The sequence below is a fragment of the Streptomyces sp. SA15 genome (genome assembly GCF_002291145.1).
Taxonomy (GTDB): Bacteria; Actinomycetota; Actinomycetes; order Streptomycetales; family Streptomycetaceae; genus Streptomyces.
The window spans coordinates 153067-205918 of sequence record NZ_NTGE01000073.1; the positions used below are offsets into that span (position 1 = coordinate 153067).

The 52852-nt window shown below is 69.1% G+C and carries 78 protein-coding genes and 2 pseudogenes (2 of these 80 running past the window's edge); 60 read left to right on the forward strand and 20 right to left on the reverse strand.

The window, feature by feature from the left end:
- The 4 genes from CLM62_RS12670 to CLM62_RS12685 all read right to left on the reverse strand — a co-directional run.
- Positions 1–7: the 5' end (the start) of a hypothetical protein gene (locus CLM62_RS12670; RefSeq protein ID WP_095749927.1), read on the reverse strand. 290 nt of this gene lie to the left of the window's left edge; the window shows 7 of its 297 coding nt (coding positions 1–7); the start codon lies at positions 5–7; the stop codon falls past the left edge of the window.
- Positions 8–101: 94 nt separating this feature from the next.
- Positions 102–599 carry a GntR family transcriptional regulator gene (locus CLM62_RS12675; RefSeq protein ID WP_095749928.1) on the reverse strand — a complete coding sequence of 166 codons (498 nt, stop codon included), beginning with the start codon at positions 597–599 and terminating at the stop codon, positions 102–104.
- A 143-nt stretch (positions 600–742) separates the two neighbouring features.
- Positions 743–1504 carry a GntR family transcriptional regulator gene (locus CLM62_RS12680; protein ID WP_095749929.1) on the reverse strand — a complete coding sequence of 254 codons (762 nt, stop codon included), beginning with the start codon at positions 1502–1504 and terminating at the stop codon, positions 743–745.
- A 1-nt stretch (position 1505) separates the two neighbouring features.
- A complete protein-coding gene (locus tag CLM62_RS12685; protein WP_306457905.1) occupies positions 1506–2108 on the reverse strand; it encodes a UTRA domain-containing protein in 603 nt (200 codons plus the stop codon).
- 116 nt (positions 2109–2224) lie between these two features.
- Between CLM62_RS12685 and CLM62_RS12690 the strand changes: the two genes are divergently transcribed.
- The 17 genes from CLM62_RS12690 (at position 2225) to CLM62_RS12760 (ending at position 10837) form a co-directional block, all read left to right on the forward strand.
- Complete coding sequence (locus tag CLM62_RS12690; RefSeq protein WP_095749931.1) at positions 2225–2455, forward strand: helix-turn-helix domain-containing protein; 231 nt, start codon at positions 2225–2227, stop codon at positions 2453–2455.
- Positions 2452–2649: a hypothetical protein gene (locus tag CLM62_RS12695; RefSeq protein ID WP_095749932.1), complete on the forward strand. Its 198-nt coding sequence runs from the start codon at positions 2452–2454 to the stop codon at positions 2647–2649. Before CLM62_RS12690 ends, CLM62_RS12695 begins: the two co-directional genes overlap by 4 nt.
- Positions 2646–3122: a hypothetical protein gene (locus tag CLM62_RS12700; RefSeq protein ID WP_143659040.1), complete on the forward strand. Its 477-nt coding sequence runs from the start codon at positions 2646–2648 to the stop codon at positions 3120–3122. Before CLM62_RS12695 ends, CLM62_RS12700 begins: the two co-directional genes overlap by 4 nt.
- Entirely contained in the window at positions 3122–3406 is a 285-nt protein-coding gene (locus CLM62_RS12705) for a hypothetical protein (protein WP_095749934.1), read from the forward strand. Before CLM62_RS12700 ends, CLM62_RS12705 begins: the two co-directional genes overlap by 1 nt.
- Positions 3397–3567, forward strand: a complete 171-nt coding sequence (locus tag CLM62_RS50000) for a hypothetical protein (RefSeq protein WP_179382055.1) — start codon at positions 3397–3399, stop codon at positions 3565–3567. Before CLM62_RS12705 ends, CLM62_RS50000 begins: the two co-directional genes overlap by 10 nt.
- Positions 3564–3905, forward strand: coding sequence for a hypothetical protein (locus tag CLM62_RS12710; protein ID WP_095749935.1), 342 nt, complete (start codon positions 3564–3566; stop codon positions 3903–3905). The genes CLM62_RS50000 and CLM62_RS12710 overlap by 4 nt, the downstream gene beginning before the upstream one ends.
- Before the next feature lie 181 nt (positions 3906–4086).
- Positions 4087–4317 carry a hypothetical protein gene (locus CLM62_RS12715; RefSeq protein ID WP_095749936.1) on the forward strand — a complete coding sequence of 77 codons (231 nt, stop codon included), beginning with the start codon at positions 4087–4089 and terminating at the stop codon, positions 4315–4317.
- A gap of 85 nt (positions 4318–4402) precedes the next feature.
- Complete coding sequence (locus CLM62_RS12720; RefSeq protein ID WP_095749937.1) at positions 4403–4606, forward strand: hypothetical protein; 204 nt, start codon at positions 4403–4405, stop codon at positions 4604–4606.
- 48 nt (positions 4607–4654) lie between these two features.
- On the forward strand, positions 4655–5752 hold the full coding sequence (locus CLM62_RS12725) for a hypothetical protein (RefSeq protein ID WP_095749938.1): 1098 nt from the start codon (positions 4655–4657) through the stop codon (positions 5750–5752).
- A 193-nt stretch (positions 5753–5945) separates the two neighbouring features.
- A complete protein-coding gene (locus tag CLM62_RS12730; protein WP_095749939.1) occupies positions 5946–6179 on the forward strand; it encodes a hypothetical protein in 234 nt (77 codons plus the stop codon).
- Positions 6180–6308: 129 nt separating this feature from the next.
- On the forward strand, positions 6309–6776 hold the full coding sequence (locus CLM62_RS12735; RefSeq protein WP_095749940.1) for a hypothetical protein: 468 nt from the start codon (positions 6309–6311) through the stop codon (positions 6774–6776).
- A gap of 1 nt (position 6777) precedes the next feature.
- A complete protein-coding gene (locus tag CLM62_RS12740) occupies positions 6778–7599 on the forward strand; it encodes a hypothetical protein (RefSeq protein WP_095749941.1) in 822 nt (273 codons plus the stop codon).
- 117 nt (positions 7600–7716) lie between these two features.
- A complete protein-coding gene (locus CLM62_RS12745) occupies positions 7717–9744 on the forward strand; it encodes a hypothetical protein (RefSeq protein WP_095749942.1) in 2028 nt (675 codons plus the stop codon).
- Positions 9745–9764: 20 nt separating this feature from the next.
- On the forward strand, positions 9765–10232 hold the full coding sequence (locus CLM62_RS12750) for a hypothetical protein (RefSeq protein ID WP_095749943.1): 468 nt from the start codon (positions 9765–9767) through the stop codon (positions 10230–10232).
- A gap of 9 nt (positions 10233–10241) precedes the next feature.
- Positions 10242–10430, forward strand: coding sequence for a hypothetical protein (locus CLM62_RS12755; protein ID WP_095749944.1), 189 nt, complete (start codon positions 10242–10244; stop codon positions 10428–10430).
- An 11-nt stretch (positions 10431–10441) separates the two neighbouring features.
- Complete coding sequence (locus tag CLM62_RS50005) at positions 10442–10612, forward strand: hypothetical protein (RefSeq protein ID WP_179382072.1); 171 nt, start codon at positions 10442–10444, stop codon at positions 10610–10612.
- 12 nt (positions 10613–10624) lie between these two features.
- Complete coding sequence (locus CLM62_RS12760) at positions 10625–10837, forward strand: hypothetical protein (protein ID WP_095749945.1); 213 nt, start codon at positions 10625–10627, stop codon at positions 10835–10837.
- Here the strand turns inward: CLM62_RS12760 and CLM62_RS12765 are convergent, their stop codons facing one another.
- The gene (locus CLM62_RS12765; RefSeq protein ID WP_143659042.1) at positions 10838–11029 is read right to left on the reverse strand and encodes a hypothetical protein; all 192 of its coding nucleotides are present in this window, start codon (positions 11027–11029) and stop codon (positions 10838–10840) included.
- A gap of 94 nt (positions 11030–11123) precedes the next feature.
- On the opposite strand from CLM62_RS12765, the gene CLM62_RS12770 reads away from it, so the two are divergent.
- The 33 genes from CLM62_RS12770 to CLM62_RS12930 all read left to right on the forward strand — a co-directional run bounded on the left by CLM62_RS12770 (position 11124) and on the right by CLM62_RS12930 (position 35541).
- Complete coding sequence (locus CLM62_RS12770) at positions 11124–11768, forward strand: hypothetical protein (protein ID WP_095749947.1); 645 nt, start codon at positions 11124–11126, stop codon at positions 11766–11768.
- A gap of 127 nt (positions 11769–11895) precedes the next feature.
- The gene (locus tag CLM62_RS12775) at positions 11896–12108 is read left to right on the forward strand and encodes a DNA-binding protein (RefSeq protein ID WP_095749948.1); all 213 of its coding nucleotides are present in this window, start codon (positions 11896–11898) and stop codon (positions 12106–12108) included.
- Between the two features lie 112 nt (positions 12109–12220).
- Positions 12221–12697, forward strand: a complete 477-nt coding sequence (locus CLM62_RS12780; protein WP_095749949.1) for a hypothetical protein — start codon at positions 12221–12223, stop codon at positions 12695–12697.
- A 23-nt stretch (positions 12698–12720) separates the two neighbouring features.
- The gene (locus tag CLM62_RS12785) at positions 12721–13011 is read left to right on the forward strand and encodes an HNH endonuclease (protein ID WP_095749950.1); all 291 of its coding nucleotides are present in this window, start codon (positions 12721–12723) and stop codon (positions 13009–13011) included.
- 2 nt (positions 13012–13013) lie between these two features.
- A complete protein-coding gene (locus CLM62_RS12790) occupies positions 13014–13229 on the forward strand; it encodes a hypothetical protein (protein ID WP_095749951.1) in 216 nt (71 codons plus the stop codon).
- 197 nt (positions 13230–13426) lie between these two features.
- The gene (locus CLM62_RS12800; RefSeq protein WP_095749953.1) at positions 13427–13870 is read left to right on the forward strand and encodes a hypothetical protein; all 444 of its coding nucleotides are present in this window, start codon (positions 13427–13429) and stop codon (positions 13868–13870) included.
- 321 nt (positions 13871–14191) lie between these two features.
- Entirely contained in the window at positions 14192–14467 is a 276-nt protein-coding gene (locus CLM62_RS12805; protein WP_257003819.1) for a hypothetical protein, read from the forward strand.
- Entirely contained in the window at positions 14460–15941 is a 1482-nt protein-coding gene (locus tag CLM62_RS12810; protein WP_095749955.1) for a terminase, read from the forward strand. Before CLM62_RS12805 ends, CLM62_RS12810 begins: the two co-directional genes overlap by 8 nt.
- Positions 15942–15952: 11 nt before the next feature.
- Complete coding sequence (locus CLM62_RS12815) at positions 15953–16186, forward strand: hypothetical protein (protein ID WP_095749956.1); 234 nt, start codon at positions 15953–15955, stop codon at positions 16184–16186.
- On the forward strand, positions 16183–16440 hold the full coding sequence (locus CLM62_RS12820) for a hypothetical protein (RefSeq protein ID WP_095749957.1): 258 nt from the start codon (positions 16183–16185) through the stop codon (positions 16438–16440). Before CLM62_RS12815 ends, CLM62_RS12820 begins: the two co-directional genes overlap by 4 nt.
- A gap of 9 nt (positions 16441–16449) precedes the next feature.
- Complete coding sequence (locus tag CLM62_RS12825; protein WP_095749958.1) at positions 16450–17877, forward strand: phage portal protein; 1428 nt, start codon at positions 16450–16452, stop codon at positions 17875–17877.
- On the forward strand, positions 17877–19082 hold the full coding sequence (locus CLM62_RS12830; protein ID WP_095749959.1) for an HK97 family phage prohead protease: 1206 nt from the start codon (positions 17877–17879) through the stop codon (positions 19080–19082). The genes CLM62_RS12825 and CLM62_RS12830 overlap by 1 nt, the downstream gene beginning before the upstream one ends.
- On the forward strand, positions 19079–20353 hold the full coding sequence (locus CLM62_RS12835) for a phage major capsid protein (RefSeq protein WP_095749960.1): 1275 nt from the start codon (positions 19079–19081) through the stop codon (positions 20351–20353). Before CLM62_RS12830 ends, CLM62_RS12835 begins: the two co-directional genes overlap by 4 nt.
- A 54-nt stretch (positions 20354–20407) precedes the next feature.
- Complete coding sequence (locus tag CLM62_RS12840; protein ID WP_095749961.1) at positions 20408–20821, forward strand: hypothetical protein; 414 nt, start codon at positions 20408–20410, stop codon at positions 20819–20821.
- A 10-nt stretch (positions 20822–20831) separates the two neighbouring features.
- A complete protein-coding gene (locus tag CLM62_RS12845) occupies positions 20832–21101 on the forward strand; it encodes a hypothetical protein (protein WP_095749962.1) in 270 nt (89 codons plus the stop codon).
- A complete protein-coding gene (locus CLM62_RS49310; protein ID WP_143659044.1) occupies positions 21101–21412 on the forward strand; it encodes a hypothetical protein in 312 nt (103 codons plus the stop codon). The genes CLM62_RS12845 and CLM62_RS49310 overlap by 1 nt, the downstream gene beginning before the upstream one ends.
- A complete protein-coding gene (locus CLM62_RS12855) occupies positions 21413–22075 on the forward strand; it encodes a hypothetical protein (RefSeq protein ID WP_143659045.1) in 663 nt (220 codons plus the stop codon). It begins immediately after the preceding gene.
- Position 22076: 1 nt separating this feature from the next.
- Positions 22077–22919, forward strand: coding sequence for a hypothetical protein (locus tag CLM62_RS12860; protein ID WP_095749965.1), 843 nt, complete (start codon positions 22077–22079; stop codon positions 22917–22919).
- The gene (locus CLM62_RS12865) at positions 22920–23384 is read left to right on the forward strand and encodes a hypothetical protein (protein ID WP_095749966.1); all 465 of its coding nucleotides are present in this window, start codon (positions 22920–22922) and stop codon (positions 23382–23384) included. It begins immediately after the preceding gene.
- 25 nt (positions 23385–23409) lie between these two features.
- Complete coding sequence (locus CLM62_RS12870) at positions 23410–23637, forward strand: hypothetical protein (RefSeq protein WP_095749967.1); 228 nt, start codon at positions 23410–23412, stop codon at positions 23635–23637.
- Positions 23638–23640: 3 nt separating this feature from the next.
- Positions 23641–24627 carry a phage tail tube protein gene (locus CLM62_RS12875; protein WP_095749968.1) on the forward strand — a complete coding sequence of 329 codons (987 nt, stop codon included), beginning with the start codon at positions 23641–23643 and terminating at the stop codon, positions 24625–24627.
- Between the two features lie 7 nt (positions 24628–24634).
- Complete coding sequence (locus CLM62_RS12880) at positions 24635–25144, forward strand: hypothetical protein (protein WP_095749969.1); 510 nt, start codon at positions 24635–24637, stop codon at positions 25142–25144.
- Between the two features lie 8 nt (positions 25145–25152).
- Entirely contained in the window at positions 25153–25602 is a 450-nt protein-coding gene (locus CLM62_RS12885; RefSeq protein WP_095749970.1) for a hypothetical protein, read from the forward strand.
- 14 nt (positions 25603–25616) lie between these two features.
- Positions 25617–25748, forward strand: coding sequence for a hypothetical protein (locus CLM62_RS51440; RefSeq protein ID WP_257003820.1), 132 nt, complete (start codon positions 25617–25619; stop codon positions 25746–25748).
- Positions 25748–29206, forward strand: a complete 3459-nt coding sequence (locus CLM62_RS12890; protein ID WP_095749971.1) for a cell envelope integrity protein TolA — start codon at positions 25748–25750, stop codon at positions 29204–29206. Before CLM62_RS51440 ends, CLM62_RS12890 begins: the two co-directional genes overlap by 1 nt.
- Before the next feature lie 17 nt (positions 29207–29223).
- Positions 29224–31656 (forward strand): hypothetical protein, encoded by a 2433-nt coding sequence (locus CLM62_RS12895; protein WP_095749972.1) that lies wholly within the window; start codon positions 29224–29226, stop codon positions 31654–31656.
- 9 nt (positions 31657–31665) lie between these two features.
- The gene (locus CLM62_RS12900; RefSeq protein WP_095749973.1) at positions 31666–32100 is read left to right on the forward strand and encodes a hypothetical protein; all 435 of its coding nucleotides are present in this window, start codon (positions 31666–31668) and stop codon (positions 32098–32100) included.
- Positions 32097–32594, forward strand: coding sequence for a hypothetical protein (locus CLM62_RS12905; RefSeq protein ID WP_095749974.1), 498 nt, complete (start codon positions 32097–32099; stop codon positions 32592–32594). Before CLM62_RS12900 ends, CLM62_RS12905 begins: the two co-directional genes overlap by 4 nt.
- 60 nt (positions 32595–32654) lie before the next feature.
- Complete coding sequence (locus CLM62_RS12910; protein ID WP_095749975.1) at positions 32655–33590, forward strand: N-acetylmuramoyl-L-alanine amidase; 936 nt, start codon at positions 32655–32657, stop codon at positions 33588–33590.
- The gene (locus CLM62_RS12915) at positions 33587–34138 is read left to right on the forward strand and encodes a 3'-5' exoribonuclease domain-containing protein (RefSeq protein ID WP_095749976.1); all 552 of its coding nucleotides are present in this window, start codon (positions 33587–33589) and stop codon (positions 34136–34138) included. The genes CLM62_RS12910 and CLM62_RS12915 overlap by 4 nt, the downstream gene beginning before the upstream one ends.
- 17 nt (positions 34139–34155) lie before the next feature.
- A complete protein-coding gene (locus tag CLM62_RS12920; RefSeq protein ID WP_095749977.1) occupies positions 34156–34518 on the forward strand; it encodes a hypothetical protein in 363 nt (120 codons plus the stop codon).
- Between the two features lie 34 nt (positions 34519–34552).
- Positions 34553–34819, forward strand: a complete 267-nt coding sequence (locus CLM62_RS12925) for a hypothetical protein (protein WP_095749978.1) — start codon at positions 34553–34555, stop codon at positions 34817–34819.
- Positions 34816–35541: a hypothetical protein gene (locus CLM62_RS12930; RefSeq protein ID WP_095749979.1), complete on the forward strand. Its 726-nt coding sequence runs from the start codon at positions 34816–34818 to the stop codon at positions 35539–35541. The genes CLM62_RS12925 and CLM62_RS12930 overlap by 4 nt, the downstream gene beginning before the upstream one ends.
- Positions 35542–35695: 154 nt before the next feature.
- On the opposite strand, the gene CLM62_RS12935 is transcribed toward CLM62_RS12930, so the two are convergent.
- Complete coding sequence (locus CLM62_RS12935) at positions 35696–35983, reverse strand: hypothetical protein (protein WP_095749980.1); 288 nt, start codon at positions 35981–35983, stop codon at positions 35696–35698.
- Positions 35984–36135: 152 nt separating this feature from the next.
- Between CLM62_RS12935 and CLM62_RS12940 the strand changes: the two genes are divergently transcribed.
- Positions 36136–36966, forward strand: a complete 831-nt coding sequence (locus CLM62_RS12940) for a recombinase family protein (protein ID WP_095750065.1) — start codon at positions 36136–36138, stop codon at positions 36964–36966.
- A gap of 64 nt (positions 36967–37030) precedes the next feature.
- On the opposite strand, the gene CLM62_RS50010 is transcribed toward CLM62_RS12940, so the two are convergent.
- Both CLM62_RS50010 and CLM62_RS12945 read right to left on the reverse strand, forming a co-directional pair.
- Positions 37031–37198, reverse strand: coding sequence for a hypothetical protein (locus tag CLM62_RS50010; protein WP_179382073.1), 168 nt, complete (start codon positions 37196–37198; stop codon positions 37031–37033).
- A gap of 137 nt (positions 37199–37335) precedes the next feature.
- Positions 37336–37632 carry a hypothetical protein gene (locus tag CLM62_RS12945; RefSeq protein ID WP_095749981.1) on the reverse strand — a complete coding sequence of 99 codons (297 nt, stop codon included), beginning with the start codon at positions 37630–37632 and terminating at the stop codon, positions 37336–37338.
- Positions 37633–37774: 142 nt separating this feature from the next.
- On the opposite strand from CLM62_RS12945, the gene CLM62_RS12950 reads away from it, so the two are divergent.
- Positions 37775–38647: a Ku protein gene (locus CLM62_RS12950; RefSeq protein WP_095749982.1), complete on the forward strand. Its 873-nt coding sequence runs from the start codon at positions 37775–37777 to the stop codon at positions 38645–38647.
- On the opposite strand, the gene CLM62_RS12955 is transcribed toward CLM62_RS12950, so the two are convergent.
- Positions 38644–38967 (reverse strand): DUF6233 domain-containing protein, encoded by a 324-nt coding sequence (locus tag CLM62_RS12955; protein ID WP_095749983.1) that lies wholly within the window; start codon positions 38965–38967, stop codon positions 38644–38646. The genes CLM62_RS12950 and CLM62_RS12955 overlap by 4 nt on opposite strands.
- A 45-nt stretch (positions 38968–39012) precedes the next feature.
- On the opposite strand from CLM62_RS12955, the gene CLM62_RS12960 reads away from it, so the two are divergent.
- Together CLM62_RS12960 and CLM62_RS50015 are read left to right on the forward strand one after the other, a co-directional pair.
- Positions 39013–39210, forward strand: a complete 198-nt coding sequence (locus CLM62_RS12960; RefSeq protein WP_095749984.1) for a hypothetical protein — start codon at positions 39013–39015, stop codon at positions 39208–39210.
- 20 nt (positions 39211–39230) lie between these two features.
- Entirely contained in the window at positions 39231–39404 is a 174-nt protein-coding gene (locus CLM62_RS50015) for a hypothetical protein (RefSeq protein WP_179382074.1), read from the forward strand.
- Positions 39405–39604: 200 nt separating this feature from the next.
- On the opposite strand, the gene CLM62_RS12970 is transcribed toward CLM62_RS50015, so the two are convergent.
- Together CLM62_RS12970 and CLM62_RS12975 are read right to left on the reverse strand one after the other, a co-directional pair.
- Positions 39605–39829: a hypothetical protein gene (locus CLM62_RS12970; RefSeq protein WP_095749986.1), complete on the reverse strand. Its 225-nt coding sequence runs from the start codon at positions 39827–39829 to the stop codon at positions 39605–39607.
- A 388-nt stretch (positions 39830–40217) separates the two neighbouring features.
- Positions 40218–40463: a winged helix-turn-helix domain-containing protein gene (locus tag CLM62_RS12975; protein ID WP_095749987.1), complete on the reverse strand. Its 246-nt coding sequence runs from the start codon at positions 40461–40463 to the stop codon at positions 40218–40220.
- Positions 40464–40621: 158 nt separating this feature from the next.
- Between CLM62_RS12975 and CLM62_RS12980 the strand changes: the two genes are divergently transcribed.
- On the forward strand, positions 40622–40807 hold the full coding sequence (locus tag CLM62_RS12980; RefSeq protein WP_143659047.1) for a hypothetical protein: 186 nt from the start codon (positions 40622–40624) through the stop codon (positions 40805–40807).
- Complete coding sequence (locus CLM62_RS12985) at positions 40804–40983, forward strand: hypothetical protein (protein WP_095749989.1); 180 nt, start codon at positions 40804–40806, stop codon at positions 40981–40983. Before CLM62_RS12980 ends, CLM62_RS12985 begins: the two co-directional genes overlap by 4 nt.
- A 150-nt stretch (positions 40984–41133) precedes the next feature.
- Here CLM62_RS12985 and CLM62_RS12990 read toward each other — a convergent pair whose 3' ends face one another.
- From CLM62_RS12990 to CLM62_RS13010, 5 genes and pseudogenes are all read right to left on the reverse strand, one after another.
- Positions 41134–41373: a helix-turn-helix transcriptional regulator gene (locus CLM62_RS12990; RefSeq protein ID WP_095749990.1), complete on the reverse strand. Its 240-nt coding sequence runs from the start codon at positions 41371–41373 to the stop codon at positions 41134–41136.
- Between the two features lie 631 nt (positions 41374–42004).
- Positions 42005–42697: an HAD family hydrolase gene (locus tag CLM62_RS12995; RefSeq protein ID WP_095749991.1), complete on the reverse strand. Its 693-nt coding sequence runs from the start codon at positions 42695–42697 to the stop codon at positions 42005–42007.
- A gap of 284 nt (positions 42698–42981) precedes the next feature.
- Positions 42982–43653, reverse strand: a complete 672-nt coding sequence (locus tag CLM62_RS13000; RefSeq protein WP_095749992.1) for a phosphatase PAP2 family protein — start codon at positions 43651–43653, stop codon at positions 42982–42984.
- A gap of 91 nt (positions 43654–43744) precedes the next feature.
- Positions 43745–44109: pseudogene (locus CLM62_RS13005) on the reverse strand (M56 family peptidase); the annotation flags it as partial.
- A gap of 75 nt (positions 44110–44184) precedes the next feature.
- Positions 44185–44724 (reverse strand): DUF5134 domain-containing protein, encoded by a 540-nt coding sequence (locus tag CLM62_RS13010; RefSeq protein WP_095749993.1) that lies wholly within the window; start codon positions 44722–44724, stop codon positions 44185–44187.
- Between the two features lie 260 nt (positions 44725–44984).
- On the opposite strand from CLM62_RS13010, the gene CLM62_RS13015 reads away from it, so the two are divergent.
- Positions 44985–47579: a cellulosome protein gene (locus CLM62_RS13015; protein ID WP_095749994.1), complete on the forward strand. Its 2595-nt coding sequence runs from the start codon at positions 44985–44987 to the stop codon at positions 47577–47579.
- On the opposite strand, the gene CLM62_RS13020 is transcribed toward CLM62_RS13015, so the two are convergent.
- The gene (locus tag CLM62_RS13020) at positions 47536–48330 is read right to left on the reverse strand and encodes a hypothetical protein (RefSeq protein ID WP_095749995.1); all 795 of its coding nucleotides are present in this window, start codon (positions 48328–48330) and stop codon (positions 47536–47538) included. The genes CLM62_RS13015 and CLM62_RS13020 overlap by 44 nt on opposite strands.
- A 163-nt stretch (positions 48331–48493) precedes the next feature.
- The gene (locus CLM62_RS13025) at positions 48494–49258 is read right to left on the reverse strand and encodes a VOC family protein (RefSeq protein WP_095749996.1); all 765 of its coding nucleotides are present in this window, start codon (positions 49256–49258) and stop codon (positions 48494–48496) included.
- A gap of 178 nt (positions 49259–49436) precedes the next feature.
- Here CLM62_RS13025 and CLM62_RS13030 point away from each other — a divergent pair.
- Positions 49437–50094: pseudogene (locus CLM62_RS13030) on the forward strand (N-acetyltransferase).
- Here CLM62_RS13030 and CLM62_RS13035 read toward each other — a convergent pair.
- Entirely contained in the window at positions 50076–50468 is a 393-nt protein-coding gene (locus tag CLM62_RS13035) for a VOC family protein (protein WP_095749997.1), read from the reverse strand. The pseudogene CLM62_RS13030 and the gene CLM62_RS13035 sit on opposite strands and share 19 nt — an antisense overlap.
- Positions 50469–50540: 72 nt before the next feature.
- Between CLM62_RS13035 and CLM62_RS13040 the strand changes: the two genes are divergently transcribed.
- Positions 50541–51080 carry a GNAT family N-acetyltransferase gene (locus CLM62_RS13040; protein WP_095749998.1) on the forward strand — a complete coding sequence of 180 codons (540 nt, stop codon included), beginning with the start codon at positions 50541–50543 and terminating at the stop codon, positions 51078–51080.
- Positions 51081–51103: 23 nt separating this feature from the next.
- Here the strand turns inward: CLM62_RS13040 and CLM62_RS13045 are convergent, their stop codons facing one another.
- On the reverse strand, positions 51104–51787 hold the full coding sequence (locus CLM62_RS13045; protein WP_095749999.1) for a glycerophosphodiester phosphodiesterase family protein: 684 nt from the start codon (positions 51785–51787) through the stop codon (positions 51104–51106).
- 284 nt (positions 51788–52071) lie between these two features.
- Here CLM62_RS13045 and CLM62_RS13050 point away from each other — a divergent pair, with 284 nt between their 5' ends.
- On the forward strand, positions 52072–52852 hold the 5' portion of the coding sequence (locus CLM62_RS13050) for a DUF6421 family protein (protein ID WP_095750000.1). The gene runs 617 nt beyond the window's last position; only the first 781 of its 1398 coding nucleotides appear in the window; the start codon lies at positions 52072–52074; its stop codon lies off the right edge, out of view.

Below are 52852 nucleotides of genomic sequence, written 5' to 3' on the forward strand. Positions count from 1 at the left end.
GCTGCATGAGCAGTCCTTTCGTGATGGTTGGGATTCGCTGATCAGCGGCTGGCACCGCTGGTGATGAACAGGCCCGGTGTTAGCGCACCGGGCCGTTCGCGTTACTGGGCTAGGGACGGGCTCTTCGGTGCGGCGATGTATCGGTAGTTCCCCCGCTTGCAGACCGTTCCCGGCGGGAGGGCGTCCAGCGCCATCGCCACGCTCATCGCAGAAACGCCGTATCGGCGGCCAAGGTGGGTGATGCGGATCATTTCGCCCGGCTGCAAGGTTCCGTTGTCGAGATCGCGGCGCAGCTCCTCGGCAGCATGGCCCCTTTCCGTCGTGTCGTCGTACTTGCCCTGCGTGTAGCTCCCGTCGGGATGCCATACGCCGTTGTACAGAGGCGACTCGTTCTCCATGGCGGCTAGCTCGGCGGCGCGCGCTTCCGGCCGGGATGGAAACCACTCGACGCGGTTACCTGAGACAAGGTGCCACCAGGTTTTTTCCCACTCGTGCATCCGCCAGCGCTTGTGTACATCCTTGGCTATCCCGACGTAAAGCAGCACCCCGTCGGCGTCGAAGAGGCGGTAAAACGCGGTGCGCTCGGGTGATTCGGGCATGCCGCTCCTAACTGAGCGTGTGGCGTGAGCCACTCTCGGAAGCGACTGTAAGAGGTTTATTGAGAGGTTCGCAACCCTCTCGTTCGCCAGCAGACGCAACAAAGCCCCGACGTCCGTCGCGTCGGGGCTAGCGGGCCCGCTGGTCAGAACTCGTATTCGAGCTCGTAGAGATGGCCCGCCTTGGCCATGATCTCCGCCTGGATCGGCCTATCGTCCACGCTGTACGTCACGCGGAACTGGCGGAGGACCGGCAGCTTCGTCGGCATCCTCAACGCCTTCGCCTGCTCCGGCGTCGGCCACCGCGCTGCCACCTTGTCAACGCAACGCAACGGCGGCAGGCCGGCCTCCAACAGGACTCGACCCACGCCACCCCGGATCTTCCGATTCTCGGCGATAGGCGTCCCTCGGGCCAGGTCGAGCGGAATGTACACCTCGACCAACTCGCAAGGCTGATCGTCCAGGTAGAGCACCTGGCGGCGCATCTGCGCCTTCTCGTCCTCGGCGAGGCCGAAGGCGTCCCGGATAGCGGCGGGCGGCACGACCTCTTCGACCGCGAGTAGATCGCTCTTGCCTGCCAGCCCCTTCTGCTCGGCGGCAGCGATCCACTGGTACTTCCCGCCGTCGCCAGGAGGGTTCTTGTAGCTCGCCGGCTCCATCGTGCGCTGCCGATGCTGCCGGGCGTACACGCCAGCACCCCGCCTTGTGTAGGCGAGTCCCTCCTTCTCGAGCATGGTGACCGCGTTGCGGATCGTCTGTGCGGCGGCACCGAAAAGATCGGTCAGCTGACGGCTGGACGGAAGTTTCTCGCCAGGAGGGAAGTCGCCGTTGAGGATGCCGTCTCTGAGGTATGCGGCGATCTGGTCCTGAACGGGCCAGACGCTCTCTTCCTCGAACTCTTCTGTCACGTCAGTGGGCCTTCATTGAGTAGTGGAGCCGTCCAATGCGGCCGGGGCTGACCATGACGGACACCTCGTATGGGTGGCCGCCGCTGGAGATGACGCGAGTGAGGCAGAGGATCCACTCGTGGTTGTCGGCGAGTTGCAGAGCCTCGGCTTCCTCTCGCGTCGGCGGCCTCGTCGTGACGTACTCCTGGACCGACTCGGGCTTGTAGCCCAGCGAGGCGAGCAGGGATACGGCGCCGCCGCGTATCCGCCCCTTCTGTGCCAGTGCTGTCTGCGCGGCGAAGCTGGCTGGCCAGTAGGAGTTGGCCAACTCGATGGGGCGGCTGTCCAGCGAGATTAGGCGCTGCCTCAGGATGACGGGTGTGCCGGGAGTCAGGCCGAGGTGGGCCGCCACTTCCTGCGGGGCGCTGGCTTGCTCTGCTCGCAGGATCCGCTGGGTGCCAGTGCGCCCCTGAGCTGCTGCCTCTTTACCCCACACGTCACCCTGGCCGCTTTCTAGGTAGGGCGCTGACGACCCAGTCCAGTGCGTTTCTGTCACTCGCGACTCCTCCAGTTCACAAGGTCTCTTGAGCCATCCATCAGTTTCTCCACCATAAGGCCAGTTCACGAGGGGCGGCGGAGCATACGAGAGCGGTTCGGGCGGGCGAGACGATTGCAGCTTCTCAAGAATGCACCTACAGTTGAGAAGTCAGCTCAACCCCAACTCCTGGATTGGAGAGCCCGATGCTGCCTGCGGATCAGGAGCTGCTCACCGTGCGAGAGGCCGCAGTGCTGCTGCGGATCTCCAAGCCGACGGTCTACCGCTGGATCGACAACGGCGACCTGCCGGCCATCCGCTACGGACAGCCGCGAGCCGAAGGCGACCCGAGGCGCGGGGGAGCGATCCGAATCCCGAGGGACGTCGTCATGGCGCTCCGCGAGACCACAAACCCGTCCACCGAGGAGGCGGCATGACCACCGCGACCCCTACCTACCCCGTCCTCACCTTCGCCGACGCTGTGGCCGACTGCCCCGAGCACCGCGCGCAGCACGAGGAGGCCGAGGCGCGCTACGCCAAGGACCTCGCCGAGTACGGTGCCTCCATTCAGATCCGCGACCGCCGCCAGCTCGGACTGCACATCGCGCCCGTCAAGGCGGTGACGGCATGACCACCGCAACCCCTCCCCCCACCCCCACTGCCCCGCTTCCGCCGGCTGCTGTGTCGGTGCTGCACCGTCTGGAGCGCGCGTTCCTGCCGCTGGACCTGGTCCGTGCAGTGACCCGCTACGAGGTGGCGACGGCTCGTAAGGCGGAGCTGGAGGCGAAGCCGACGCGTGAGTGGTCGGGTACCGACTTCGACTCTTGGGTCGACTGTGAGCGCACGATCCTCGATTCGGTGATGGTGCTCGTCGCGGCTGGGCGTATGGACCTGCTTGAGACCCCTGTCGACCCGGTGATTCGTGCGGCAGCGGACTTCCGTAAGGCCGCTCTTCGTGCGGCGGCCCTTTCGAACGAGGCGCTGAGCCCCAACATGGCGGACCTGGACGCGGACTCCCTGGCTGCCGCCGAGGATCTGATGGCCGGCGCCCGCGCGACGCTCGCTGCTGCCGGAATGCTGCACCTGATCGGCGGTGGCGTCTGATGGCCCGCCGGTTCAAGGACATGCAGACGGAGGAGCAGCGGTACGCGGCTCGTCAGGCGCCGGCGCTTCGGCATATGGCCTACCAGGCCGAGCAGGAATCCGAGCGGCAGCAGATGACCGCTGACGTGTACGGCCGTCAGGGCCGGGACTACTCGGATCCGGCGAAGGCGTCCCGTGCACAGCGTGAGGCGGACCGGCTGCGCGACCGAGGCAAGGGCCTGCGGGAGACCGCGAACCGCGCCGAGGCCGAGGCGACGCCGAAGAAGAAGCGGCGGTGGTTCTGATGGCCCGCGAGGTGTACGACAGCTTCCCGGCCGGCGCCCCGCGTGGTTCGTGGCCGGCGGAGGAGAAGGCGCAGCAGCTCCGCGAGTCCGGAACCCCCGCCACGGTCGTGATGGACCTGGACGGCGACCGGTTCCTCGTCGTCGAGGAGGTGGCCCGGTGAGCACCTCTGAGATCTACAAGCTGCGTTGGCAGCGTGACGCGCATCGTGCGCTCGGCGAGTTCCTTCAGGTCAACGGGATGCCCGTGATCTCGTGGACGATCGCTATCTCGGGCGCGCTGGTCGGGGATGTCGATTCGCTGACGTCGACGCCGGGCGAGATGCGGGCCGCGTTCGAGGCGTGGGTCCGGCAGCTCAACGCGGCTGTGTGGCCGGAGCGGATCGACTCGGACGGCACGGTCCATCTGCACGCCAAGTTCGCGTGGGTGCAGAACCCGGATGTTCGCGGTGCGATCCGCGCCACGATCGCCCCGCCGACGTGCGAGGACGGCGCGTCGTGACCGACTCCGAGCGTGCCGAGCTGTCCCGGAAGGTCGCCGAGGCCAACCGGCGGTCCGAGTCCCGGCCGAAGCCCTAACCCCCTAGACCGCCGCGGGCGGGTCGACCCCCTGTCCCCGCCCGCGGTGCCCGCCCCGTACCACCCCACTGTTCCTGTGACCTTGAAAGGGTCTGTGATCCCCCATGTCTCCGTACCTGTTCTCCGCCGACTTCGGCGTCACCGTGTTCGGCCGGAAGGCCCGCGCCGCTACGACGGTGGCCGAGGCGACCGTGCTGTCCATCAGCGACCTGTTCGGCGAGTACGCCAAGGCCCGCGCTGCCGGCGACCTGGCCCGGATGCGGCAGATCCGTGAGATCGCCGACGCGGAGCTGCTGGCCGAGCTCGACGGTTTCGACTACCCGGCCGCCGCCTGACCGGCTGCCCGATCCGCCCGTCTCGCACGGGCGGTGAGGGGAACCGCTCAGCGTTCCACCACCCAACCCCGAGAGGAGCCCGACCGTGGGCCTGTTCAAGAAGACCGCCGAGGAGAAGGCCGCCGTCGCCGAGATGAAGGCGGCCGACCGTCGGCTGAACGACAACAGCGACCGTGAGTTCAAGGCCGGGATCCGTCACGAGACGCCCAAGTATCAGGAGCTCAACGCCAAGGCCAACGAGGCCGCCGCGAAGGTGTCGTTCTGGCACGGCGGCACCAAGCGCCGCTGACCGGCTGCCCGATCCGCTGGCTCCACGCCGGCAACGAGAGGAGGAATCATGAAGCGCATCAGTAAGGTCCAGGCGGCGGCCCGCCGGCTGGACGTGTTCGCTGTCGTTGAGAAGCTGCTCACTCTTGCCGCCCTGGTCCTGGTCGCCGTGACCGTTGGCGGGCAGCTGGGGCAGATCCTCGGCCTGCACGGCACGCTCGGCATGCTCGTCGGCTGGTCGATCGCGATCGTGTATGACGCGCTGTGGATCGGTGCTCTGCGCATGTCGGAGGTGGCGATCCGGCAGCGGTCCGCGGTCGGCATCGCTGTGATGATCGGTCTGTCGGTTGTGGCGGTTGGTACGTCGACGGCGACGCTGCTGGTCCTCGGGCACGCCCAGGTGTTCGCGTTTGTCCCGGTGGCCGCAGCTTTGTTCATGGGTCTGCGGCTGTTCGCGGGGAACGTCCTCGCGGACGCGGAGACTGCAGCGGTCATCGCCGAGCAGTCGGCGGCCGACCGCAACGCCCGCGCCCTGGCTGCAGCCGACGCCCGGCATCTGCGGTCCGAGGCCACCACGGACGTCCTCACCGAAACCGCCGGCCACCTGGCGGAGATGGAACGGCAGATCGCCCGCGCCGATGTGCTGACCCGGGCGCAGGCTCAGATCAACGAGGCCCGCGCGAAGGCGGAGGGCCGCCTGGCGAAGTCCGAGAAGGAGCACGGTGTCGCCGCCCTGGCGTACACAGAGCGCGACTTGAGTCTGGCCGTCTCCCGGCCGGCGGTCACGGCTGGCGGAGACACCCGGGCCGAGCTGGATGGTCACACGGTGGTCACACAGGCCACCCCGGAAATCGAGCCCGTGACCATTCCGCCCGTGACTGCGGACGAAACGGACATGGTCGAGGGGTGCGACCAGACCCCCATAGAGGACGGCATGGACCTTGCCGAACTCGCGGCGGTCGCCGGTGTCGAGCTGCCCCAGCCGGGCGCCCGACTGTCCGACGAGCAGCTCGCCGTCGTCCTTCGCTGGCTCCGCTACGGCATGGAGCCGCCCCGCTCCTACCGGCAGGCGCAGAAGGATTTCCGCGCCGCCGGTTTCACCGCCCGCGAAGAGCGCGTCCGCCGCGTCTGGGGTGAGATCGAACGCCGCGAAACACAGGTCAGCTGACGCACGCCGGCACCGCCAGTGAGGCCCAGCACCCCCCGCGGTTCTGGTCCTTGCTGAGACTGCCGGAAGCAGTCGAACAGGCAAAACCCCAGTTCAAGTCCGGTGAGTGACCCGGTGAGCGGAACGATCGCAGACCCGGCGAGCAGACCCGGACCACCGCACAAGCAGATCCCCGACCAGACAGGAGGACGAGATGGCCACCCGCACCCGGCGCCCCAGGCAGGCCGATAGACAGGCCCGCTCAGCCCAGCACTTGGGCGACCGGCGCCGGGCCGCGGAAGCCCAAGGACCCCTCACCGTCCTCCCGGTCGCCGTGGACCAGCTGCGTGCGGCGATCACCCGGCTCCCCGAATCACGGCGAGCCGAAGCTGCCGCCAAGGCGACGCAGCTGCTCGACCAGCTCCGCCAGTCCATCGCCGAAAGCTAACCGAACGTAATGGCTCAACGGATGGCTCAAGCCGTCCCAGGCCGAGCCCAAGGATCCCGACGCGCCTGCGCGCGCCCGCGCGCGCGAGGAAACCACTAACTCACCGTAACCTCAAGGGGGTACCCCGAAATGCCCGTCATCGACGCAGGGATCTCCGCCGCAACCGGCGGAACCTGCCTGGGAGCGGCCGGCGTGCTGTACGTCGCCGACCGGCTCCCCTGGATCAACCGGCTCGCCGCGAAGATCAAGAGCCCGCAGATTCAGGTGCTGCTCGTCCTCACCGCATCCATCGGCCTCGTCTCCACCCCGGTCGGCCAGCTCATCAACCGGGCAACCACCGCTGTCGACGGCTTCGTCGACGGCCTGGCGGGGGAGTGGACCGGCTTCGGAATCATGTTCGCTCTTGCGCTGGCCGCCCTGCTGTGGCTGATCAGCGACTTCATGAGCGGTGTGCAGACTCGCACGCTCCTGCTGGCCGCCTTCGTTCCGCCGCTGACCGTGATGATCCCTGGATCGCTGGGCGACGGCGCAGCCTCCGCGCTCGGCTTCATCGCCACCCAGGTCGGATCCCTCGTCATGTGGCTGATGGGGGGCTGACATGCTCGGCCTCATCCTGCTGCTGGCGATCGCCTACTGCTGCGCCCGCGGCCTGGAAAACGCCATCGGCGACGTGTCCGCCAAGCACAAGAAGCGGATCAAAAAGGCTTCGGCGAAGAAGGGCCGCCGCACCGGCGCCAAGCTCGCCGCCTGGGCCGCCACCGCCGTGACCGCCGCCGGACCGTTCTGTAAGGGCTTCGTCCGCGCATGGAAGCGCGAGTGGCCCAAGGCGAAAGAGCGGGCCGCCGAGAAGCTGCGCCGCCGCAACCCCGACCCCGTCGAATCCGCCGAGCCGACCCGGCAGCGCGCCGACGACGGCGCCCGCGAGCACACCGAGCCCGCCACCACGGCCCCGGCGGGGACCGACAGCCGCAAGCTCGTCCTGATCAAGAACGACGACACCCACACCACGGAAGGAAAGCCCATGGCACTCGCCACCATCCCCGAGATCACCGGCGTCAACACCCTCAAGCAGGCCGTCGCCCGATTCGCCTCCGAGGCCGGCGTCACGGCCGAAGAGGCCGGCGCCATCGCCCAGCGTGCCGCCGACCAGCTCGCCGCGATCGAGGCCGCCATCGAGCAGGCCTCCGCGCTGGAGTTCGGCGACGACGGCGGCACTCTCGAGGAGCTCTCCGCCCTGCGCGACCAGTACGCCGCGGCGCTTGCCTCCGCCCAGGCCCTGCAGAAGGCCGCCGTCGACAACGCGGCGATCGCCGCCCAGTCCTCGCAGAACATCCACTCCCGGCACGGCGGCATTCAGGAAGCCGTCGCCGCGACCGGCGGGCGCATGGCCTCCAAGCAGGCCTACACCGCCGACGCCTGACCCACCGTGCGGCCCCGGCACGGTGGCCGGGGCCGCACGGTGGCCGGGGCCCCGGCCACCGTGCCGGGGCCGCCCAATCCCCGCAGACTTCACGAACCCGCAGGAGTAGCAGCCGCCATGCCGAAGACCATCACCGTCGAAAAGACGACCGCCGACGAGCAGACCCTCCCGGCGCCGGGCAAGCGCGGCTCCTCCCGTAAGACCAGCAGTAAGGCCGCCCGGCGTGCGATGCGTGTCGCCTACCGCACCCGCCGAGGCATGGCCCCCGTCTACGCCACCGCCGCCCAGGCCATAGCAGGCAGCGTCCTCGCCGTGCCCGACGACGGATGGAAGACCGCGCTCGCCGCCACCGCGGCTGGAGCTGCCGCCACCGTCGCCTGGGGTCGCTGGGATGCCCGCCTCGGCAAGAAGCGCCTGCGTAAGCGGCTCCCCGTCCGTGCCGACTTCATCGCCGCCGCGTCCGCCGTGACCACCGGTGGCAGCCTCGTCACCGCCATGGCCGCAACCGGCGGCCTCCAGCTCGGCGACAGCCCCTACCCGGCCCTCGTCGGCGCATGGGGCATCGGGCACGGCATCTACTGGTGGCGGCGCGGAAAGCGGACAGCGGCGCCCGCGCCCGCCCTCAGCAAGCAGTTGCAGCTTTGGCAGGACAATGTGTCCTGCTCCGACGGCCCCCTGCCCGGATCCGGCCTCGCCGATGTCGTCACCACCGACTACGGCTGGACTGCCGTCATCGTCCTAGACAAGGGCACCTGGCGGAGGGCCGTCACAGCGGCGGGAGACATCGCGGGCGCCCTCGACCTGCCCGAAGAGATGATCCAGATCGAGAAGGCTATCGGGCAGTCCGCCCGCCGGGCGATCATCGCCGTCTTCGACCGCAACCCTCTCCAGGACGGCACCACCTACCCCGGCCCGCACATCCTCGACAAGACGACCGGGCAGGCCGAGGTCGGCATCTTCTACGACGGTAAGGGTGCCCGCTACGCCTTCTGGAAGCCGTCCGGTCCCGTTCACAGCGTCATCTACGGCGCCACCGACGGCGGCAAGTCCCGCTTCCTGGACATGCTGCTGTCCACCGAGCGCCACAACGGGATCGTGTCCTGGGTGTGCGACCCGCAGGGCGGCCAGTCCCTGCCCCGCTGGCGTGAGGCCGTCGACTGGTACGAAGACACCGCCCAGGGCGGCCTCGCCATGCTGTACGCCCTGCGCAACGTCATGTACGAGCGCTCCGCCCGCTACTCCCTCATGGAATGGACCGACCCCAAGGGCCGTGTCCTGCGGGGCCGGGACCACTTCGTCGTCAACGACCCCGACCCGCTGATCGTCATGACGATCGACGAAGCGCATCGGGTCCTCGCCCTCCCGGGTGCCGTCGCCCTCGTGCTGGAAATCGTCCTGATGGCCCGCAAGTGCGGCATCAAGCTCCGCCTCGTCTTCCAGGGCCCCAAGGCCAACATGTTCGGCGCCGGCCCCGAGTCCACCGACATCCGCGAGCAGCTTCAGTCCGGCAACACCGTCATGTTCCGCACCGCGTCCGCGCTCACCGACTCCATCGGCCTGCCCGGCTGGGAGGTCAACCCCAGCCAGCTGCCCATGTACTGGCCTGACGGCACCTCCACCGCTGGCCTCGGTTTCATCAAGGGCCCCGACAACCGGCAGGCCCAGTTCCGAGCCCACTTCGACCGTGACCCCGCCCACTGGGCCACCACCGGCACCACGCCCACTGTTGAGCCCTCGGCGGCGGCCGTGACTGGCAAGGCCTACGCCGAGCGCCTTGACCGCCTTGCTGCCCGCTTGCGCGGTGAGACGCCCGTGCTTCCTGACGACGCCTTCCAGGATGGGCCCACCGATCCCGCGAGGCTCACGCCGTCCAACGACCCCATCGCCCAAGCCTCGGCCGCAATCGCAGCCGAAGCCCCGGCCGGCACCGACGAGAAGGTCGCAGCGTTCCTCGCCGAGCGTGGCCGACCCGTCGGCCGTAACACCATCGCCCAAGAAACCAAGCTCACGATCAGCGCCGTCAAGAACGCCCTCACCCGCCTCAAGAGTAAGGGGCTCGCGGTCGCCGTCGACCGCGGCATCTGGGCCCACCCCGACCACGCCAAAACCCCAGCAGACGCCACCGAATACGCCGACGCCGCCTAGGCCCGGAAGGAGACCAGATCATGCCCACACAGCCTGAGCCCACCGACCGGGCAGAAGTCACCAAGCTCGCCATCGCCGTCGAGGAGGCACTGGCCGAGGCCATGCCGACTCGCTACCGCGATGAGAGCCCGCTTCCCGCCTACGGCAGCGCCCCTCCCGCCGCGCAAGACGGCATCCCCCCGATGTCCGCGCGTACCACCGAGGTCACTCGGGCGGTCATGTACTGCAGCCTCGCCACCGTGCCGCCCGGGCTCGTCGCCACCGCGATCCTCGTCGCCTCTGAGCACGCCAACCCGACCGTCATCGGCATGATCTGCGCCGCTCCCGCGGCGATCGCCGTGCCGATCCTCGCCATCGCCCGGCTCATCCGGCGTGCCGGGGAGGCCGCACCCGCCGAGATCCACCAGCACTACAGCGGGCCTGTCTACCAGCGCCACACCCACAGCAGCACCCGCGGCGTGTGGGCCAAAACCACCAACCAGCAGTAGGAGAACCCGATGGAGCGCTACCACTCCCTGTACTGGATGTACACGATCCTCGCGCCGCTCATCCTGGGCCTGATCGCCCTCGTTCTGATCGCCCTGCCCGGAGATCCCAGCACCGGCCGCATGCTCATCGGGCTGGGGGTCTACCTCGTGATCGCCATCGTCGGCGGCGCTGTCGTGACCCGGCATCTCGACCGCTGATGGGAGAACCCGTGAACGAGTGCATCCTGTGCGGTGCCCCGGGCGGCTACCCGTACTGCAACGCCGCCTGCCGCGAAGCCGACAACCCCGAAGGCGAAACACCCTCCATCAGCGCCGCCGACTTCGGACCCCTCACCGACATCACCGACCCGTGGGCGACCGACGCCCGCAACTACCTGTAGGAGAACCCCGCCATGTGCCGTACCGAACCGACGATCTACGGCATGACGCCGCGCATCGCCGATGAGATCGGCCGCGACGACGCACCCACCTGCTGTAGCGACGAAATGGGGAGGAAGGACACCAGCCGCGACCACATCGAGTACACGTGCGGCTGCTGTGGCACCGTCCTCGAAGTCGACGACCTCGGCCTCGTCTGGGACATCCGCGAGAAGGCTGCCGCCTGATCAGCCGGACACGCCAGGGCCCCGACCGTCACCGTCCTCGGTCCGGGCCTTCGTCGCGGGTACGGCCCGTGCCATCCATCGGTTGTCGGACAGCAGCCTCGGCAGCATGGCGGGTTGCAGTCCGAGCTGTTCGAGGAGCCGGAGTCCGGCCGCGCATTCCTGCTCGGTGTCCGCCTGGACTGCGACATGCATGCGCGGCGCCAGTGCCATCGGCCCGGCGTTGTCAACCCTCTGGTGCACAATTAACCCAGCGTCACCAGCAGCCCCGCCGCACCGAGGAGCCGCCGTGCACGACCAGCCCCCGCTCGCCGACTACCAGTGGCCCACCTGCGGCTGCGGCCGGCAACTCCGGCAGGACGAACTCGGGCGCGTCGCCTGCCGCCCCTGCCAGGAGCGAGCCGACCAGGCCCTCCGGCAACTCCTCGGACTCGACGGCCTGTACGCCCGCCTCGCCACCGTCCTCACGCCCGGCCGGGGCGGCGACGGGACGATCGTGTCGACCTCCCGCACCGCACCCCTCCCGCTCCGCCTCGAACCGTTGTCGCTGATGTCCCGCGGTGGCGTCGTCACCGTGCTGCAGACGTGGCTCGTCGACTGGCACGAGTTGCTGGGCTGGCGGTATCCGCGCTGGAACGGCGGTCTGCAGCAGCAGTTGGACGACGCGGTGCGGGCGCTGCGGATGAACCTTGAATGGGCGGCCAGCAACCACCCGGCGTTCTGGGAGTTCTCCGTCGAAGTCGTCGCCCTGGTCCGGCAGTGCGAGCGGCAGGTCACCGGGGAACGCAAGGAGCGGCCTATCGCCGTCGCCTGCCCCTGCGGAGCGACACTCCGCGTCACCGTCTCCACCCCCGGCGCCCGCTGCTACGGCTGCGACACCCAGTACGCGCGAACCCAGATCCTCGACCTGCCCCTCGCATCCAGGGCTGCCTGAGCCCAAAACCCTTAACCACAACTTGACAGTTCACCTGCACCGAAGTCATGATCTGCTCAACTAGCCTTCGTGCGCCTTGAGGCCCACCCCAACCGGTGGGCCTCAGTCATACCCCAGGGGGTGAACGATGCCCCTCGCCCTCATCTCAGCCCAAGACGCCGCCTGGTACACCGGCCGCCGCGTCGGAACCATCTGGCGCTGGGCATCCGAAGGACGCATCACCAGCCACAACGGCCGCTACGACGTGCGCGAACTGCCGGGCAAGACAGTTGACGAGTTCGGCGAAGTCCATCTCGGCGACCCGCCACCACTGCCGCAACGCGCACCCAAGGCCGCCTGAACGCCCTGCCGCCCGACCGGCTCCGGACGTCACAACACGGCCACACAGCCCCCATGCGGCCTCCACGCAGCGCATGATGCCCCCTCAGCTCCACCGCGTCCTTGGGGGGACCATGCGCACCCGTACAGCCCTGCCCGCCGTCCTGCTTGCCCTCGCCGCCTTCACGGCCGGCTGTTCCGGCGGCGACGACGGCGCCTTCGCCGACGAACCAGCCTGCAAGAAGGCCCTCGCCACGCAGCTCGAAGACGCCATCGCTAAGGGCGACGACGCACCCGAAGGCAAGCAGCCCATCACTTGCGTCGGGATCAGCACCAAGAAACTGGAGCAGATCACCGGCGAGCTCATGACCGAGCAGCTCGGCAAGAGCATCGAGAGCGCCCTACCCAGCCCCACCGAGGCCACCGAGCCCGCCGGGCTCACAGACGAATGCCGGGCCTGGATCGAGAGCGAACTCCTCGACGCCTCCGAAAGCATCGACGCCACCCCCGGCTACAACGCCTGCGGCCACATGTCCGACGCCGAACTCGACGCCGCCATCGACACCGTCACCGACGAGCTGATCGACCAGGGCGCTACCCCCGCATCCTGACCGCAGTACAGGAGGTGGCGCCCGTGGTCGGCAACCCGCGCAACGGGCGCCCCTACCGCCGCCTCTGCGAGCAGCAGCGCGCCCTTGGCCTCCCCTGCTGGTGGTGCGGCGAACCCATCCGCTACGACATCACCGGCCCCCTCGCAGGCCGTCACCGCGACGCCTTCACCCTCGACCACGCCGTCCCCCTCTCACGCGGCGGCAACCTCCTCAACCCGGCCAACGCCCGCAGCGCGCACCGCCGCTGCAACAGCGCCCGCGGCAACCGCACCGACGCCAAGCGCCAGCCAGTCCGCGCCTCACGGAAGTGGTGACCATGGCCGTGCCCGCCCGCGCCGTTCCGTTCATCCTGCGCCTGGCCGACGGCCGCACATGGGGAGGCGCTGAGTTCCCCGGCGGCTTCCTCTGCCTGCACCACCCTGATGAACTGAACGTGTGCACGATCGCCGTGTCGCTCGGCGCCCTGCTTGTCGATCAGCAGCCCGGTGACCCGCTGCACGGCGCCGAGGTGATCGAACGAGAGTGGTGGTGACCATGGCATCAGGCGACACCACGGGAACGGCTCAGTGCCCCGAGTGCCACGAGTCCGTGGAGTTCCCTGTGCGTGCCCGACACCGCAGCAGGACCGAGGTTGAGGTCTCCGTGGATCTCGACCCCGTGCGCGAGCACGTTGCCAGCCACGCGGCGCGCTACGTGACGGAGCTGCCCCCGACGGCGAGGTGACGCACCGTGCTGTACGTCGTCACCGGCCCGCCGGCCGCAGGCAAGTCCAGCTGGATCGATGCGCGCGCCCGGCCCTCGGACATCGTCATCGACCTGGACCGCATCACCCAGGCCCTGATGGGCCCCGGCGCCCCCGCCTGGTCCCAGCACCCCATCGCCATGAAGGTCGCTCACCGCGCCCGGTACGCCGCCATCGACGAGGCCGTGAAGCACCTCGACGAGGTCGACGTGTACCTGATCCACACCATGCCCAGCGCCAAGTGGCTGGCCCGCTACCGGAGTCACGGTGCCGAGGTGGTGGCGGTGGACCCGGGCAAGGACATCGTGATGCAGCGGGTCAGGGACATGCGCGCGCCAGGACTACAGGCTGTGGCGACGCGCTGGTACGCACGGCAGGCCAAGCAGCGCAGCGAACACCGAGTCACACGGCAGGCGTCGCGAAGCTGGTGACCGACTCGCCCAGGGCGACGCCGGCCATGTGCCCTTGCGACGCCGCCGCACCGTCTCCCCCGGCAGAGCAGCCAGAGGGAGTGCATACGGTGACTGGCCAGGGCTCGGCCGGGGGACGGGCCCGGTCGGCGGGCGATCGGACCGCGTGGGAGGGGGGCCCGAGTCCATCGTGAAATTCGGAGGACCGGGCGACCCAAACGCCCTTCTCGCCCGATTTTTTGCGCGGCGATTTTGAAAGATCAATTCGCGTGAACCCGGTTCTACTGTTTTAGCGGCCGTCACTCAGCGTGATGTGACGTTCCGTCACCGTCGGGGGTGATCATGGACGTCGCTGACAAGATCGCCGCCGAACTTGAAGATCTCCACGCCGATGAGACATCGCCCGGCATGGCGGCCGTCGCCCGCGATCTCGCTCAGGCGATCGACGACTCTGACGCCCCCACCGCCAAGGCCGTCGTCGCCGACAAGCTCCGCTCGATCATGGCCGACCTGCGCAAGCTGGCGCCCGTTGAGGTGAAGGGGGATGCCGTCGATGACGTTGGTCGCAAGCGAGCAGAGCGTCGAGCCGCCCTCCAGCAGCAGACAGCCGGTGAGTGACGGCACCGTCTACGGCAATCAGCGGCCCCGCATCTTCACGGTGCCCGGCCTCGCCCTGTCGAGCGCGGGCGAGGAGGCCGTCGAGTTGGCGGCCCGCGCGGGGCTGAGGCTGGATCCGTGGCAGCAGTTCGTTCTCGACCAGGGGATGGGGGAGCGAGCCGACGGCAACTGGGCGGCCCCCGAGGTGGCGGTGAACGTCCCACGCCAGAACGGCAAGGGCGGCATCATCGAGGCCCGCGAGTTGTGGGGCCTGTTCGTCGGCGGCGAGCAGCTGATCCTGCACTCGGCGCACGAGTTCAAGACGGCGAAGAACGCGTTCAAGCGCATCGAACGCCTCATCCGGTCCTGCCCTGATCTGCATAAACGGGTCAAGCGGTATTGGCAGACTGTCGGCGAGGAAGGCATCGAGCTGCACAACGGGCAGCTACTCCGTTTCATCGCCAGGAGCGGTGGCTCGGGCCGCGGCTTCACGGCGGACTGCATCATCCTCGACGAGGACATGATCCTCGGCGATGACGCGATGGGGGCGCTGGCGCCGACGCTGGCCGCAGTGGCCAACCCGCAAACCTGGTACCTGGGCAGCGCAGGGATCGGCCACCAGTCCGTGCAGCTTGGCCGGCTGCGGCGGCGCACGCTTGAGGCACTGGAGGCGGGCATACCGGATCCGACGCTCGCCTACTTTGAGTGGTCGATCAACGAGCATCGTGACGAGTGCCCGCGTGACTGCACGGAGCACGACGATGTGGCCGCGGCGGAGTCGGTATTGAAATCGAACCCTGCGGTCGGGTACCGGCTGACGTTGGAGAAGTGCAAGAACGAGCGCCTGACCCTAGGGGATGCGCTGTTCGCTCGTGAGCGGCTGGGTGCGGGCACGTATCCGTCGGATGGTTCGGACACGTGGCAGGTGATCGGTGAGGACGCCTGGCGGGCCCTGGCTGACGGCGACAGCCAGCCGGCCGATCCGGTGTGCTTCGCGATCGATGTGACGCCGGACCGGTCGCATGCCTCGATTTGCGTGGCCGCCGCGAACGGATCGGCCGTGCACGTTGAGGTCGTCGACAACCGGCCTGGGACGGGCTGGGTGGTGGAGCGGGCGAAGGATCTGCACGAGCGCTGGTCTCCCCGCTGCTGGGTGGTGGATGCGGGCAGCCCGGCAGGGTCGCTCATCGACAATCTGGAGGCCGCGCTCGGGGTTGAGGTGGTGAAGCCGAAGGTTCGCGAGATCGCGCAGGCTACGGGCCAGTTCTACGACGCGGTAGCGGCTGGCGAGATCGTTCACCTGGACCAGGCACCGCTTGCGACGGCGCTGGCGGGCGCGCGGAAGCGAGATCTGGGTGAGGCGTGGGCGTGGGCCCGCCGCGGTGAGGGCGTGGATATCAGCCCGCTGGTGGCGGTGACGCTGGCCCGCTGGGGTCTGTCGGTCGAGTTGCAGGAGTCGGAGAGTCCGGCGGCGCCACTTGTGGCCTGGGGCTAGGGAGGGTTGCGGTGGCTGTTCTTGAGCGGGTGCCGGTGGCGCGGATTTCGGCGGATGCGCGGGAGATCCGGTTCGGTCCGGTGGTGTTGACGCTGCTGGCCGGGGCGCTGTTCGGGCTGGGCTGGGTGGCGGCGAAGGTGTGCACGGTGGCGTGGGCGGTGCTGACGTGGACGTTCGCTGCGGTGCGAATCGGCTGGCAAGAGGGCATGGCCCGGCGTCCAGCGGGTGAGGAGCCGGTGCGGTGAGCGAATTCCTGGACGCCGAAGACTTCGACCGGCTCGGCGCGGTGAAGCGCGTAGGGGCCTTCGTGCCCATCACGGCGCAGCAGCTGCTTGACGCTGGGCTGCCGTTGCCCGAGGGCATGGAGCCGCCCCCGACCCCTCCGCGACCTTCGCTGTACCGGCGTTGGCGCTGGGGCTTCCTGGACGCTGTCCGCCGTATGCGTGAGCGCGTCGGTTTCTGGATCGCCGGTTACGAGCCCGACGACGGCGATTGGTAGGCGAACGCGATGGCGAAGCTGCTGGAGAAGATCGCCGCCGCTCGGGCTCCGGCGCGTGGCCAGAAGGCGTTCTCGCAGCCGTTGGTCTGGTCGTTGGACAATCTGCGTTCGGCTCTGCTGCCGTCGGTGCTGCCGGACCGTGAGCGGATTGAGAACGAATTCGAGGGCTACGTCGAGGGAGCCTACAAGCGCAACGGCCCGGTGTTCGCGTGCATGCTGGCCCGCCAGATGGTGTTCTCCGAAGCCCGGCTGACGTGGAGGCAGGTCAGGAACGGCCGCCCGGGGGACCTGTTCGGGACGCAGGATCTTGCGCTGCTGGAGCAGCCGTGGCCGGGCGGCACGACGGGAGAACTCCTCGTCCGCATGGTGCAGGACGCGGATCTGGCGGGGAACTTCTACGCTACGACCGCCGACGATGAGGGCCGGTTCGGGAAGCAGGCGACGGGTCCTGGGCGGCGTGTGGTGCGTATGCGCCCGGATTGGGTGACACTCGTCCTGGCCTCGCATTCAGGCGATCCTTACGCGCTGGATACGAAGGTTGTCGGCTACCTCTACGAGCCGAGGCCGCTGTCGATGGCTGGCGCCGGCCCGCCGACGGGGGCCAGTAGTGCGGTGCTGCTGCTGCCGGATGAGGTGGCGCACTTCTCGCCGATCCCTGACCCGGCTGCCCGATTCCGTGGGATGTCGTGGTTGACGCCGGTCCTGCGGGAGATCCAGTCGGACAACTCGGCGACGTCGCACAAGGATGCGGTGTTCCGGAATGCGGCGACGCCGTCGATGGTGGTGAAGTTCGCGCGGGAGACGACACCGGAGCTGTTCGACCAGTTCGTCACCCGGTTCAAGGCCTCCCATCAGGGCGTGGACAACGCTTTCAAGACCTTGTTCTTGGGGGGCGGGGCGGACGTCACACCGCTGACGTTCGACTTCCGGCAGTTGGAGTTTTCGCAGACGCAGGGCAAGGGCGAGTCCCGGATTGCCTCGGCAGCCGGTGTGCCGCCGTCGTGGGTGGGCTTCTCTGAGGGCTTGCAGGGCAGCGCGCTGAACGCGGGCAACTTCGGTGCGGCCAGGCGCCGTTTCGCGGACGGCACGATCCGCCCATTGTGGAGGCAGGCCTCTGCGGCGCTGCAGGTGCTCGTGCCGGCGCCGACGGGGGCGCAGCTCTGGTACGACGGCCGCGACATCGCGTTCCTGCGTGAGGACCGCAAGGACGCGGCGGAGATCCAGCGGGAGCAGGCCTCTACGATCCGGCAGCTCACCGATGCGGGCTACACCCCGGCGAGCGTTGTCGCCGCTGTGCAGGCGGAGGACTGGAGCCTCCTTGCTCATACCGGTCTTTACAGCGTGCAGCTCCAGCGGCCCGGCGTTGACCAGTTCGGAAGACCTACCGCTTCAGGCGGTTCACCAGATGACTCGGATGACGCCGAGGAGGGGCAGTGATGGACACCAAGACCCTGCGCGGGGTCGAGATCAAGGACGAATCGAAGGGGGAGGTTACCGCAGTGTTCGCGACGCTCGGCGTCCGCGACCACGACGGGGACTTCACCCGCGATGGTGCCTTCACTGACGGGGCCCCTGTGCGGATCAGCGCCTACGGTCACAAGTCGTGGGACGGCCTGCTTCCGGTTGGCAAGGGAGTCATCCGGATCAAGGGCAAGAAGGCCATCCTTGAGGGCCAGTTCTTCATGAACACCACCCATGGTCGTGACACGTTCGAGACCGTCAGGGAGCTGTCGGAGGCCGGGCTCCAGGAGTGGTCATACGGCTTCGACATCAACGAGTTCAGCTTCGGCGAGGAGAAGGGGCAGCAGGTCCGCTACCTGGACCGTGTCACGGTGCACGAAGTCTCGCCGGTGCTGCTCGGTGCCGGGATCGGTACGCGCACGCTGTCGGCGAAGGGCCGCGACCTGGCGGATGCCGGATACACGCCTGAGTCGGTCAAGGCTGCCGTGCAGGCCCAGGACTGGAACCTTCTGGAGTCGGCGACGCCCGGAACGGCGCCAGCGCCCGCGGTGAAGCGGGGCATTCCGCGCCATGAGGCCGAGGTGGTTTCCCGGGCGTGGGATGCGCCCGGCATGGTTGCCGCACTGCCCGAGGACGCCCGCCCGTCCCAACTGCGATCGGTGTTCGCATGGATCGACCCGGACGGCGATCCGGAAGTGAAGTCGTCCTACAAGTTTCCGCACCACCACGGCGTGGGTGGCCCGGCTAACGCTCGGGCATGCCTGGCCGGCATTGCGGCTCTGAACGGGGCGCGCGGTGGCGCGGACATTCCCGAGGCGGACCGTAAGGCCGTCTACAACCACCTGGCGGCGCACCTGCGTGACGCCGACCGGGAACCCCCGGCGCTGCGGGACCGCAGCGCCGGGCTTGCGAAAGGCCAGACCCTCAACGAGGAACTGGTCGAAGCCCTCACCTATGTGTCGGGGGCGATCGAAAGCGCGTCCAGGGTGGCCGCCCTGCGTGCAGAGAAGGGCAAGACGCTCTCCCGAGGCAACACCGAAGTCCTGGACTGGATCGGTGACGACCTCAAGCGCCTGAACGCCCTGCTTACCACCCCACCTGCGGGCACGGTCAGTGACGAGGAACTCGCTTCTGTCTTCCTGGCCGGACTCGCTCGTCTGCACGAAGGAGCAGAACGATGACGGCGACACTGGACGCCGAAAGGATCGTCGAGTTTCCCGCGCTGGTCGAGGCGAAGAAGGGCCTCGACGCGAAGCGGGACGAACTTGCGAAGATCTTCGACGAGGCCGGGCCCGACTACGACATGACCCGGGTGAAGTCCATCGCGGGCGACACCCACGCCAAGGTCGACCACATCCGCACCCTCAACGCGGAGATCGACCAGCGTAAGAGCAAAGTCGACGAACTTCTGGTCGTCGCCCGCGCCGCTGCGGTCGCCAAGCGCGGGGAGGGGGGTGAGCCGGGCTCGGAGCCGAACGACCGCAAGGGCACCGGGAAGTCCGCGGAGAAGAAGGCGGGCGGGGAGTCCTTCGGGCGCCTGTTCGTCGAGTCGCCTGCATTCAAGCAGTTTGCGCGCGGGGCGGGCGGCGGCCCGCAGGCGAGCATCGACATCGAGCTCAAGAGCCTGTTCTCCACCGGCTCATGGGATCCCGAGACGACCCGCACGGGCCGGATCGAGATGTTCCCGACCCGGCCGGCGCCGCGCGTCGCGGACCTGGTCCCGCAGACCACCACCATGCAGGCCGCGGTGGTCTACATGGAGGAGACGACGTTCACGAACACGGCGGCGGAGACCGCCGAGGGGGACCAGTTCCCTGAGGCGGCCCTCGGCCTGGAGGAGAAGTCCGTCCAGGTTCGGAAGATCCCGGTGTTTCTGCCGGTGACGGACGAGACGTTCGAGGATGAGCCGCGGGCGGAGTCCTACGTGCAGAACCGTCTGCCGTTCATGATCCGGCAGCGGCTCGATCTGCAGATCCTGCGCGGTTCCGGCACTGCGCCGAATCTACTCGGCACGGAGAACGTGTCGGGCATCCTGTCACAGGCGAAGGGTGCCGATCCGGTGCCGGATGCCCTGTACAAGGGCATGCGCCGCATCCGAGACACCGGCTTCGCGGAGCCGAGCGTCGTGTTCATCACCCCGGAGAAGTGGGAGCCGGTGCGGCTGCTGCGCACCGCCGACGGCATCTACATCTGGGGCCACCCCAGCACGCCGGGCCCGGCCACTATCTGGGGCGTGCCTGTCGTGGAGACCACCGCAGCGCCGTCGACGAAGGCGCTGCTGGGCGACTACACCAACTTCTCCGAGCTGGCTGTCCGGCGCGGCATCGACGTGCAGGTCAGCAACTCGCACGGCGACTTCTTCGTCCGCGGCAAGCTCGCCGTGCGCGCTGACATCCGTTGTGCCGTCATCCACTACCGCCCGTCCGCGTTCTGCGAGGTCACCGGTCTGTGACCGCCGTGAGGGGGGAGCGCCCAGCTCTCCCCTCCTGCATCCAAGGAGGAAGTAATGCCCTACACGGGTGGATACCCGCGCGCCACGGACCTGAAGGCGGTGCGCGGCCGGTACGACTTCGCGGTGGACGGTGGTGCGGCCGGTGACATCGACCTCACCAGCAGCGCCCAGCTCCCCAACAAGGCGGTCATCCTCGGCGGCTTCGTCGAGGTGGACACGGCCGTGACGTCGGGCGGCGCGGCAACGGTGGCGGTCAAGGTGGAGGGCGCTGGGGACATCGTCGCCGCCGCCGCAGTCTCCGGCGCACCATGGTCGACGACCGGTCGCAAGAGCGTGGTTCCCGTCTTCACCGGTGCGACCACGGTCAAGACGACGGCCGCACGGAAGATCCAAGCGACCGTAGCGACGGCGGCGCTGACGGCGGGCGCCTTCGACGTCGTCCTGTTCTACGTCGAGCTGCCCGACTAAGGAGGCCGGTATGGCGATCATTGAGGGAGCCATCCCGCGTGACGCGTTCACTCAGGCGGTCGTGGCTGGTGCTGCGGCCGGGAACGTTACGGTCACCGGCGTCAAGACGCGGGATCAGTTGGTGAGCGTGCTGCGCGCAGTCGGCGGTGGCGTGGATGTCACCGATGTCACCGACCTGACCGCTGAGTTCACGATCTCTGCGGCGAACACGGTCAACAACACGGGTGGTACGGCGACGACCGGCAGCAAGCTGATCGTCACGTACCTGTCGACGGGGTGATGGCGGTGGCAGACACTGGCGGCCCTGTGGTGGCCGACCGTCGGCTGTATCTCACCCGGGATGCGACGCGTGTGGTGCCGGAAGGGGATCCGGATGCTTGGCGGCTGTTCTGCACGCCAGGGATGAGGATTCCCCGTGACCAGGCGGCCCGTTATGGCCTGCTCGACGAGCCGAAGGTGGAGCCTGAGGCGGAGCAGGCCGAGGAAGCGGAGCTGGCCGAGAATGAGCCTGAGGCGGAGCCGAAGCAGCGGACGCCGCGTTCCAACAAGGCCCGACGGCCTGCCGCAGACAAGGGCGGCGCCAACTCCTGAGTGGAGGCGCTGATGCCCGCATTCGGGATGCTGACGGACGATTTCAACGACGGTGTGCTCGACCCCGTGAAGTGGTCGCAGTCCTACGGGGATCCGTCGGAGGCTGGCGGCCGGGCCAGGGTGCCGTGTACGACCGGGTATGCGGGATGCCGGTCGGCGAGCAGCTACTCCCTGGCCTGGTCGCAGATCGCCCTGAAAGTGTTCCCGCCTGCGGCGGGTGGGGGTGCGACGTCGGCGGCTATGTCGGTGCTGGTGCTGTCCGATGTGGGCGGCACCGACGCCGGCTTCATTGTCGATCCGGCACAGGCCGCCATTGGGTTGTATCTGCGGGTCGGGTACGCGGACGGGGCTGCCGTGTTTCTCACCTACAGCGCCATCGACCACGCCTGGCTGCGGTTGCGTGAGGACGCCGGGACGATGCGCTGGGAGACCAGCGTGGACGGTCTCACGTGGACGGTGCGCCGTACCGCGGCCTCGCCAGCGTGGGTGTCGCAGTCCAACCTGTCGTTCCTGGTGGAAGCGCACCGTGACGCGGGTCCCTCTGACTTCGCCGAGTTCGACCAGTTCAACATCGTGCGCCCGGCGCGGATCGGCGCCCCGTCGCGAACGGGTGCCGGCCTGTCGCCACTGGCCCGGACCACATCGACGCTGAGCGGAGGGTGACATGCCGTTCGATCTCGGGGCTGTCGTGCCGCTCGGCACTACGGTGAAGGACTCCACCGGTACGCTGGCGAACGCCGGATCGATGGCGGTGACCATCACCCTGCCGGACGCGACCACGGTCAGCGTCAGCCCAGTGACCCCGGCGTCGACCGGCACCTACACCTACGACTACACGACGGTGCAGGCTGGCCGGCACGTCGTGCGGTGGGTCGCGACCGGTGTCAACGCTGGCGCTTACACGGACAGTTTCGACGTCCGTGAGGCGGCACCACCGGGGATCATTTCGCTCGCCGACACCAAGGCCCATCTCAACATCCCCTCATCGACGACGACGCACGATGATGAGCTGCGGGGATGGATCGAGTCGGTGACGGCAGGCATTGAGCACCTCACCGGGGCATGCGTGCGCCGCACGGTCGTTGAGGTCCACGACTACCTGCCGGTGTCTGGGGCGCGTGTCATCGCCCTGCGGAAGACTCCAGTGATCTCACTGACATCAATGCTGGCTGTGCTGGACGGGGGCACCGGCTACACGGTCGCCGACCTTGACGTCGACGGAAGCACGGGCGTCGTGCGCCGCAAGGATGGCGGGCGCCTGTACGGGCCACTGCGGGCCACGTATGTGCCTGGCCGGATAGTGATCCCTGCGAACCTAACTCACGCCGGGAAGCTGATCCTTCAGCATTTGTGGCGTACCCAGTACGGGGCCAGTCGCGCTCTTCCGGGCATCGGTGGCGGCGAGGACTACGCGGTCACCGAGCCGGTCCCCGGCTTCGGGTACGCGATTCCGAACCGGGCGCTGCAGTTGCTGGAGCCGCACCGCCTGCCTCCGGGGGTGGCGTAGATGGCGACCTCTCGGGTGCCAGCTGCCGTCGATGCTCTGCTGTCGATCCTGCGGGCGGCTTCCGCCCTGTCCGCAGTAGACGTTGTGGATGGTCCGCCGACGACAGATCTGTCCAACCTGAAGCGGATCCATGTCGGCTGGCAGCCGGGCGCCGAGGCGGCGGTCGGCCTGCGGCAGGAGTTCGCCTATGCCGGGGCGCGGCGCCGTGACGAGGAGTTCGACATCGTCTGCTATGCGGAAGCCCGCTCGGGCGACACGGACATGGCCGCGCGCCGCACGGAGGTGTTCGCCCTGGTGGCCGCCGTCGAGGACGCGCTCAGGGCTACCGATGCCGCGCCGACCGCGCCGACGCTGAATGGCGCGGTGCTGTGGGCGGAGCTGACGACTGGCAGCCTGCAGCAGGTTCAGGCTGACGGCAGCCTTGCCGGGCTGGCGTTCACTGTGGCCTGCCGAGCTCGTATCTGACCAACCACATCACGAGGAGTTACCCATGGCGCGTGTGCGCTTTCTGGGCTCGGAACCGGTGACCGTGCCCGAGCTCGGCCCCGAGCGGGTCGTCGAGCCGGACGAGGTCGTCGAGGTGCCGGATGAGCGGTTCGACGGCTACGTCTGCCAGACCAGCAACTGGGAGCCGGTCGAAGAGCCGAAGGACGAGAAGGCGGCGTCGGCGCCGCTCAAGAAGACCGCGGCCAAGTCGGCGCAGAAGACGGAGGGCTGATCCATGGCGATCGGATCTGGCCTCGGCGCCCAGCTGGGCATCGCGGCCGAGTCGACTTACGGCACGTTCGTGGCGCCGAGCAAGTTCATGGAGTTCACCAAGGAGTCACTGCAGCTGAAGAAGACGACGGCACAGTCGGCAGGCATCGCGGCCGGGCGCCTGCTGGCGCTGTCGTCGCGGCGGGTGCTCACCCGTAAGGAAGTCCAGGGCTCCATCGACCTCGAGGTCACCAACAAGGGCATGGGTCTGCTGCTGCAGGCCCTCATGGGCACGTCGGTGACGCCGGTGCAGCAGGGCGCGACGACGGCCCACCTGCAGACGCACACGCTGGCCGACACGGCGGGCAAGTCGTTGACGATCCAGAAGGGCGTGCCGCTCACCACCGGGACGGTCACGGACAAGACGTTCGTCGGCTGCAAGATCACGTCGGGTGAGTTCTCGTGCGGCGTGGGCGAGATGCTCACCAGCACGATCGAGATCGACGGCAAGGACTGCGACGAGAGCCAGGCCCTGGCGGTCGCGTCGTACTCCAACATGAGCCCGTTCCACTTCGGGCAGATGGCGCTGAAGACCGGCACCTTCGGCGCGGAGGCTGCTCTCGACGGCATCCGCAAGGTGACCTGCAAGATTGAGAGGCCGCAGGACGTCGAGCGGTTCTACGCGAACCAGTCGTCGCTGAAAAAGGAACCCATCAGCAACGACCTCGTCAAGATCACGGGCAGCCTTGAGTCGGACTACGTCGCGACGACGCTGGACGACCTGCACACCTCCGATGGCGCGACCAGCCTGGTGTGGGAGTTCGTCGGCCCGCTCATCGCCGCGACCTTCTTCGAGACGTTCCGGATCACCCTTCCCGCGGTCAAGCTCGACGAGGGCCCGCCGGTCGTCGACGGCTTCGGCGTCGTCAAGCCCACCTTCAACTACACCGGCCTGTACGACGGCACGAACATGCCGCGCATCGAGTACATCTCGACCGACGTCTCCCTGTGAGCCTGGCATGACCCGCGATGTGCGGATCCTCAACACCGGCAGCCTGCTCGAACTCCAGCGGAGACTGCGGGCTGCCGGCGGGGAGAACATCCGCTCCAGCATGCAGCGCCGCATCCGCCGCGCCGCCGAACCGCTGCGCGACGATCTGCAGTCCACGATGCGCGGCCTGAACATCCGCAGCCAGGGGCGTGGTACCGGCAAGCGCGGCGGGCCGTCTCCGACCACGCGCCCGCTGCGGGCGACGATCGCCGACGCGATCCGGATCAGCGTCCGCACCGGCGGCAACCCGGGCGCCACCGTCTGGGTCGACAAGGGCCGCCTGCCGCCCGACCTGAAGAACATGCCCAAGGTCATCAACGAGGGCCGCATCCGCCACCCCGTCTTCGGCAACCGCCGCCGCTGGACCAACCAGTACGCCTCACCCCCGTGGTGGGACACGACCGTCCGCCGCCACACACCCCGCATGGAACGTGAGGTGGCCCGTGTCCTCGACGACGTCCGGCGCCGCCTCGAATAGGAGCATCCGTGATCATCATTTACGCGCCGGAGGGCGAGACCGAGCAGCACTTCGATGCGGGCAAGCTGCGCGCCTCCGAGATCCAGATCGTCGAACGGACCTTGCCCGGCCGCTGGTCCGAGATCAAGGATGCGGTCAGCGAGGGCGAGATCAACGCCCTGCGTACCGTCGCCTGGGTCATCAGGAAGCGGACCGAACCCGGCTTGCGCTACGGCGACTTCGACCCGTGGGAGGGCGAGCTGCGGGCGCGCCTCGACGCCCGTGAGGTCAAGGGGTACGCCGAGGCCCTCCTCGAGAAGTACCGCGCCAACCCTGACGATCTCGCCGACGCGTGGGACGAACTGCGTGACAGCGCCTTCAACCGCGAGGACGCAGACGCCGCCATCGCCGACGTGACGGCCCCAAAAGACCCGGCCCCCGCCCCGGAGCAGGAGAGCCCAGCTTCACCGAGCGAGTAGAGACCTACCTGCCCTTGTTCGGGCTCTACCTGCACTACAGCCCGGACGACGTCGACGCCCTCACCGAGGAACGCTTCGACAACCTCACCGCCTGGATCGACAACCACGAGGCTCGGCTCCGGGCCGCCCAGTCAGGGGGTGAGTGATGGCCGACCGGATGCGGTTCGTCCTCGACGGCGACGACCGGCTGACCCGCGTTCTGAACTCGGCCGGCGACTCGGCGGCCCGCCTGCACCGTCGCCTGGCCGACGCCAGCGAGGGCGGCGCCCGGGCAATGCGCCAGTTCACCGGCGACACCAACACCCGGCTTCGGGATCTGCAGAGCCGGTTCACGTCGGCGGGAGACTCCGCGGACGGTATGGGCACCCGCATGGTGGCGGCGGCCCGGCGGCTTCTCGGCGTCGCCGACGCCAGCGTCCAGGCGCAGCGCGGTGTCGCCACGTTCACCACTGACGCGAACGGCCGGCTGCACGATCTGCGCGGCCGGTTCGTCTCGGCGTCGAATGCCGCTCAGGCCATGGCGGGGGGAATGCCCGTGGTGGCGCGCCGCCTCGGCGATGTGGCTTCGGCGGGCGGGAATGCTGCCGGAGCCCTGGGCAGTTCCGGCGGCGGGCTCAGTGGCGTCATGCTGGGCGTGGCTGCTGCGGCCGGTGTGTCGCTGCTGCCTGCGCTCGGCGCGCTGGTGCCGATGATGGCCGGCGGTGCCCTTGCCGCTGTCACCCTCAAGTTGGGCTTCGCCGGTGTGGGCGATGCGATGGAGGCGGCGGGCAAGGGCAAGGAGGAGTACGCCGAGGCTCTCAAGAAGCTGTCTCCCGAGGCGCGTTCCTTCACCGAGGAACTCGTCGGGATGAAGAAGGAGTTCGCCGGCGTCGGCAAGGACGTCCAGAAGGCGATGCTCCCCGGCTTTACCCGGGCGTTGAAGGACGCCGCCCCGGCGGTGAAGATCCTCGGCAAGAATGCGACCGAGATGGGCGCGATGTTCGGTGAGGCAGCCGAAGGCGTCGGCCGCCTGCTCAAAGACAGCGGCTTTCAGGATGACCTGCAGACGAACCTGAAACTCGGCACCCAGTTCATGCGGGACATGACCTCCGCCATGGGCCCGTTCACCCGAAGCCTCCTCGACTTCGGCGCCGCCTCCGGGCCGACCCTGAAGTCTTTCAGCGACGGCATCGGCGGCCTGCTCAGCAAGGGGCTGCCCGACATGTTCGACGGGCTGAAGACCGGAATCCCTGGTACGGCCCAGATGCTCGACGGGCTGTTCGACTCGGTCAACAGCCTGCTCGGCGGGATCGGCCGGCTGGGCGGCGAGGCGGGCCGCACCCTCGGCCCGCTCTTCGGCGAGACCTTCAAGGTGGGCGGCGACCTGGCGGCGGGTGCCATGGATGGCCTGCGCGGTGTCCTCGTAGTGCTGCGCCCGGTGATCAAGGATGTTGGCTTCGGGCTGAAGACAATCCGCGACGTCGGAGCGATCGTCGGGCCGACGCTGAAGGACGCCGGCCTGGGGATCGCCTCGGCGTTCCTGCCGATCGGCGAGTCCGTAGACAGGGCGGTCGGCCCGCTGCAGAGGTTGAACCTCTGGGTCGCCGACAACAAGGTCGCCGTCCTGGAAGCGGCCCGGGTGTTCGGCGTCGCGATGATCGACATGACCAGCGCCGCGATTACTGCCGCCCCTACGATCATCGGCGGGTTCCGGCTGGCGGCGACCGGCGTGCTGACTGCGCTCGACGCCATCGTGTCCGGCGGGGCCAAGGCGTTCGGCTGGGTCCCCGGCATCGGCGACAAACTGAAGGCTGCGAACCGGGACTTCGACCGGTTCAAGGAAGGCTTCCTCAACGGCTTGTCTACGGCCGAGAAGAAGGCCAGCGACTTCGCGGCTTCGTCCGCGCCGAAGCTGGCTGCGGGCAAGCTGAAGCTGAACATCAACAACTGGCAGTCCCAGATCGAGGCTGCCAAGGCGAAGATGAAGAGCCTGCCGCCGGAGAAGCAGGCCGCGCTCAAGGCCACCATCAGGGACCTCCAGGCCAAGGTCGACGCGGCGAAGCGGAAGCTCGGCGAGCTGAAGGACAAGACCGTCACGGGGTCGCTGCGGGACCGGGCGAGCGCGCAGGCGCGGGCGATTCAGCGGGCGATCGACGCGATCCGCGGCAAGAGCGTGGACATCTACACCGTCCGCCACACCATCAACGTCGGGGCCACTGCGGGGAGGAACAACCGCAACTACGGTGCCACGGGCGGCCTCTACACCGGGTCGGCCTCCGGCTTCAAGTACCGCGGCTACGCGCGCGGCGGCCTCGTCGACGGACCCGGTACCGAGACGTCCGACGACGTGTATGCGCCGTGGCTGTCGAAGAACGAGTTCGTCGTCAACGCCCGCCGAACCCGAGAGCACCTGCCGCTGCTCAAGGCGATCAACTCCGGCGGCCTCGCGAGCGGCTCCACGGGGTCCGGCGGGACGGCGGGCGCCGGCATGGACGCCGGGCGGGGGCTGGCCGCAGGGCTGAAGGGCTCCACCTCCCTGGTGCAGGGCGCCGCCCGCATCATGGCGGCCTCGGTCACGGCCGGTATCAGCGAGGAGTTGCAGATCTCGTCTCCGTCGAAGAAGACGAAGGCGTTGATGGCCGACGTCGGCAAGGGCATGATCGTCGGCCTGACCGGATCGCAGGCCAAGATCAAGGCCACGGCCAAGGATCTCGCTGCCGACATCTGGAAGGCGTTCGACGGCAGCAAGGACAACCGCCTGGTCGCGATGGTCAACCGGGAGACGAAGAAGCTCCTCGCCCTGGCGGCGAAGCGGGACAAGGTTGCGGCGACGATCGCCACGGCGAAGAAGTACGCCGGTGAACTCACCTCGTCGGCGCGCGAGAGCGCCGGTCTCGGCAACTTGGGGATGGAGCCCGAGCAGGTCACTGCGGGTGGCATCAAGGCCGGGCTTGCGTCGAAGTTGTCGCAGATCCGGACGTTCACCCGGTACATCGACATCCTCGCCAAGAAGGGCCTCAACAAGGGACTGCTACGGCAGATCCTCAACATGGGCCCCGAGGCGGGATACGCCTACGCCTCGGCGCTCGTCGGCGCCGACAAGGCCACGTTCAACCAGATCAACTCCCTGCAGACACAGCTCGACAAGAGCACCACGAACCTCGGCAGAGTCGGCGCCGACCGCATGTACGACAGCGGCAAGAACGCCAGCAAGGGATTCCTCACAGGCCTCCTCTCCCAGGAGAAGGAGCTGGAAAAGGCCATGGAGAAGATCGCCAAGGCCATGCAGAAGAGCCTGCGCAACGCCCTGGGGATCAAGAGCCCGGCGACCAAGATGATGCCCGACGGCGAGAACACCACGAAGGGCGTGGCGGTCGGCGTCATCAAGGGGATGCCGTTCATCGACCAGGCGATGGACACCGTCGCGGGCCGGATCGCCGGGCGAACTGTCGCTGCCCCGGTCGCCAGCCGGGCGGCGGTTGTCGCTGGGCGTCGTGGCGGCGGCGATATCCACATCCACGTCGACGGCGCGGTCGTCGACGCGCTCGGCTTCGCGCGCGCTGCCCGCGAGGCCCTGCTCGAGCTGAAGCGGACCAACGGCGGCGGCGACCTCGGTCTCGCCTGAACCTGAAAGGGGGAGCCGTGACCACGCGCCCGATCGTCGAGGTCGCCTTCGGGCACACCCTGACCTCGCTGTCTCCCGTGCTGACGGACATCACCCAGTACGTCGACCTGGCGCGCGGGATCGAGATCACGCGCGGTGCGGAGAACGAGCTGAGCGAGATTCAGCCCGGGACAGCCACCTTGACGCTCGACAACTCGGACGGGCGGTTCACCCCGGACCGCCCGGGCGCCAACTACCCGAACGTCAAGCAGGCCGTCCCGATCCGGATCAGCGTCGCGACGTTCACACCCCAGTCCGGCAGCAGCCCGTACCCGATCGACCAGCTGTCCGACGACTTCGACGACAACCAGGTGAACACCGCGCTGTGGCCGACCGTTTACGGTGGCGCCAGCGAGACCGGCGGCCGGTGCCGGGTGCGGCTTGACCCCGGGGTCTTCTCCGGATTCCGCACCGTCCGTCAGTGGACCCTCACTGGGTCGAAGGTCACGGCCCGGCTCATCGCAGTCCCGGCGGCGGGTGGCTCGTCGACAGCCACGGCGAGCATGTGGGTGCACTCCACTACCGCCGGGACCAGGGTCGGCTGGTCGTACAACCCGGTCACCAACGTCCTCAGCTGTCAGAACCAGGTGTCGTTCAGTGACGGCAGCGCGGTGTCCCTCACCTACAGCGCCTACGACCACATGTGGCTACGCGTCCGCGAAGCCAGCGGCACGGTCTACTGGGAGTCCTCCCGCGATGGCGCCACCTGGACCGTGCGCCGCAGCCTCGCCACCCCCGCCTGGGTCACCAGCGAGACCTTGGACTTCGAGTTCACCGGCACCCGCACCGGCGGCACCGGCGACTATGTCGAGTGGGACTGGCTCGGCGCGACCGTCCACCCCCGGTTCTTCGGCCTGGTCAATCAGTGGCCGGTGGAGTGGAAGGGCCTGATGTCCACGGCCACCATCACCTGTAGCGATCTGTTCACGTGGGCCAGCCTCAACAAGCAGCTGAAGCCGATGCTTGTGCAGGAGGTCCTCGCCGACACGCCCACCGTGTACTACCCGCTGGACGAGCCGGACGGCAGCACGAGCGCCGGCGACCTGTCCGGCACCCAGAGTGTGGCGTCCCTCGCCGTGGTGCAGTCGGGGTCTGGAGGCACTCTCGCCTTCGGGGCGGGCACCGGTCCTGCTGGCGCGGGCGGGGCACCGGCGCCGGTGTTCACGCCGGCCTCGTCGACGGCAGGCAAGTATCTGTCGGCTGATCTGGGGCCCGCCTTCGTCGACGCCAACGTCTCGTTCCGGGTCCGGGCTGAGGCCTGGTTCTCCACCAGCACGAACGGCAGGGTGCTGATGGCGCTGGCGTCGGCAGACGCCTCCGTCAAGCTGATCATTCTGCTGGAGTCGGGCACCGGAAAGGTCGCGCTCGAGAAGGACCAGCTGGGCAACGGTGTGACGACGACCGTTTTCAACACCCCCAACCTCGCCGACGGCGCGCTGCATTACCTGCTGTACAACGAGTTCGCCAACGAACTCGTTGTGGACGGCACCACCTACACGGCGACGTCGTTCCAGGGCACAGATCTTCAGTTCCTGACCGTGGGCGGCTACGCCAACGCCCGGCTGTGGAACGGGACGATCGCGCACGTCGCCCTGTACGTGCGGTCGGTGACGTCTGCGGAGCTCAGCCCGCACTACACCACCGGCAGTACCGAGCACATCGGCGAGGCCGCCAACACCAGACTCTCCCGCCTCGCCACCTACGCCGGCATCACCGTGAACTTCCAGGGCAGCCGCTTCGACGCCATGGCGTCGCAGTCCGCGCTCGGCCGCAGCGCCCTGGAACACATGAAGGAGATCGAGGCCACCGAGTCGGGCAAGCTCCTGACGACCCGGAACTCGGGTCCGTTGCTGTTCCAGAGCCGCGACGTCCGCTACAACCCAGTAGCGGCGATCACGCTCGCCTACTCGGATCTCGAAACCGGCGACGTGAAGTACGCCTACGACAACCAGAAGCTGATCAACACCGTCACGGCGAGCCGGCCGGGCGGCGCCACCCAGCGCGTGATCAACCAGGCGTCGATCAACAGCTATGGCGAGAAAGAGAAGCCGCTCGAGCTGCTGAAGAACACGGACAACGCGGCCACGGATGCGGCGAACTGGCTCGTCAGCCGGTATGCGGAGCCGGTGGCCGAAGTCCGCCAGGTCCCCGTCGAAGCGTCCAGCCTGCCGGTCGCCACCTACCGCGCCCTCCTGGACGCCGACGTGTCCACCGTGCTCGGCCTGACCGACCTGCCCGCCGAGGCACCGGCCGCCACAACGACGGTGTTCGTCGAGGGCTATTCCGAACGGATCAGCCTCGGCCGGCACTTGCTCGACTTCCACACCTCCCGTGCCACGACCGACAACGTGTGGGTGCTCGACGACCCCACGCACTCCGTGCTCGACTCCACCACCCGCCTCGCCTACTAGGAGCCCCGGATGCCCATCGCCGTCGTGCGCGCCGAGACGTTCTACACGCCCCCGCCCTCCATGCCTCCCGACGCGTGGGCCGACGTGCCCGCCGCCGAGCTGGTGTGGCGCTGGTACGAGACCCGCATGGGACGCCGCGTCACCCCGCCGGCCGAGACGGTCGACGAGTCGTACTACGCGCGCATCAACCAGAACCGGTGGATCGCCGACTGCTCATCCTGCGGCTCGGCGGCCGTCGTCTCCCCGACCGACCCCCGCTACGCCTGCACTGAATGCCAGTGGGGATGGTGCGCGCTGATCTTCCCCGAGGACGTCGCCGCGGTGGAGGCGGCACTGCTGCCGCTGAAGCCAGCGCTGCGGAACTGGTGGAACGACGACGACCCGAACAACCCGAACCGGCCGCAGGACCCGGTACCGGATCCCGGACCGATGGGGGAGATGTGACGTTCGCCCCGAGGACCTTCGTCGTCGGCGAGGTCGTGTCCGCCGCGGTCATGAATCAGGAGATCCGCGACCAGTTCAACTCGATGTTCGCCGCATGGACCTCGTACACCCCTGTGTGGACGGCGTCCACGACGAACCCCGTCCTGGACAACGGGACCTTGATCGGCCGGTACATGAAGATCGGCCGGACCGTCTACTTCCACATCAACCTGACCACCGGTTCGCTCACGACCTACGGCAGCGGCGTGTACTCCTTCAGCCTGCCCGTCGCGTCGGCGAACGCTGGAGCCACCATGATCGGCAACGCGCATCTGCTGGCAGGCTCCCGCTGGAACGGTCAGCTCGTCATCTCCGCCAACGCGACCACGACCAGCCCGTTCTTCCCTACGAACTCGACGACGACGTCGACGCAGCAGCAGACCGCCACGATCCCGGCAACGCTGGCCGCCGGGCACCAGCTGCGCATGACCGGCATGTACGAAGCCGCAGCCTGACCCGCCCACCCAATTCGCCCCGCGCCGACGGCTGGGGCTTCTCTCATCTCTGGAGATGTCTTGGCTACTCCACTGTCCGCGGCCGTGTTCCTGGCCCGACTGCGCGCCGAGGGCGTGAAGGTCCAGGAACACGGCGACTGGCCGCACCACAACCGCAACAGCAAGGGCGCCTGGGGCCCGGTGCACGGCGTGATGATCCACCACACCGTCACCAAGGGATCCGCCCGCACGGTCGACATCTGCCGCAAGGGATACGCGGACCTGCCGGGCCCGCTGTGCCACGGCGTCATCACCAAGGACGGCACCGTCCACCTCATCGGCTACGGCCGCGCCAACCACGCCGGCCTCGGCGACGACGACGTCCTGCGCGCCGTCATCGGCGACAAGGTGGTGCCCGGCGACAACGAGGCGAACACCGACGGCAACCGGCACTTCTACGGCTTCGAGTGCGAAAACCTCGGCGACGGCGAAGACCCGTGGCCGGCAGCCCAGATGGAGGCGATCGAGAAGGCGGCGGCGGCGATCTGCCGTCACCACGGGTGGACGGAGCGGTCGGTCATCGGCCATCTGGAGTGGCAGCCGGGGAAGGTAGACCCGCGCGGCTTCACCATGGCGTCGATGCGCGCCCGGATCCAGGAGCGCCTCGACACGAAGACCTCCGACACGCCCGCGAAGCCCGCCGCGCCGAAGCCGCTCCCCAAGCCGCAGAAGCCGACCGTGGACCTGTCCAAGCTGGTCGCCGCCGCCCGCTCCAACCCCAAGGCGTCGGGCACACCGGTCACCTACTCCGGTGTCCGCATCGTCGAGACGGCACTGGTGAACGCCGGGCTGCTCGCGAAGGTGTACAGCGACGGCCACTTCGGCAGCGCCACCGTCGACGCCTACGCGCGCTGGCAGCGCCGCCTCGGCTACTCGGGGAGCGCGGCGGACGGCATCCCCGGCAAGACCAGCCTCACCAAGCTCGGCGCCAAGTACGGCTTCCAGGTGATCGCGTGACTGCCATCGACTACGACCTGGAGTTCCTGGAAGACGGCCGCACCATCGAGCTGATCTCCATCGGCATGGTGTGCGACGACGGACGCGAGTACTACGCGGTGAACCGGGACATGCCGGTGCGCCGGATCCGCAAGCATAAGTGGCTGATGGAGAACGTGGTCCCGCATCTCCCCAAGGGCCACGGAGACCAGCGGATCCACATGCCGAAGCGCTGGCTCTTTCACTACGCCGACCACCGGGTGAAGCACCGGAAGACCATCGCCAACGAGGTCGCCGAGTTCATTCGCGCAGCCGGGCCAGACGTCGAATTGTGGGCGAACTACGGAGCCTACGACCACGTCGCCCTCGCCCAACTGTGGGGCCCGATGATCGCGCTCCCTGACGGCGTACCGATGTTCACCCACGACATCCAGCAGGAGCGGGCACGTCTCGGTCTCGCCTGGAACGACCTCCCGCAACAGGAATCCGGCGAACACAACGCACTCGCCGACGCCCGCCACAACCAGACCGTCCGGCGCTGGCTCGCCGAACGTGCGCAGTCCGCCTAGAAGAAACGAGAACCCCCATGCTCCTCGGAAGAGAACCCGCCTTGCTCCTCGGCTTCATCGCCGCCGGCGTCAAGCTCCTCGGCTACGAGCTCAACGTGTCCGACGGTGTCCAGACCGCCATCAACGCGATCGCCGCTGGCGTCGTGGCCGTCATCATCGCGTTCGTCGCGAAGAACGGCGCCTGGGCGGCCGCGATCCTCCAGACCGCACAGGCGGTCATGTCGCTGTTCATCGGCCTCGGCCTCGACTGGTCCGCCGACCGCCAAGCCCTGTGGATGGGATCCATCGCCGCGCTCCTGGCCGTCGTCGAGCGGTTCATCGTCACCCCGCCGGTGCCGTCGACGCGGCTGGAGGAGTTCAGCCCTGTCAAGGCGGCTTAGCTCTGCCCCATGAGCGCGTCGGGGAGGTGGTGGCGTGGACGCGGCCATGGTCACGGCGATCGCAGCGCTGATCGGCGGGCCCATGGCCGCGGCAGGCGTCATGTACGGAAGCCGCGGCGCAACCAGGGCGGCCCGGGAGGGCAACGCGGTGACGGGTTTCAACAGCCTGACGGATCAGCTTCAGGAGGAGCGGGCGGAGCTTCGAAAGGAGCTCGCCACCGTGCGGCAGGAACTGGCGACGGAGCGGCTGGAGTCGGCCCGGCTGCGGCTGATGGTGGAGCGGCTCGGAGGTTCGCCATGACGCGGGCCGAGTTCGTGCTGTATCGCAACCGACGTCTGCTTCTACTGGTGGCGATTCTGCTGACGCTGGGTGGCGGGGTGGCGCTATCGCTGATCCTCATCGGCCGTGAAGCGGACGCGCGCCAGGACCTCGCGCGTGAAGCGGACTTGCGAGGCACCGCAGTGTCGACGCTCGCGGGCGATGTGCGAGCCCTGCGGGCGCAGATCAAGGCGGAGGGCGAAACGCCAGTGGCGCCGGATCCGTCACGGGCGGTGGAGGATCTCCCGGACCGGGCCGAGGTGCCGGTCCCGATCCCGGGGCCCCGCGGACCCGAGGGGGATCCCGGCGCGCCAGGGTCTCCCGGCCCGTCCGGATCGCGAGGCAGCGACGGCGCCGACGGCCAGGACGGCGGCCCGGGCACGCCCGGCCCATCCGGGGAGCCCGGATCCGACGGAGCCCCCGGTGCCGACGGAGCAGCCGGCGAGCCCGGTCCACCAGGCCCCCAGGGCGAACCCGGACCGGCCGGACCCCCAGGGCCGGCGGGCGAGCCCGGCGAGCAAGGGCCCGCGGGTCCGCCGCCGTCGGGCTGGACGTTCGAGTATCGGGGTGCCACCTACGAGTGCACCCCGGACGGGGACGGCTCCGGCCACTACACCTGCCGCAACACCAGTGGCGGCGAGGACGGAGACCTGCCGGGGCCTCTCGCCGCAGGCCTCGACCCCACCCGCCGCCAGTACCCGTAGGAGGCCCGCATGACTGACGACGACACCGCCGACCCGCCGTTCTGGCTGTCGCCCCGCCCGTTCCTCGAACCGGACTGGCCGCCCGACGACGAACCCGCGTGACAGACGCCCCCGTTCCTCTGCCTCGGCAGGGGAACGGGGGCGTTCTGGTGTGTCAGAAGGGGGCGTCGCCGTTGCCCTCGACACGGATCCGGAACAGGCCCGCGGGGGAGTCCAGCCAGTCGGAGATGTCCGTCCGGTTAAATGCTCCCTCTGCCCCACCGATGCGGACGATGCCCTGCTGCAGGTTCATCAGCTCGATCGGCTTGCTCTGGTCGGGGACGCTCAGGGTGCCGCCCCAGATGGTCCGCCCGTTGAGGATCGTCTTCGTAAGGTCAGCGGCGACATCGAACTCGCGGCCATCTTCCAGGAGGAGGACCGCGGTCCCTCGGTGTGTGCTCATGCTCGGAGGCTAGCCAGTGCGTCAAGCGAGGGCTGCCTAACTCCCCCTTGAAGCGCGCCCGGTTGGGCCGAAGCACTCTCGATAACATGCCATACCCAAGGTCGCGACGTGCGCTGTTACATCTATGCCCATAGATGTGTATAGTGATGGCCATGGCGACCCCTCGGAACCCTGTCCTCCAACTCGTGTTGGTCCGCCGCGTCTCCACCGCCGGCCAGGCCGTGGACGGTTACGGCCTCCCTGCACAGGAAGCCGACTGTCGGAGGTGGGCCAAGGCCCAGACAGCCCCGCGCATCCGGATCGTCCACATGGTCACGGACGGGGATGGCAAGGGCGGGAAGAGCGGCACGACGCTGCTCGACGAACGCCCGGGCCTGATGGAGGCCGTGGAGTGGATCGCCGAGGGCCAGGCCGACGGCATTCTGGCCCCGAACCTCGACCGGCTCGCCCGCGAGCTCACCGTGCAAGAGGCCGTGCTCTCCTACGTGTGGGCCCTGGGCGGCCGGGTGTTCACTGCGGACCACGGCGAGCACCTGGAGGACGACGCTTCCGACCCGATGCGCACGGCCATGCGGCAGATGCGCGGCGTGTTCCACCAACTCGACCGCGGGCTCATCATCAAGCGGCTTACTGAGGGCCGCTCGGCCAAGGGTGAGCGCGGCGGCTACGCCTACGGCGCGCCCCGGTTCGGCCAGCGCGTCGAAGAGGGCGAGCTCACCGATGACGAGCGCGAGAACGCCATCGCCGAACAGATGGAACGCTGGCGCGACGAGGAAGGGCTCAGCATCCGCGCCATCTGCGCCCGGGCGAACGAGAAGGGCCTCCGCAGCAAGCGGGGAGGGAAGTGGCATCCGACCACCGTGCAGCGGCTGCTCTCCCCGGAGGCTCGAGAGAGGGCTCGCCGGCAGTCCGCTAGGGCCCGCGCCGAGCGCAAGGAACAGCAGCGCCGTGAGCGCGCGGCTCGCCTGCTCGCCCAGCGCTGACACCCCCGTGCCACACTGGCAGCAGGCCCGCCTCGCCACCCCCGTCGAGGCGGGCCCTTGCGTGTCAGCGGCTGGTGCGTCTCCAGCAGGCCACGGCTCCGGCGCCGAGGAGTGCGCTGATAACGAGGTCGCCGACGATGGAAGCCCCATCGGCGCCCTTGGTGGCGCTCATGAGGCCGCCGATAGTGAGCGCGGTGAGCAGGATGGCGAGCAGCAGCCAGATGAGTTTCACGGTCCCCCAGGGTGTGTGCAGTGAGGGCGACAACCTAGCGCGCTGGTGGTGGGCCGTGAGGCAGTTCCATTCCCGGATGTTGCATGTCGACAGTCGGACGCCCGCCCCTTGGTCCAGAGGCGGGCGCGCTCGCGTTCTCAGGCAGTCGGGCGTTCCTGTTCCTTCTTCTCGACCCAGAGGTCGCGGACGCTCGTGGTGAGGGTGCCCTCTTGCTGCTCGTAGTGGGAGAGAGCGAGGCCGAGGCCGAAGAACGTGGGCGCCCATTCGCCGACGAAGATGCCCCACCGGTCGGCGCGGGCGAGGTCTGCCTGGGGGCCGGGTTCGGCTTTGAGGCTGGTGACCCAGGTGAAGACGGAGAGGCCGATGGAAGCTATGCCTGCCATGTAGGCGTGTTCGCTGCGGATGCCCATTTCATGCATTCTCTTGATGATCATTGCGGCTCCGGTGAGGGGTGAGGGGTTGTTTGTCGCCGTGTTCCTCATCCCGCCCCACCTATTCGCACCATTCGCCCCGATATGAGCGGTGTGGCGTCGCGTCGTAGGCTGATGCTGCTCGGGGCTATCGCGGAGGTCAGCCATGCCCCGAACCATCTGGTCAGGCGCCATCAGCTTCGGTCTCGTGACCGTTCCCATCCGCGTGGCGAGCGCCACGGAGAACCGCAGCATCCAGTTCCACCAGTACCACCTCGCGGACATGGGCCGCGTGCGGGTGCGGAAGGTGTGCGAACTGGAGGACCGCGAAGTGTCGCAGGGGGAGATCGGCAAGGGCTACGAGTGGTCGAAGGACCAGGTCGTCCCCATCAGTGACGCCGAGTTGCGGGAGCTTCCGCTGCCGACAGCGAAGGCGATCGAGATCCAGGCGTTCGTGCCGCTCGACTCAATCGACCCGATCCAGATCGCCGAGGGCTACTACCTGGTGCCGGACGGGCAGGTGGCGGCGAAGCCGTACAAGCTGCTCACGCAGGCGCTGGGCAGGTCGTCGAAGGTCGCCGTGGCGAAGTACGCGTGGAGCGGGCGCGAGCGGCTCGGCCTGCTGCGGGTGCGTGACGACGTCATCGTCCTGCATGCGATGCGCTGGCCCGACGAAATCCGCGACCCCGCCGAGCTCCTGCCGCCCCCGGTCGAGCTGTCCGACGACGAGATCGAGGGGGCGCTCGCCCTCATGGACAGCATGAGCCGTGACGACCTCGACGACCCGGAGTTCCGCGACACCTACACCGAGGCCCTCGCGAAGGTCATCGAAGCGAAACGCGAAGACCGCGAACTGCCCGAGGTGCCCGAGCCGGCCAAACAGCCGGGCCAGCTGGTCGACCTGATGTCCGCCCTGCAGGAGTCGGTAAAAGAAGCCAAGGCGTCCCGCGGCGAGGACACCGAAGTGCAGGTGCCGAAGAAGACGGCCGCCAAGAAGACCGCGGCGAAGAAGGCGGTCCGGAAGTTTCGCAGCTCCTAGCCGTCGATCCCCAGCGCCTTGCCTGGCGCGCAGAATTCGCAGGCAGCGATGTGCTCTGGGTCCTTCGTGAGGCCGATGCGGGCGGCGTCTGCCTCGACGGGGCTGGTTTTGCGGTCTGCCATGGTGCAGCCGGCGAGGTGGATGAGGGCTGGCGCCGGGTGCTTGGGGTGTTGTTTGGGTTCGATGACGTAGCTGGCGGGCGGGGTGGCTGCGGTTTCGAGGTCGCGGATTTTCCGTCGGGTGTCGTGTAGCTGCCAGTCGAGCCATTCCTCGAGGGCGCGGAGTTTGGCGAGGCGCTCGGCGCGAGGCAGGTCGGACATGCGTTCGATTGTAGGCGGGACGCGGCCGCCTGCCATCCTGGGGGCGTGACCGACTCGGAGCGCTTCCACCTCACCCTGACCGCCGCCGGCCGTCCGGTGGCGCACGGCTGGTGGGGGAGTGAAGCCGTGGCGCGCGACAAGTTCACCACCTGGGTCGGCGACTGGGGCAAGCCGGGCGCCCGCATCACCCTCGTCGACGAGGAGACCGGCGAGACGTTGACGACCTGGCCGGACGAGAGCTGATCTCTGCCATGCTGGGGATCATGGCCCACCGCACGTACCCGGATCGTGTCCGCGCGCTGCGGCAGATCATGCGCAGGCACCGCAACGAGCTGCCGCCCGAGCTGCTGCCGGCCGCGCGCACGCCGGACTCGGCGTTCGTCGTCGAGAAGGTCCTGTCCACGCGGCGCCCCGGCGTTGTCGGTGGCGACTCGTAGCATGGTCAGATCCGATGCAGGCAGCATGAGTCGCCAAGTCGGGTTTGCTGTTGCTGGCGCCTCGCCCGAGCGTGGAACCCCGGGCGAGGCCGCAACCTGGGAGGCGCCGTGAGGTACTTCGTGGGCGGCGCTGTGGCGGGTCTTGCGCTTGGCGGGGCGCTGATGTTCGCCTTCGGTTACTGGGCGGGACAGTTGTTCCTCTAGCCCTCCGCGTGCCTGACGGCCTTCTTCACGGCCATCTCGACGTCCACGCGCGGCTTCCCCTCGGCTTCTGCGTGCTTGGTGACGGCCGTCTGAAAGATGCCAGCCGCCTCCCGCCACGCCTCCCACTGCTCGTCGTAGTCGACGTCGGGGTGGGCGAGGCGGGCGCGTGCGTCCTCGGCTGCCTGTTCCAGCTTCACGAGATCTTCGAAGGTGTGTGCCACGGCGGGATCTTACGTGGCGGCCGTATCCTCACCTGTAGGGGCGTCCCGTGCGTGACTGGCCAGTGCGCGCCCTCAAGAGCAGGGGACTGGGGTCCCGGCGGCGGCCAGGCTTGAACGATCAGAGCTGTACTGCGCCCACCCCTTGTAGCCGTCCGACGGCGGGACCCGGACGGCACTACGCCGCTGTGGTGACGTCCCCGCGTTCCACCCGGTCCAGCTCCGCCAGTAGCCGGTGATACTCCTCCCGCTGCTCATCCGTCAGCCGCGCATCCCGATGCGGGAACAGGGCGCGGATGGCATCGTTTAGCTCCGCAGCAGACCGCGCGGAACCACGGTGAGACGGAGTCGGAGGCATGCCCCGATCCTAGTCGCGGGGTCGGACAGCGGGCTACGAGCTGGGCGGCTGGGGCAGTTCCGTGACGAACGTGCCGATGCCCGGCTGCATGTAGGCGAGCCCCGCCTTGCGTAGTTCCGTCAACACGCGTTTCGCGGTCACCTGGCTGATCCCGAACTCGCCGCAGATGCCCATGGCGGAGGGGAGCCTTCCCCCAGGTGCGTAGGTGCCGTCGAGGATGCGCTCCGACATCACGGCGTAGACCTGCTTCCAGCGCGGTACCTCCGGCTCCCACTTCATGATCGAGAAGCTAGGTGGACCTACCCCGCCAGGCGAGACGAGCCGACCTATACGGCCTATACCGCCTATCCCACAGGGGTATCGTGAAATTGCACGCAGGACCCCCGCGACCGAGGGCACGGCCCGGGGGCATGGACGACACTGACCGGAGCGCCGCCATGGACGAGCCTACGGACCCTGGCCCCGACCGCCAGACCGCACTGCCGGAACCCGCCTGCCCGTGCGGCAGCGCAGAGCATCAGCCCCTCCGCATCGGCGAGAAGCTCTCACCCAGCGGCGGAGGCATAGGCGGCGTCTACGTATGCCCCGCCGAAACCACCCTCGGCCTCCGAGGCGTCCTGTGAACGGCTGGCGAGACGCCGACAGCGAAGACGAGCGCATCGCGCCCGCCTGCCGCCTCGGCGAATGCGGCCACTGCTCCGGCAACATCGACCTCAAGTCAGGACCCGGGCCGGCCGTGCCGCTCCTGCGGTGCGCGCACGTCTGCCACGGCGGGAGGGTGCTGGTACGGCATGCCTAAGCCTTGGGCAGACCTTGCGCGGGTGGCTACATATTCACGAGGGGTGCACAGCATCCACGCAGATATATGCAGCAGGCGTGCTATCCGCGCGGGTACTCGTGCTGTTGACTCGGATCACGTAGCCCCGACCAGGCTTCGCCCGAAGGACGCTCAACCGCGAAGGAGGTCGGTGACGTGCACACCCAGCACGCGGGCAATCTTCAGCAACGTCGACACACGCGCGTCTGCGGCGCCGGCCTCGATCTCCTGGTAGGTGGAGCGGGCGACGCGGGCCGCCAGGAATACGGTCTCTTGGGTCATGTCCTGACGCAGCCGTGTGACGCGGATGCGGTCGCCGATGGCGCGGCGCTCGGCGATGAGCCAGTCGTCGTCATCGGGCAGGTGCGGCACTCGACAAACGCTCTGACGAAGATCATCATAAGTCAGCCCGGTTTACCGGGCCTTTTGTGATCTTGTGACGCCGACGAAACGTTACTGCGCACCCCACTGCCATCCCCCACCCGGCACGCCCTGCGGACTGGCATATGCCGCAGGGCGCCGGGTAATGTCCCCAATCGAACATGTGTTCACACCTTCGAGTGAACCATCGCCTACACCTGGACCCTCGGGGCAATAGGCGGGGTGAACACCACAAGCGTGCCGGTGGGCCACGCAAGGGCGCCCCCTGTTGTGGTCGCCGGCGCGAGCCCACCCCCAGCCTCCGGGCTGGGGGTGGGTGCCCGTCTCGTGGGAGACGGACTGGGAGATGATCATGCAGGTGGAACCCGACAGAACGCCCACGCAACCCGGCGGAACGCGAGACCTGCACCCCTCTGACCAGGCACAACGCCAACGCGCCGCAGGCCACAGAAACACCTCGGGCGACGCGGGGGATCGTCCGAGGCGGGCGAGCATCCGGCAGTGGTAGTCCGGGGCTACTTTTCCTTCGGCTCGGCGTCTTCTTCGCGCGGCGCCTTCTTCGGCCCGGCTTTTTCTTCGGCCCGGCTCTTTCTTAGGCCGGACGCTTTCTTCCGTGCCGAGATCAGCGCACCAGGTCCAGCACCGGCCGCAGCCCGTCCGGCCGCTGTGTCACCGGCAGGTGGTCCACGAAGTGCACCGCGCATCCCAGGGCCGCCGCGCCGCCGTCCGCCCGCCGGTCGTCGCCGACCATGACCACGTCCCGCGGATCGGCGCCGAGGGCGGCGCAGGCGGTCTCGAACAGCCGAGGGTCGGGCTTCTGGATGCCGTGTTCGTACGACAGGACGTAGGTGTCGATGTACGGGTCGAGGCCGTGCTCGCGGAAGACCGGCCGCAGATCCCAGCCGATGTTGCTGACCACACCGATCCCGATACCGCGCTCGCGCAGTGTGCGCAGCACCTCGGGGGCGTCGGGATACGGGGCCCATGCGGCCGGCGTCATGTGCCGGTCGTACAGGGCGTCGTACAACTCCGGCTCGGGAAGCGGTACTTGGCGGGAGGCGCCGGTGTACGCGGCCCGGTGCAGCTCGGCGCTCTTGTCGCGGATGTCCCAGAGGGCGGCGAGCTCGTCGGGGATCCGCTGGTCGGCAACGGCCCCGCCCGGCAGGGCGCCCACTCGCTCCAGGCCCTGCGCGGCCCGCAGCAACTCGGGCTCGGGGAGGGAGAGTCCGGCCTCGGCCAGGACGGCCCGCAGCCATGACTCGGCGGACTCGATGCGGAAGAGGGTTCCCGAGAAGTCGAACAGCACGGCAGCCATGGGGTGATCTTACGGGGCCACGTTCCTCGCCACCGGAAGATCTGCGCCGCGGATGCCCGCCCGGTCCGGGGCGCGGGCGACCGCGTGCCAGGAGTCGAGGTCCGGGCAGCAGCCGGTCGGCTGGTTGGTGGCCTCACGGACCGACCCAGCACCCGGCGACGTACTGGAATCCCGTCTCGCCCGCGGCCAGGACGTCACCCCCGCCCGCACACGCCACATACTCGCGCCCGGCCGCACGGCCGATCTCAGGTCGGGCGGGCCCGCATAGCGGTAGCTCCGCGTGCTCACGCCCGCCACCGCTCGTGGACCGTCACCGCCAGCGCCACCACCATCGCGCCCAGCAGCCAGCCGCCCACCACGTCCGAGGTCCAGTGGACGCCCAGCCACACGCGGGTCAGGCCGACGCCGACGACCGAGATCACGGCCACGGTCACGGCCGTACGCCACAGGACGCGGTCGACGCCGTGGCGGTGCAGCAGCCATAGGAGGAGGCCGCAGACGACCGTGGCCGTCATGGCGTGGCCCGACGGGAAGGCGGCGTAGTGGGCGGAGTCGACGGGGTCGGGCCAGACCGGCCGCGGCCGGTCGACCGCGGCCTTGAGGGACTGTTGCACCAGTGTGCCCAGCGCACAGGTGATCGCCAGCCACCCGGCCGTCCACCAGGCCGAGCGCCGCCACACCAGCCACACCACGACGACCGCGCACAGGATCCGCATCGTCCACGGATCCCAAACCCAGTCGGTCAGGATGCGGAAGGCCTGGGTGACGCCCCCCTCGTCCACCGCCCAGCGGTGGGTGGTGCCGGAGATGTCGCCGTCCACGGTGAACAGGGGGCGCCACTCAGCGGTGACCAGCGCGAGCAGCAACACCGAACACAGAGCGAGGACGCCCGCGGCACGGGCGGCGGTGCGGTGGACCGGCGGACGGGGCGGGGAGTCGACGGACTGGGTGTGCATGGTGCGATCCTCGCCGACCGGTGGGGCAGGAGGCCAGTCCGGGGCGATCTTGGGGCGACCGGTACGCCGCCCGAGGAATCCGCCCCGCCCGTCACCCCAGCGCCCGCAGCCCCGTTCCGAACGCCACCAGGACCGGCACCACCGGCACCAGCGCGGCCGCCGCCGTGAGCCGCAGCAGGCGGGCCGCCGCTAGCCGCTCCGGGGGCGCGAGCAGCCGGTGCACCCGCTGCGGAACCTGGGCCTGCGGGGTCGGACAGGGCCGACCACGCCCCGGTCCTCGTTGAGTTCGACCAGGGCGAGCGCGGTCGTCAGCCGGCCGAAGCGGCGGGAGGCCATGTCGTCGGCGGTGAGCTCGACGAGCCGGTGCATCTCGTCGCGGAACGCGGCGAACACCGGCACCTGGGGGAAACCGCCGGCCAGCGCGGCCGAACAGAGCAGCAGCCAGTCGTGCCGGGCCTAGCAACGGTTGCGTACGGCGGCAATGGTTTCGTACGGCAGCAAGGGTGTCGTACGGCGCACCACGCCCCGGCGTCAGAGCGTCAGCAGCATGGCCACCATCGCGATCCCCATCGACAGCCGGCATGCCCGCGCCAGCTCCGGCCGGTCGCCCCAACCCTCGGCCCCGCCACCGGCGGCCACGGGCACCAGCCGTACGCCCGACAGCAGCACGTATCCCGCGAAGTAGAGGAGCAACGCCCCCGTCAGCAGCGGGACTCCGGCACCACCGTGCCCGGTGTGGCCGCCGGGGGAGGCGGCCATGACCACCGCCATGTAGACCATCGCCGAGACACCCACGAGGTGGTGCAGGTGGTGGGCGCTCGTCCGGGCCGCCCACAGGGCGTGGAGTGCGGCCACGCCGAAGACCACCGCGTAGAGCGGCCAGGCCCACGAGGGCGGGGTGAACACCGCCGCCGGCACGGCCATCGCGGCCATCCCGAAGCCCATGAGCGCTTCGCCGCCCGCCGCACGGCGCTGTTCCTCCACGGTGCTGCGCATCCGTAGCAGGCAGTAGACCCCGGTCGCCGTACACAACACCACCAGCAGCCAGCCGGGCGAAGCCGGTCCGTGCACGCCCACCTCCCCGCTCGACGGTCGGTCAAGGGATGCGATGCCCGGGCCGTGCGGCGCGCACGCGAGCGCAAGGGTGTACACGGGGAGCACTCGACGGAGCACAGCAAGTCACCGATGGCCGATCCGCGCCTGAACTGCTCCGTGGCCGGGTAGCGGAAGTTTCGGAGGTCGGCGGGCCGTTGACGTGGCCGACGCCTCCTTCTTACGTTCGACCAGGCCGGTTCGGATCATCGACTGGCGTACGACATGCCGGACGAAGGATGGATGCCGTGGCAGCCGAGACCCCCGCCGCCCCCGATTCCGAGAAGCTGGTCGTCGATCTCGGCACCGAGACCGGCCCCTTCCACGGCGGCGCGAGCGGAACGCTCTACGGCCTGTACGGCGACGGCGTCCCCAGCCGCGCCCTGGTCGAGGGCATGTACGTCCGCACGGTCACGACCAAGGCACAGGACGGCATCCAGCACCCCGGCGCCGACGCCCTGGAGATCCTGCCGTCCTTCGTCGCGGCGGGCGGCAAGGACGTGTACGTCTACCTGACCGACTTCTACCGCGGCTTCCCCTACGAATGGCCCGGCGCCACCGGCGAGGAACGCCTCGCAGGCTTCCTGGAGATCATCCGCCGTCAGGTCGAACAGGTGCTGACCCTGGGCGCGTACAAGTCCCACGTCGTGTACGTCCCCTTCAACGAGCCCGAGGGCAACATGTTCGGCGAGGGGGAGTGGAGCTACGACGGAGTCTCCTGGCGCACCGACCCGCGGCACTACTTCGCGGCCTGGAAGGACGCCTACCGCCTGATCAAGGGACTCGACCCCGGCGCGCGCATCGCCGGACCCAACACGAGCATCCTGTATCCGGAGGTCAGGGGCTTCCTGGAGTTCGCCGAGGCGCACGACGTCCTGCCCGACGTGATCACCTGGCATGAGCTGTCCTCACCGGCCGAGGTGCGCACGAACGTCGCCAAGTACCGCGATATGGAGCGGGAGTTGGGCATCGGCCCGCTGCCGATCAACCTCAACGAGTACGCGCACAACTACCACGTGTCCGTCCCCGGCCAGATGGTGCAGTGGATCTCCGCGATCGAGGAGTCCAAGGTCGACGCCGACATCGCGTACTGGAACATCGCCGGCAACCTCAACGATTCGGCGGTCGAGGCGGGCAAGGGCAACGGACAGTGGTGGCTGTTCAACGCGTACGGGCAGTTGACCGGGAACACGGTCAGGGTCGTCGCGCCGCACCCCAACGTGCAGTACACGCTGCAGGGGCTGGCCACCCTGGACCGGGACAAGCGGCAGGTCCGGGTCCTGTTCGGCGGCGCGGACGGGGCGGCGGACGTCGTCTTCGAGAGCGTCGACCCGGACGTCTTCGGAACGGCCGTGCACATACGGCTGCTGGAGATCCCGTGGACGGGACAAGTGGGCGCCTGCGCACAGCCGTTGCGCCTGCACGACGGTGAACTGCCGGTCGTGGACGGCCGGGTGACGCTTCCGGTGAGCGGCCTGACCGCGATGTCCGCCTACCAGGTCATCGTGTCGCCCGGCGGCAACGGGGCCGCGTTGCCGCCGCCCTCGCTGGGCGGGCGGTGGACCTACGAGGCCGAGGACGCCACCTACACGGGCGGCGGCTACTCGAAGAACGGGCCCGAGGGATCCCCGTCCGCCGTGGACCGGTTCGCCACCTCCGGCGGCTACCACGTGGGCGGTCTGCGCACCGGTTCCGACGGCGTCCTCGCCTTCGACGTCGAGGTCCCGCAGGACGGGACGTACGACATCAGCGTGTTCGCCAACTCCTACAACCTGGCGGAGCTCGTGCGCGAGCAGGGCCCCACCAACGTCTTCCTGCGCGTCGACGGACAAGGTCCGCGCGAGCTGCGGCTGCCGCTCGGCTACAAGTGGGCGGTGTGGGGCCACACGGACACGCGGGTCGAACTCACCGCCGGCCGGCACCGGATCACCCTCGCCGCACAGGACCCGGACCTCGGCGTCACCAAGGGCGAGGCGGTGGTCGACAGGCTGGACCTCGCCCTGCGCACCGACGACGACACCGCGCTGTACGAGGCCGAATACGCGTCCCTCGGTGGCGGCGCGGCCGTCAGCCACGCGTACCTCGGAGCGTCGGGGCCCGGCGCCGCCGTACTGCCGAGAGGCGGCACGGTCACCTTCTGGGTGCACGCGGCCGACGACGGCGAGGCCGGCGTGACCGTCGACGTGCTCGGACCCGGGGAAGGTCTGCTGACGGTCAACGGCGAGGAGGCCGGGCGCGTGGAGCGGGGGGCCGTCCCGCTGTTCCTGAACGGAGGGATCAACAAGCTCACGGTCACCGGCACTTCGGAGTGCCTGGTGGTGGACCGGCTGCGCGTCGGCCCGTCCCGCGGGCTGCTGCCCACCACCGCGTACCCGGCCGAGGAAGGCGCCCTGACCGGCACCGCGAAGGTGACCGGATACGCGTACGCCACCGGCGGCAAGGCGGTGGACGGTATCGGCGGCGGGACCGACAACGCGCTCACGCTGACCGTGACGGCGGAGCGCGCCGGACGACACGCGCTGACGATCCGCTACGCGAGCAGCGAGCAGGCGCCCGCCACCCACTACAACCCGGACCCGGTCTGCCGCCACGCGGACGTCTCCGTCAACGCGGCCGACCCTCACCGCGTACTCTTCCCCACCACTTTCCACTTCAACAACTTCGGGAACCTCTCGATCCCTGTCACGCTGCGACAGGGCGCCAACACGGTCACCTTCACCGCCGACCTCCTCCCCGGCTTCGACGGCGACACCCGAGACGAGTACGGCGGGCGTTCGGCTCACGCCCCGGTCATCGACCAAGCCACCGTGACGCCGCTGTTCCCGAGCACCTAGGCCGCATGAGGTCCAGATCCTCGCCCCACGCGTCCAGTGTGGGGCCGTGCCCGGCTCGTCGTGCCGCGTCCTCGACCCGGGCGAAGAGCCGCCGCTGCGCAGCCACCTCACCGGCGCCCACGATCCGGCCGACCAGCTCCAGCAGGGCGTCCGTCTCCCATCCCGGCAGGGGGAACCGCTCCAGCTCCCACTCCAGGTACTTGTTGTACGGCCGTGGACGGCGATCGAGGGCGAACAACAGCTCCAGCAGGGACGACATGCTGTCGGCGGCGTCCAGTCGGGCGGCGAGCGGATGGCCGTCCCGAGCGTTCTTGACCGACCGGTAGAGCGAGTTGGCGTAGGCGTCGAGCCGGCCTGACGCCGCCCTGAACGCCTCTTCCTCGCCCAGGCGCCCCTTGGCGGCGACGATCTCGGCGATCTGGCCGTCGAGCCGGTCGAGCAGGACGCGAGCCCGGGCGAGGGCATACCGTTCCCAGCCGCCGAGCCGGCGAAAACCCTCGACCGTGGTGACGACGAGGTCGAGCCGCGCGGAGCGGTGGCCGTCAAGACGGGCGAGGTCGCTCACCATGGCGTCGGCGTCGGCGTCGGCGTCGGCGTCGTCGGCGAGGATGACGTACAAGTCGTGGTCGGAGTGTTCCGTGGCCATGCCGTCGTGGGCGTGGGAGCCCTTCAGGGCGAGGCCGACGACGGCCGGGTCGTCGGCGGCGCGGGCGAGGAACGCGTCGTAGGACAGGGGGAGTTCGTGGCTCACGTGTGATCTCCGGGGTGCGACGGGATGAGAACACCGGCCGCCCTCGCCGCCATGTCTGCGGGAGGGTGGTCGTTCCGTCCGCGGCGGCCGCTGCGCCGCCGCCCTGAAGGTCAACGCACGCGCCGCACGCTACCCGGCTCGGACGGCAGCGCACAGCCCGCTCTCACTTCTCGTCTGCCGCCCGGTACATACCGAACATCGCCGCCTGCGGATCCCGCAGCACGGCGATCCGCGGTCCGTCCGGCACGGAGGTGGGCTCCATGAGGATGCTGCCGCCCGCCTCCGCCGCCCTGGCCGAGGTCGCGTCCACGTCCTCGACCGCGAAGTACGGCAGCCAGTGCGCCGGCACCTCGTGGGGGAACTTGTCGTCCATCGTCACCATGCCGCCGAAGTCCGCGCCGTCGATGCCCCACTGGGTGTAGTTCTCCGAGGCGTTGACGCTCCAGCCGAACACCGTCGTGTAGAAGTCGACGGCCCGCTCGGGGGCGCGGGTCAGCAACTCCACCCAGCCCAGCGAGCCGGGCGCGTTGAGCAGCCCGGCGCCCGGGAAGGTCCGTGCCTGCCACAGGTGGAAGGCGGCGCCGGTCGGATCGCGGACCACGGCGAAGCGGCCCAGGTCGAAGACGTCCATCGGGCCCACCAGGACGCTCCCGCCGGCCTCAGCCACCCGCGCGGTGGCGGCGTCCACGTCCGGCACGGCGAACGACACGCTCCATGCGACGGGCTGCCCCTCCTGGTACAGCGGGCTCAGCGCGGCGACCGGCGCGTCCCCGAGGTGCGCGAACGTGTAGCCGCCCGCCTCCTGCCGGGGATCCGTCTCGGCACGCCAGCCGAACAACTCCTCGTAGAACCGTTTGGCACCCGCCAGGTCACTGGTCCCGAGCTCGGCCCAGCAGGGCCCGCCGGTCACCGGCTTGTCGAGCTTCATGGCGTTCCTTCCGCAGGGAAATCCGCAGGGAAACCCCCTCCAGCACGCTAAGCCCCGCCCCGGCCACCGGCCATCCGGCGAAATCCTCTGGAGCCGGCGCCGTCGGCGTCGTACGCTCGGCCCCGTACCGCACCGCATGGCGGCCTCCAGCACTCATCCGATGACCCGGAGGTCCCGCATGTCCGCGCTCGAGGTGCGCCCCTTCCGCCGCGACGACCGCGACCAGCTCACCGACCTGATCAACGCGCACGTGGCCGCCGTCGTCCCCGGCGTCTCCGTCTCCGTGAACACGGTTCTCAGTGACATGGAGCGACAGCCCGGAGAGTCCCTCACCGACCCGTGGGTGAGCGAGCGGGTCACCCTTGTCGCCGAGCAGCGCGGCTCCGTGATGGCGGCGGCCCACCTGCTGCGCTACCGCGCCGACGCCGACGTCGGCGAGTGCTACCGGGACATCGGTGAGCCTGTGTCACCGTCGAGCGCACGCTGGGGGAGTGCGGCACCCGTTTCACGGCGTACGCCGACGGCCGCGCCCTGGGCTTCATCGAGGTCGACACGTCCCTCGCCCGCCCGGAACGCCACACTCGCGCGGCGGGCCTCGCCGACGTCGGCAACCTGCACATCGGCCCGGCGCAGTACGGCCAGGGCATGGAACAGTGGCTCCTCGCCCAGGCCGCGGACTGGCCGCGACTGTGCGGCGTGGACCGGCTGCTTGCCTGCGAACCGGCCACCGACCGCACGATGATCGACCACTGACCTCGGCGGGCTTCCGCGAACTGACCCGCGCCGACCGCCGCTGGGAGCACCGGCCCGGCCGACCTCAGATACCGGGCCGGTAGCGCAGCGGATGGTCCGCCGGCACCTCCACCAGCACGATCGGCGTGCCGTCCGGATCCGCGATCCACATCTCGACCAGCCCCCACGGCTCCTTCACCGGTGGCCGCACGATCTCGACGCCCTTGCCCCGCAGCTCGTCGTGTGCCGCGGCCACGTCCTCGACCTGGAGCCACAACCGCACGGCCGGGGACGGGGGGGTGTCGGACCGCCCGGAGACCTCCAGGAAGCCGCCACCGAGGAAGTAGACGGTGCCGCGCTCCGCCCCCGTGCCGAACTCCCGGTAGACGGCGAGGCCCAGCTGCTCGCCGTAGAAGACGCGGGACCGTTCCGGATCGGTGGGCCGCAGCAGCGTTCGGCCACTTAGTACGTGCACCATGCACCCGGAGCCTAATGGCAGGGTTACTCTCTTCGATGCCCGAGCCGCGCCGAAGAACCGGAGATCCGAGCCATGGACGCCACCGCCACCGGACTGACCTTCCGCGATGCCACCGACGCCGATGTGGACGCGCTCGTCGCGCTGATCGAGTCGGCGTACCGAGGGGACTCCAGCCGCACCGGGTGGACCACCGAGGCGGACATCCTCGAAGGCCAGCGGACCGACCCCGAGGGCGTGCTGGACGTCATCAAGTCGCCCGACAGCCGACTGCTCACGGTCGAGCGCGAGGGTCGGATCGTCGCCTGCTGCCAGCTCGAACACCGCGGCGAGCACGCCTACTTCGGGATGTTCGCGGTCAGCCCCCAGCAGCAGGGCGGGGGCCTCGGGAAGGTGATCATCGCGGAGGCGGAGCGGCAGGCCCAGGAGACCTGGGGTGCCACGGAGATGCACATGACCGTGATCTCCGTACGGAACGACCTCATCGCCTGGTACGAGCGCCGCGGCTACCGCCGTACGGGTCGGATGACCCCCTTCCCGTACGGCGACGAGCGCTTCGGCATTCCGCAGCGCGACGACCTGCGGTTCGAGCTGCTGGTCAAGGAGCTCGCGTGATCGTTACGGCGGTCAGCTGATCGTTACGCCGTGAAGCGGCCGGTGCGCTTGATCTCCGGGTAGTCGGTGGTCGCGCCGTCCAGCTCCAGGGCGCGTACTAGTCGCAGGTGGTCCTGCGTGTTCACCACCCAGCCGATGGTCTTCAGGTCGGCCTTCCGTGCGTGCTCCACGACCTCAAGGGTGAGCCGGCGGATGTTCAGGCAGACGGTCGCGGCGCCGACCTCCACCGCCCGGTCCACGATGTCGGTGCCGTATCGGCTGCCGATGAGCGCGGTCCGTACACCCGGCACCAGCCGGGCGATCTCGGCGATCGCCTCGTCGTGGAACGAGGACACCTCGACCCGCGAGACCAGGTTCCGCTCGTGCATCACCTCGGCCAGCGCACGCGCCGCCGCCACGTCCTTGATCTCGGCCTGCAGCGGCGACCGCACGGCGTCCAGGACCTCTTCGAACACCGGAACGCGCTCCCCACGGCCCGCGTCCAGGGCACGCAGTTCGGCGAGGGTCAGCTCGGCGATCGGGCCGCTGCCGTCGGTCGTACGGTCCACGTGGGTGTCGTGCATGACGACCAGGGCGTCGTCCTTGCTCAGATGCAGATCGAGTTCGAGGACGTCGAGGCCGGCCTGTTCGGCCGCGACGAAGGAACGGAGGGTGTTCTCGGGTTCGACACCCATGATTCCGCGGTGACCGATGGTAAGGAAGTTCAAGGTTCAACTCGCTTCCGTCGACGGCGGCTCGGCGGCCCGCGCGGGCCGCGGGGGGCGGCCACACGGGCAGATCCGCAGCCTAACGGCCCCGCCTCGCGATGGACCCGAGCCTGCGCCGGGGGCGGGTGTGTGAAGCGGAAGCAGTTGTCGTCGCGGCGCCAGGCAGGAAAATGTTCTGTGTAGGTCAGGGGTACGCAGGATAATTTCCTGGGCCTCACCTTGCTGGGAGAAACCGCGTATGTATACGGTCTCCTTACGCGAGGTTCTCCAGGGGAGGATGGGACATGACGGAAATTCTTGTGCAGGCGGCTTCGGGGGAGCAGGTTTCTCCCGCGACTCGGGTGGTGGAGCACCCGGCGTGGCCCGTGCTCAAGGATGCCGTGGAGCAGATCCGGCCATGGCAGTCCAAGGACGGATCGATCGACTTCGAGGCCGAGGGCGCACCGGACCCCGCGGACGCCGAACTCGTCGTACGGCGTGTGGTCCACGCGGTGGAAGAGTTGTCCCCGCTGCTCCCGCACGACGCCGACTACCACGCGGCCCTCGTGAAGGACCTGCACCACTGGGCCGACGGCGGCTTCAAGGTGCCCGACTTCCTCGACTCGCTGTTGGCCTTCCAGCCCGCGGCGAACCGCGCGGACGGCCTCCAGCACCTGGTCGTCTTCCCGATGTACACGCAGAACGGCAACCCGGACCGCAACCTCGAAGCGGTCGTGCTGCGTATGGTCTGGCCGGACTGGCTGGCCGAACTGGAGCGCACCCGCTACGACAACCCACTGTTCTGCGGCATCAAGTTCGAGGACTTCACGGCCGGCTACGACACCAACTCGGCCGTCCTCTTCCCCGAGACCATCGCCGTGCGGGAGGCCCCCGAGCGGTTCAGCTGGGGCGGCATCTTCTGCGACCGCGAGGCCGCCCGCTTCCGCCGCGTCACCGCGGCCGCCGTCGACATCCTGGGTCTGGACCTGCCCGAGGACGTCGCCGCCATGGTCGACGACCAGAAGCGCTGCGAGGAGGCCTTCGTGCTGTGGGACATGGTTCACGACCGCACCCACAGCCATGGCG

Bases quoted from the DNA above. Each gene is read 5' to 3' on its own strand.
- CLM62_RS12755 (WP_095749944.1), top strand. From the start codon at position 10,242: ATGGAGCGCTACCACTCCCTGTACTGGATGTACACGATCCTCGCGCCG.
- CLM62_RS50015 (WP_179382074.1), top strand. From the start codon at position 39,231: ATGGCCCACCGCACGTACCCGGATCGTGTCCGCGCGCTGCGGCAGATC.
- CLM62_RS12830 (WP_095749959.1), top strand. From the start codon at position 17,877: ATGGACACCAAGACCCTGCGCGGGGTCGAGATCAAGGACGAATCGAAG.
- CLM62_RS12950 (WP_095749982.1), top strand. From the start codon at position 37,775: ATGCCCCGAACCATCTGGTCAGGCGCCATCAGCTTCGGTCTCGTGACC.
- CLM62_RS13000 (WP_095749992.1), bottom strand. From the start codon at position 43,653: ATGCACACCCAGTCCGTCGACTCCCCGCCCCGTCCGCCGGTCCACCGC.
- CLM62_RS12995 (WP_095749991.1), bottom strand. From the start codon at position 42,697: ATGGCTGCCGTGCTGTTCGACTTCTCGGGAACCCTCTTCCGCATCGAG.
- CLM62_RS12945 (WP_095749981.1), bottom strand. From the start codon at position 37,632: ATGATCATCAAGAGAATGCATGAAATGGGCATCCGCAGCGAACACGCC.
- CLM62_RS12930 (WP_095749979.1), top strand. From the start codon at position 34,816: ATGACGCGGGCCGAGTTCGTGCTGTATCGCAACCGACGTCTGCTTCTA.
- CLM62_RS12730 (WP_095749939.1), top strand. From the start codon at position 5,946: ATGGCCACCCGCACCCGGCGCCCCAGGCAGGCCGATAGACAGGCCCGC.
- CLM62_RS13040 (WP_095749998.1), top strand. From the start codon at position 50,541: ATGGACGCCACCGCCACCGGACTGACCTTCCGCGATGCCACCGACGCC.
- CLM62_RS12875 (WP_095749968.1), top strand. From the start codon at position 23,641: ATGGCGATCGGATCTGGCCTCGGCGCCCAGCTGGGCATCGCGGCCGAG.
- CLM62_RS12780 (WP_095749949.1), top strand. From the start codon at position 12,221: ATGCGCACCCGTACAGCCCTGCCCGCCGTCCTGCTTGCCCTCGCCGCC.
- CLM62_RS12805 (WP_257003819.1), top strand. From the start codon at position 14,192: ATGGACGTCGCTGACAAGATCGCCGCCGAACTTGAAGATCTCCACGCC.
- CLM62_RS49310 (WP_143659044.1), top strand. From the start codon at position 21,101: ATGGCGGTGGCAGACACTGGCGGCCCTGTGGTGGCCGACCGTCGGCTG.
- CLM62_RS13025 (WP_095749996.1), bottom strand. From the start codon at position 49,258: ATGAAGCTCGACAAGCCGGTGACCGGCGGGCCCTGCTGGGCCGAGCTC.
- CLM62_RS12700 (WP_143659040.1), top strand. From the start codon at position 2,646: ATGACCACCGCAACCCCTCCCCCCACCCCCACTGCCCCGCTTCCGCCG.
- CLM62_RS13035 (WP_095749997.1), bottom strand. From the start codon at position 50,468: ATGGTGCACGTACTAAGTGGCCGAACGCTGCTGCGGCCCACCGATCCG.
- CLM62_RS12955 (WP_095749983.1), bottom strand. From the start codon at position 38,967: ATGTCCGACCTGCCTCGCGCCGAGCGCCTCGCCAAACTCCGCGCCCTC.
- CLM62_RS12765 (WP_143659042.1), bottom strand. From the start codon at position 11,029: ATGCATGTCGCAGTCCAGGCGGACACCGAGCAGGAATGCGCGGCCGGA.
- CLM62_RS12790 (WP_095749951.1), top strand. From the start codon at position 13,014: ATGGCCGTGCCCGCCCGCGCCGTTCCGTTCATCCTGCGCCTGGCCGAC.
- CLM62_RS12975 (WP_095749987.1), bottom strand. From the start codon at position 40,463: ATGAAGTGGGAGCCGGAGGTACCGCGCTGGAAGCAGGTCTACGCCGTG.
- CLM62_RS12695 (WP_095749932.1), top strand. From the start codon at position 2,452: ATGACCACCGCGACCCCTACCTACCCCGTCCTCACCTTCGCCGACGCT.
- CLM62_RS12935 (WP_095749980.1), bottom strand. From the start codon at position 35,983: ATGAGCACACACCGAGGGACCGCGGTCCTCCTCCTGGAAGATGGCCGC.
- CLM62_RS12740 (WP_095749941.1), top strand. From the start codon at position 6,778: ATGCTCGGCCTCATCCTGCTGCTGGCGATCGCCTACTGCTGCGCCCGC.
- CLM62_RS12725 (WP_095749938.1), top strand. From the start codon at position 4,655: ATGAAGCGCATCAGTAAGGTCCAGGCGGCGGCCCGCCGGCTGGACGTG.
- CLM62_RS12690 (WP_095749931.1), top strand. From the start codon at position 2,225: ATGCTGCCTGCGGATCAGGAGCTGCTCACCGTGCGAGAGGCCGCAGTG.
- CLM62_RS12840 (WP_095749961.1), top strand. From the start codon at position 20,408: ATGCCCTACACGGGTGGATACCCGCGCGCCACGGACCTGAAGGCGGTG.
- CLM62_RS12920 (WP_095749977.1), top strand. From the start codon at position 34,156: ATGCTCCTCGGAAGAGAACCCGCCTTGCTCCTCGGCTTCATCGCCGCC.
- CLM62_RS12870 (WP_095749967.1), top strand. From the start codon at position 23,410: ATGGCGCGTGTGCGCTTTCTGGGCTCGGAACCGGTGACCGTGCCCGAG.
- CLM62_RS12775 (WP_095749948.1), top strand. From the start codon at position 11,896: ATGCCCCTCGCCCTCATCTCAGCCCAAGACGCCGCCTGGTACACCGGC.
- CLM62_RS12675 (WP_095749928.1), bottom strand. From the start codon at position 599: ATGCCCGAATCACCCGAGCGCACCGCGTTTTACCGCCTCTTCGACGCC.
- CLM62_RS12900 (WP_095749973.1), top strand. From the start codon at position 31,666: ATGCCCATCGCCGTCGTGCGCGCCGAGACGTTCTACACGCCCCCGCCC.
- CLM62_RS12835 (WP_095749960.1), top strand. From the start codon at position 19,079: ATGACGGCGACACTGGACGCCGAAAGGATCGTCGAGTTTCCCGCGCTG.
- CLM62_RS12880 (WP_095749969.1), top strand. From the start codon at position 24,635: ATGACCCGCGATGTGCGGATCCTCAACACCGGCAGCCTGCTCGAACTC.
- CLM62_RS12940 (WP_095750065.1), top strand. From the start codon at position 36,136: ATGGCGACCCCTCGGAACCCTGTCCTCCAACTCGTGTTGGTCCGCCGC.
- CLM62_RS12735 (WP_095749940.1), top strand. From the start codon at position 6,309: ATGCCCGTCATCGACGCAGGGATCTCCGCCGCAACCGGCGGAACCTGC.
- CLM62_RS12845 (WP_095749962.1), top strand. From the start codon at position 20,832: ATGGCGATCATTGAGGGAGCCATCCCGCGTGACGCGTTCACTCAGGCG.
- CLM62_RS12825 (WP_095749958.1), top strand. From the start codon at position 16,450: ATGGCGAAGCTGCTGGAGAAGATCGCCGCCGCTCGGGCTCCGGCGCGT.
- CLM62_RS12705 (WP_095749934.1), top strand. From the start codon at position 3,122: ATGGCCCGCCGGTTCAAGGACATGCAGACGGAGGAGCAGCGGTACGCG.
- CLM62_RS12715 (WP_095749936.1), top strand. From the start codon at position 4,087: ATGTCTCCGTACCTGTTCTCCGCCGACTTCGGCGTCACCGTGTTCGGC.
- CLM62_RS13015 (WP_095749994.1), top strand. From the start codon at position 44,985: ATGGATGCCGTGGCAGCCGAGACCCCCGCCGCCCCCGATTCCGAGAAG.
- CLM62_RS12890 (WP_095749971.1), top strand. From the start codon at position 25,748: ATGGCCGACCGGATGCGGTTCGTCCTCGACGGCGACGACCGGCTGACC.
- CLM62_RS12860 (WP_095749965.1), top strand. From the start codon at position 22,077: ATGCCGTTCGATCTCGGGGCTGTCGTGCCGCTCGGCACTACGGTGAAG.
- CLM62_RS12760 (WP_095749945.1), top strand. From the start codon at position 10,625: ATGTGCCGTACCGAACCGACGATCTACGGCATGACGCCGCGCATCGCC.
- CLM62_RS12750 (WP_095749943.1), top strand. From the start codon at position 9,765: ATGCCCACACAGCCTGAGCCCACCGACCGGGCAGAAGTCACCAAGCTC.
- CLM62_RS12980 (WP_143659047.1), top strand. From the start codon at position 40,622: ATGGACGAGCCTACGGACCCTGGCCCCGACCGCCAGACCGCACTGCCG.
- CLM62_RS12865 (WP_095749966.1), top strand. From the start codon at position 22,920: ATGGCGACCTCTCGGGTGCCAGCTGCCGTCGATGCTCTGCTGTCGATC.
- CLM62_RS12745 (WP_095749942.1), top strand. From the start codon at position 7,717: ATGCCGAAGACCATCACCGTCGAAAAGACGACCGCCGACGAGCAGACC.